This is a genomic window from Pseudomonas sp. App30 (genome assembly GCF_047947025.1).
In the GTDB taxonomy this organism is placed as follows: Bacteria; Pseudomonadota; Gammaproteobacteria; order Pseudomonadales; family Pseudomonadaceae; genus Aquipseudomonas.
Genome location: NZ_CP133165.1, coordinates 685,181 through 742,263, shown reverse-complemented (window position 1 = coordinate 742,263; position 57,083 = coordinate 685,181). Strand labels below are relative to the sequence as shown.

The following is a 57,083-nucleotide window of genomic DNA, read 5'->3' as shown; positions in this document are numbered from 1 at the left end:
CGGGAGCGCGGCCATGATGCTCTACAGCAACCTGGTACAGCCGTTCGTGGAGTTCGGTTTCATGCGCCGCGCGCTGGTGGCGTGCCTGGCGCTGGGCATCGGCTCGGGGCCGGTGGGCGTGCTGCTGATGCTGCGGCGCATGAGCCTGGTGGGCGACGCCATGAGCCACGCAGTGCTGCCGGGGGCGGCGCTGGGCTTCCTGGTGGCTGGCCTGTCGCTGCCGGCCATGGGCCTGGGCGGGCTGATCGCCGGGCTCACCGTGGCGCTGCTGGCCGGGCTGGTCAGCCGCCTGACCACGCTGAAGGAAGACGCCAGCTTCGCCAGTTTCTACCTGACCTCGCTGGCGGCCGGGGTGATGATTGTCTCGCTGCACGGCTCCAACATCGACCTGTTGCACGTGCTGTTCGGCACCATCCTGGCCATCGATGACCAGGCCATTTACATGGTCGCCGGCATCGCCTCGTTCACCCTGATGCTGCTGGCGCTGATCTTCCGGCCACTGGTGCTGGAGTGTTTCGACCCCGGCTTCCTGCGCGCCGTGGGCGGCCGCGGCTCGCTGTACCACGTGCTGTTCTTGCTGCTGGTGGTGCTCAACCTGGTGTCCGGCTTCCAGGCCCTGGGCACGCTGATGGCGGTGGGCATGATGATGCTGCCGGCCACCGCCGCACGCTTCTGGGCCACCTCGCTGACCGCGCTGATGCTGATCTCGACCCTGATCGCGACGCTGTCAGGGCTGATTGGACTGATCGTCTCTTATCACCTGGGCGTGGCTTCCGGCCCCGCCATCGTGCTCACCGCCAGTGCCTTCTACGGCGTGTCGGTGCTGTTCGGCCGCAGCGGCATGCTGCGGCGCTTCTTCCCCCAACCCCACCTGTCAAACTGAAGGACCACCATGAAACGCACACCCCTTGTGGCTGCCGCTGTGCTTACCCTGTCCGCGTTCAGCGCCCTGGCCCAGGCCAAGCCCCTGGAAGCGGTGGCCTCGTTCACCGTGATTGCCGACATGGTGCACACCGTGGGCGGCGAGCACGTGCACGTGACTTCGCTGATCGGCCCAAACGGCGACCCCCATGTTTACGAACCGACCCCGGCCGATGCCCAGGCCCTGCGCCACGCCGACCTCACCTTCGTCAGCGGCCTGCACCTGGAAGGCTGGATGGACCGGCTGATCACCGCGTCGGGCTACCAGGGCACGCCGGTGGTGCTGTCCACGGGCATCAAGACCCGCAGCATGGAGGAGGACGGCCAGCAGATCACCGACCCCCACGCCTGGAACAGCGCCGCCAATGGCGTGGTGTATGTGCGTAACATCATTGCCGCGCTGAAGCAGGCCGACCCCGCCGACGCTGCCGAATTCCAGGCCAATGGCGAGCGCTACATCGACCAGTTGCAGGCCCTGGACCGCTACGCGCGCAGCGAGATCGCCAGCATCCCCAAGGCCCAGCGCAAGGTGCTGACCTCCCACGATGCCTTCGGCTACTTCGGTGACGCCTATGGCGTGACGTTCTTGTCGCCGCTGGGCTTCTCCACCGAGAACGAGGCGTCGGCGGCGGACGTGTCGAAGCTGATCCGGCAGATCAAGGGCGAGCACGTCAGCGCCTACTTCTTCGAGAACTCCGGCGACCCGCGGCTGGTCAAGCAGATTGCCGCAGCCACCGGCGCGCAACCGGGCGGCGAGCTGTACGTGGAGGCCCTGAGCCCGGCGGACGGCCCGGCCTCCACCTACGCGAAGATGTTCCATTACAACGTCGACAAGTTGGTGGCGGCGATGAAGGCCGGGCATTGACCGCGATGCAGGCGACGCGATTCATGGGGGATACGCGTTCGCGCGCGCAACCCGCGGATTGCGTCATATCAGCGCCAACGCCGCCAGCAACGCCGGCGGCATCACCAGCGCGCCCAGCCGCAGGAACCCCAGGGCGCTGACATGGCCGCCCTCGCGGCGCACTGCAATCAGCCACAGCAGGGTCGCCAGCGAGCCGGTCACCGACAGGTTCGGCCCCAGGTCCACGCCAATCAGCAACGCGGCGGAGGTGGCCGTGGGCAGCGGCGCAATCTGGTTCATGGAGCCGGCGATCAGCCCCGCCGGCAGGTTGTTGATCAGGTTGCTGGCCACGCCAATCACCACGCCGCCCAGCCACCCGGCCTGGGTGGGTGACTGCGCGGCCAGCGCCGCCAGTTCTCGCGCCAGCCAGGTGGTGAGCCCGGTCTGGGTCAGCCCCGCCACCAGCACGAACAGCCCTGCCACCAGCGGCAACACCCCCCAGGCCACATGGCGCAGCACCGGCAACGGGCTGGCGCGCTCCAGCAGGTGCACGCCCAGCACCGTTGCCAGGCCGGCGCAGAAGGTTGGCAGGCCCAGTTGCCAGTCCAGCGCCGAGGCCAGCAGCAGCACCGCCGCCGTCAGGCCGATGCCCCAGGCGGTCAGGCGCGCGCTGGTGGTCAGCGGCTGGGGCGTGAACTCGGTGGCCAGCGGCGCGCGCAAGGCGTGGCGCTGGCTGAAGCGCAGCACCGCGTAGGTCAGCACGATGGCCGCCAGCGATGGCAGGCCGAAGTGGGCCAGCCAGGTGGGCAGCGGCGGCATGTGGCTGCCGAACACCACCAGGTTGGCGGGGTTGGAGATGGGCAGCACGAAGCTGGCGGCGTTGGCGATGAACGCGCACACGAACAGGTACGGCAGCGGCTCGGCGCGTGCCGCACGGGCGGCGGCGTACACCGCCGGCGTCAGGACCACGGCGGTGGCGTCGTTGGACAGCAGTACCGTCACCAGCGTGCCGACCAGAAACACCAGGTCGAATAGCCGCGTTGCCGAGCCCTTGGCATGGCCGGCGGCGACCATGGCCAGCCAGTCGAACAGGCCTTTTTGCCGCGCCAGTTCCGCCAGCGCCATCATGCCGATCAGGAACAGGTACACGTCGGTGCCCTTGGCCACCGCCGCCAGGGCGCTGGGCAGCGGGATCAGCCCGGTGACGGTCAACAGCAGCGCGGCGCCTGCGGCCCAGGCGTATTCGGGCGAGCGCCAGGGGCGCAGCAGGATACCCAGGGTGGCCAGCAGGGCGACGGCCCAGATCAGCAGTTGCGTGGGGGTGAAGGGCATTCAACGGGCTCGGGCAAGGGGAGGGGAAGTGTCTGTGGCGGGCAGTGTCTCCGGCATTTTCACCCACAGCAACAGCAACGCCACGCAGGCCACTGCGGCCAGGGTCAGGAAGCCGGCGCTGTAGCCGCCCCAGTGCACCATCAGCCCGGCCAGCCCGGCGCTCAGTGCGGCGCCCAGGCCGAAGACGGTGGTCACTGCGCCCAGGGCCACGTTGAAGTGGCCGGAGCCTTGGGTCAGGTCCTTGACCATCAGCGGCAGCAGCGCGCCAAACAGGCCGGCGCCGATGCCGTCGAGGGTCTGGATGGCCACCAGCCAGGCGGCGTCATCGGACAGGGTGTAGAGCACGCCGCGCAGCGGCAGAATCAGGAAGCCGGCCAGCAACAGCGGCTTGCGCCCCCACTGGTCGGCGCGGGCACCCACCAGCCAGGCCATGGGCACCATCACCAGCTGGGCGGCGATGATGCAGGCCGAGGTCAGCGGCGTGGCCAGGGCCAGGTCATGCAACGCCAGCTTCTGGCTGACCAGGGGCAGCATGGCGGCGTTGGCCAGGTGGAACAGCGCGCAGCACAGCGCCAGGGTCAGCAGTGGGCGGTTGCCCAGCAGCACGCCCAGGGCCGGGGCGCTCGCGGCGGGGGGCGTTCCGCCCAGGCCCCGGGCCTGCTGGTGGTCGATGGTGCGCGGGTCGATAGCCCAGGTGGCCGCGACGCTGGCCAGGGCCATGAACGCCATCAGGTAGAACACCGCCGTGGGCCCCAGCCACAGGGCCAGGGCGCCGGCCAGCAGCGCAGCCACGGCGTTGCCTGCGTGGTTGAAACCTTCGTTGCGGCCGGTGCGGCGGGTGAACGCCCGTGGCCCGACGATGCCCAGGGACAGCGCGGCAATGGCCGGGGCGAACACCGACGCGGCGACGGCGCTGAGCGACTGGGTGATGGCTACCCAGGTAAAGGCGGCGGTCCAGGGCAGTGCCAGGCAGCTGGCCGTCACCAGCAGCGCGGCGATGATCACCGTGCCGCGCTTGCGCTGCGTGCCGTCGATCAGCGCCCCGGCGGGCGTCTGCGCCACCAGGGCGGCGAGGCCGGCCAGGGTCATTACCAGGCCGATCTGCGCGGCGTCCCAGTGGTGCTCGGCCAGCAGGTAGATGGCCAGGTAAGGGCCCAGCCCATCGCGGACGTCGGCCAGGAAGAAGTTCAGCGCATCCAGCGCCGCCCCGTCACGGCGAGAGGATGCGCTGTGCATGCGCAGGCTTCAGCGTTTCAGCCGTGCGGCGAACTCGGCCACGCGCTGGCCCAGTAGCTTGGCGGTCTCCAGGTCGCCGCCGCGTGGTGCTTCGTCCGGCGAGGCGTCCGACGGCGACACCGCCAGCGCGCCGCCGAAGCCTGCGGTCCAGTTGATGTCATCGGGGCCGTGGGCCTTGGTGTTGGCGGGCATCAGGCCGGTGCCGATCCACACCTGGCCGTGCTGCTGGGACAGGGTCCAGAAGTAGGTGATGGTGGAGAACTTGTCACCGTTCACCGAGGCCGAGTTGGTGAAGCCGGCGGCTACCTTGTCTTTCCAGGCCTGGCCAAACCAGGGCTTGGACGAGGTGTCGGCGAACTTCTTGAACTGCCAGGCCGGCCCGCCCATGTAGGTGGGGCTGCCGTAGATGATGGCGTCGGCGGCGCTGATGGCTTCCCAGTCGGCGTCGCCGAGGTCGCCGTTGGCGTCGATGCGGTACAGCGAGGCCTGGGCGCCCGGTGCTGCGGCGGCGCCGGCGTGCACGGCTTCGGCCTGCTTGGCGGTGTGGCCGTAGCCGCTGAAGTAAACGATGGCGATGGAGGTCATGGGGCAGTTCCACGGTAGGGTTGGGAACAAGACACTATAGGTGCAAATTCGTCGGCCCAGCGGTTGAAATTCACCGTCGTCCCCGACAGAATCGCCGCCCGATCCGGCCGCCGAGGCCGGACGTCCGTGGCCACGAGGGGTTGCCGTTGAACCAACAGACATTGTCCATGCGCCTGGCGCGCGTGGCCGCGCAGGTGCCGGCCGGGGCGCGCCTGGCCGATATCGGCTCCGATCACGCCTACCTGCCGGTGGCGCTGCTGCGCCGTGGCGCGATTGCCACGGCGGTGGCCGGCGAGGTGGCGGTGACACCGTTCCAGGCCGCCGAGCGCACGGTGCGCGACAACGGCCTGGAGGCTGTGGTGACCGTGCGCCTGGCCAACGGCCTGGCGGCCATCGAGCCAGGCGATGGCATCACCGCCATCACAATGTGCGGCATGGGCGGCGAGACCATTCGCGACATCCTGCTGGCCGGCGCTGGGCGCCTTAGCGGGCAGGAACGCTTGATCCTGCAGCCCAACGGCGGCGAGCCGCCGTTGCGCCAGTGGCTGATGGCCAACCACTACCGCATCATTCACGAGGAAGTGCTGCGCGAGCACCGCTTCGACTACGAGATCATCGTCGCCGAGCGCAGCGGGCCGGTGAGTTACTGCGACCGCGAGCTGTACTTCGGCCCGTTGCAGCTGCAGGCGCGCAGCCCGGCGTTCCTGCTCAAGTGGCAGCACGTGCTGCGCCAGCGGCGCAAGACCCTGGCGCAGTTCGCCCAAGCGCGGCAGGCGGTGCCGGCGGCGAAATTGGCCGAGGTGAACCAGCAGGTGGCGTGGATCAGCGAGCTGCTTGGCGCGCCCTGACGCAGCCTTCGGCAGCTGCTACGCGAATGTGGATACCCCATGGACCGCGTCGCCTGCATCGCGGCCAAGGCCGGCTCCTACCACGAATAGTGTAGGAGCCGACTTTAGTCGCGATGCAGACGACGCCATCTCAAGACAATTGCTGCTACGCAGATTTCCCGTAGCAGCGGCCGCATGGCCGCGTCCGGCGGTCAACCGGCCTTGCGCAGGGTGAAGTTGATGCGCTGGGGGCCCATCACGGCGTGCGTGCCTTCCTTGAGCGGCAGCACGCCGTGGAAGCGCAGGCGGTCGACGCCGCCCCACACCATCACGTCGCCGTGCAGCAGCGGCACCCGCAGCGGGCGGTCGCTGCGGGCCAGGCCGCCCATCTGGAACATCGCCGGCAGGCCCAGGGACACGGAGACGATGGGCGCATCGTAGTCGCGCTCGTTTTTGTCCTGGTGCAACGACATGCGCGCGCCGGGCACGTAGCGGTTGATCAGGCAGGCGTCGGGCACGAAATCGGCAAACCCCGCCACCGCGGCGGCTTCGCCGGCCAGGCGGCAGAATACCGCGGGCAGGCCAGGCCAGGGCTGGCCGGTGCGCGGGTCGAGCGGGGTGTAGCGGTAGCCATGGGCGTCGGTGGTCCAGCCCAGGGGGCCGCAATTGCTCAGCGCCACCGACATCGTCTGGCCACCGGGGGTGACCATGCGCCGAAACGGCGCGGCCTTGAGCACGCTGCGCAACGGTGGCAGCAGCTCATCGACGAAGGGCAGGGCGAAGGCGCGCAGCACGAAGGTCTGCGGGCCAAGCTGCTCGACCCGCGGCGGCTGGCGGGTGGCCGCCTCGTCGAACAGGTCCAGGTCCAGGTCCAGGTTCATGGCACGGCAGGCGGGGCAGGGCGCTTACAGCGCCTTGCTGACGCGGATCTCGGTGATCGGCTCGTCGCTGTCGCCATGGATGGCGGCCAGGGCAGCCTTGGCCTCTTCCAGCGAGCCGGTGGCCAGATGAGCGAAGTCCCAACGGCGCTCGCCGTTGATTTTGTAGTGGATCACGTACTTGGTCACGAAAAGTTACCTGCGAAAGGGAATCAGCTGAACTTGGAGGCCGAACGGCGCACGATCTTGATCTTGTGGGTGAACGCCTTGCGGTGCGCGCCCATGGCCAGCTTGGCGCCGGTGGTGTCGATGGTGATGTTCCAGAAACCGGTGCTGGGCGCGGTGATCTTGGCCGGGAAGGTATCGAACTGGCCGCCATGGTAGGTGTGACGCCCGCCGTTCTTGAAACTGCGGAAGTTGGCGTCGCTCATCAGGCGGATGTTGCAGCGCTGGGAGCACTCGATGACCACCAGGTCATCTTCGTTGAGGTGCTCGCGCTGGTGTACGAATTTCATGTGAATCTCCGGGATGCATCTTTTGGCAAACCAAAACGATACCATGGCAGGCTTCATGGCGCCGCGTTTCCTGCACTGCGCAGGAAAATTTGCGACCAGGTGGAGCAAATGGCCACTTGGGCGGTCACAGAGTCTTTTGCAAGGGAGTTCGTTTATGAAATGGGCGTGGGTTGCGGTGGTGGCTTTGCTGGGTGGGTGCGCCAGTGTCTCGGACATCGAGAAAAGCCCCGAGACCATGGGGGTGATTTCCGGCAAGTCGCCCAAGGAGTTCAGCGATTGCGTGGTCAAGCACCTGGCCGACAGCCGCAAGCCGTCAACCGTCGAACCCTGGCGCGAAGGCTACCGGGTGATCGTGCCGCAGAAACTGTCCTCGGCCCCGGCGGCGGTGATCGACATCGACAAGCGCTCCAACGACGGCAGCAGCATCAAGCTGCATGAGCGCATCTCCAACGTGCCGATCCGCCCGCATGACGTGCAGCGCGCGGTCACGGCCTGTATCTCCGGCGAATGACCGCAGGGCGGCGTGGTTACTTGCACATGATGGTCAGGGTGCGGCTGGTGTAGTTGCCAATGTCGGCGCCCAGGGTCTTGTCGCTGTCCTTGGGGCCGGCGCCGGCGGTGCCGACGATGTCATAGCGGCCGTTGCTGCAGGCGTCGGTGGCTTTCTGGTAGCAGGCGTCCCAGGACGCTGCGGCGCCCGAGCAGTCGATGCTCACGCCCTGCTTGCCGTTCTTCAGCACCGTGGGCGTGGCAGACGCGCAGCCGCCCAGGGCCAGGACCGCGAAAAGTACCAGGAATCTGTTCATCGAATGTTTCATCATAGGCAAGGGTGGAAGGGCGGCGGCACGAACGGCGGCCATCCTGCCGGGGCGCGGGGTGCGCCAACGGGGGACGTCTGATGCTATACAACGCGGCGGGCGGCGAACAGCCCCGCGGTGAAATTCTGCCTTGCCCTTGGCGCGATTGCTGCTAAAACCAATACGGTGGCGTAAATTTGTGTCGCGCGCGGAACTATCTGTAACAGGTTTTCTCTATTTCTCCATTGGTTGGCCGGGGGCAGGGCATTGTAAGGTGGCCTCTGCCTGATTAGACTGCGCCGAAACTCGTAAAGCACAGCCCTTTGTAAGGACTCATATGATCAAGAAATGCTTGTTCCCAGCAGCCGGTTACGGCACTCGCTTCCTGCCAGCGACCAAAGCCATGCCCAAGGAAATGCTGCCGGTGGTCAACAAGCCACTGATCCAATACGGTGTCGAAGAGGCATTGGAAGCTGGCCTGAACCAGATCTCGATCGTCACCGGCCGCGGCAAGCGCGCCCTGGAAGACCACTTCGACATCAGCTACGAGCTGGAAAACCAGATCAAGGGCACCGACAAGGAAAAATACCTGGTCGGTATTCGCAAGCTGTTGGACGAGTGCACCTTCTCGTACACCCGTCAGACCGAAATGAAAGGCCTGGGCCACGCCATTCTTACTGGCCGCCCGCTGATCGGCGACGAACCCTTCGCCGTGGTCCTGGCGGACGACCTGTGCGTGAACCTGGAAGGCGACGGCGTGCTGGCCCAGATGGTCAAGCTGTACAACCAGTTCCGTTGCTCGATCGTGGCCATCCAGGAAGTCGACCCGTCGGAAACCAACAAGTACGGCGTCATCGCCGGCGAGATGATTCGCGACGACATCTACCGCGTCAACAGCATGGTTGAGAAACCAAAGCCTGAAGATGCGCCGTCGAACCTGGCCATCATCGGCCGTTACATCCTGACTCCGGACATCTTCGACCTGATCGAACAGACCGAGCCAGGCAAGGGTGGCGAGATCCAGATCACCGACGCCCTGATGAAACAGGCCCAGGCCGGTTGCGTGCTGGCGTACAAGTTCAAGGGCCAGCGTTTCGACTGCGGCGGCGCCGAAGGCTACATCGACGCCACCAACTTCTGCTTCGAGAACTTCTACAAGACTGGCAAGGCGTTCTGACGCCAGGCTGGTTGATGCGACACCCGACGCCGCGGCCTTGAAAGCCGCGGCGTTTTCGTTTCTGCGCCCCTGGCCTCCTGACGCGGCCTGTCGGCCGCTGCTACGGGTTTATGGCAATCCCGTAGCAGCTGCCGCAGGCGGCGTCCGAATGCGCCACGGTGCCATCGAAAATAAGACGCGGCCTGGCGGCCGCTGTTACGGGGGCGCGTGGCCCGGTTGGGTAGGGTAGTATTGGTTGCCTGCCAAGGAGACTTAAGCAATGGCCCACGATTTTGATCTGTTTGTAATAGGCGCCGGTTCCGGCGGTGTTCGCGCGGCGCGCTTTGCCGCAGGTTTCGGCGCCAAGGTGGCCGTGGCGGAAAGCCGCTACCTGGGCGGCACCTGTGTCAACGTCGGCTGCGTGCCGAAGAAACTGCTGGTGTACGGCGCCCACTTCGCCGAGGACTTCGAGCAGGCCCAAGGCTTCGGCTGGACCTTGGGCGAGGCCGATTTCAACTGGCAGACCCTGATCGGCAACAAGAACCGCGAGATCCAGCGCCTCAACGGCATCTATCGCAACCTGCTGGTCAACAGCGGCGTGACGCTGCTCGAAGGCCATGCGCGCATCGTCGACGCCCACCACGTGGAAGTCGATGGCCAGCGTTTCAGCACCGAACGCATTCTGATCGCCACCGGTGGCTGGCCGCAGATCCCGGACATTCCGGGCCGCGAGCACGCCATCACCTCCAACGAAGCATTCTTCCTGCCGCAGTTGCCCAAGCGCGTGCTGGTGGTGGGCGGCGGCTACATCGCCGTGGAGTTCGCCGGCATCTTCCACGGCCTGGGCGCCGACACCACGCTGCTGTACCGCAAGGACCTGTTCCTGCGTGGTTTCGACCGCTCGGTGCGCGAGCACTTGAGCGAAGAGCTGACCAAGCGCGGCCTGAACCTGCAGTTCAACAGCGACATCCAGCGCATCGACAAACAGGCCGACGGCACCCTGGCCGCCACGCTCAAGGACGGCCGCGTGTTGGAGGCCGATTGCATCTTCTACGCCACCGGCCGCCGCCCGATGCTCGACAACCTGGGCCTTGAAAACGTATCGGTGAAGCTCGACGACAAGGGCTTCATCGCCGTGGACGAGCAGTTCCAGACCAGCGAGCCGTCGATCCTGGCCCTGGGCGACGTGATCGGCCGCGTGCAGCTGACCCCGGTAGCCCTGGCCGAAGGCATGGCCGTGGCCCGCCGGCTGTTCAAGCCCGAACAGTACCGCCCGGTGGACTATGCCTACATCCCCACTGCTGTATTCAGCCTGCCGAACATTGGCACCGTGGGCCTTACCGAAGAGCAGGCGCTGGAGCAAGGCCATGAGGTGAAAATCTTCGAAAGCCGCTTCCGGCCGATGAAGCTGACCCTCACCGAGTGCCAGGAGCGCACCCTGATGAAATTGGTGGTGGATGCCAGCACCGATCGCGTCCTGGGCGTGCACATGGTCGGCCCGGAGGCTGGGGAAATCATTCAGGGGTTGGCGGTGGCGTTGAAGGCCGGCGCGACCAAGCAGGTATTCGATGAAACCATTGGGGTCCATCCGACGGCGGCCGAAGAATTTGTGACCATGCGGTCATCGGTGCGTTAAGTACGTATCAAAATGTACTAGCTGTTGTTTTCAACAGGTTTCGGTGGATCCATTTTGTGGTATCCACCGTAACCTTTTTTAGCCCATTACTCTCCTTGTTACATCTCCAAAAACCCCGTCCTAAAGCCTTTCTGTACGTGGCTTCTACGAGTGTCCTATAGCTCTGGCGCCTAGGTCCTACACGCTCGGCAAATCCCTCCGACGTTCTTTTTAAGTGAGCCAATTACATACTGGGCCGGCGCAATCAAGCGCTGCGGTAGCGATGAGCGCTGTCGTTCACTGGGTAGGGATAAGGAATTTCTCCATGAAAATGAAATTAGCCACGGCGGTTACCGCCTTGTGTGCCGCGCTGTCGATGCCAGCTGCATTTGCCGCGGACGGCCAGATCGATTTCGTCGGCGAGATCAAGGGCAACACGTGCAAGATCAACGGCGGGCAACCGAACTTCCAGGTCGATCTGCCAGCGGTGTCGCGCACCGCACTGGCCACGGTCGGGCAAAGCGCAGGCCGCACGCGTTTTGACTTGCAGCTCACCGAATGCATGCCTGATACCGGCAAGGTCGCCACCTATTTCGAGGCCGGTCCCACCATTAGCCCCACCAGTGGCCGGCTGGTCACCGACACCGGCGCCGGCCAGGCCGACTTCGTCGAAGTGGCACTGCTCAACGACGGCTTCCAGCAGATGGAGCTGAACCAGGCCTTCCCAGGTCAGAAGTCCCAGGCCGTGGACATCGTCGCAGGCAACGCCAACCTCGAGTACTACGCCGAATACGTTGCCACCGGCGTGGTGACGGCGGGTGAGGTGAACACACGGGTGATGTACTCCCTCGTCTATCCGTGATGGTGCCGCGCATGGCCTGCCTGCCGGCAGGCCATGCGCCGTTGTTGTAACGAAGGGATTCCCTCCATGTTCAAGCCTGTTTTTGCCGTGCTGGCGGCGTTGCTGCTGGCAGCGCCTGCCCATGCCAGCGTGATCATTGGCGCTACTCGGGTGATCTACCCGGCCGGCGCGCCTGAAGTCACCGTGCAACTGCTCAACCCCGACGCCGCGCCAGCGCTTGTGCAGGCGTGGCTGGACGACGGGGACGCGGGGGCCAGCCCGCAGACCCTGGCCGTCCCCTTTATCGTCAGCCCGGCAATGGTGCGCATCGAGGCCAGCCAAGGCCAGGCGCTACGGGTGATGCACACCGGCGAGCCCCTGGCGGCCGACCGCGAGAGCCTGTTCTGGCTCAACGTCTTGCAGATCCCGCCTCGGGGCGAGGCGGGCAACAACCAATTGCAGATGGCGATTCGCACGCGAATCAAACTGATGTTTCGGCCCCAGGACCTGCAAGGCCGTGCGGCCGATGCACCTGCGGCTGTGCGCTGGAGCGTGCGCCGTGAGCAGCAACAGTGGGTGGTCGAAGGTCACAACCCAGGGCCGTTCGTGGTCAACCTGGGCGCGGTCGATCTGCGCGTCGCTGGCCAGGTTCTGGAGGCGGGGGCTGGGCACATCCCACCGTTCGGTAGCGCGCGTTTTCCCCTGCAAGGGACGGCAGCGCCAGGCGCGACCGCGCAGGTTAACTACATTGCCCTGGATGACTACGGGGCCGGGCGCCCAGGCGAAGCCCAGGTAGCGTTGCCATGAAGCGCCTGCGGTTCTCCGGGCTGCTGGCCGGTGGCGGGCTGCAGCTGGCCGTGGCGGCGCAGGTGCCCGAGCCGATCGAATTCGAGCAGCGTTTCCTGCGGCCCGGTGCTGCCGGCAACGTGGACCTGAGCGTGTTCTCGCAACCGGCGCGGGTGATGCCAGGCGACTATTGGCTGCAGGTGCAAGTCAACCAGCGGCCTTTGGGGCGTTTGTTGATCCCTTATCGCCAGGGTGCGGGTGAAGCCGGCGCCCATGGCTGTTTCGACCGGCCGCTGCTGCGCCGGCTGGGGGTGGCGGTGGACGCGTTGCCCAAGGGCGGCGATAGCTGTCGTCGCCTTGAGCAATGGCTGCCCGGGGCCGCCGAACACCTGGATTTTCCCCAGCAGCGCCTGGCGCTGGACATTCCCCAGGCCTGGCAGGTGCGCGAGCCCGATGGCTTCGTGGATGCCGAGTCATGGGACTGGGGCGTGACCAGCGCCTTCAGCGGCTACGACCTGTCGGTGTTCGACGTTGACAGTGGCCAGGGAAGCGCCCATACGCAAACCTATGCCGGCCTGTCCAGCGGCCTGAACCTGGGGCGCTGGCACTGGCGGCACCAAGGCAGCCTCTCGAGCGACGGTGGCTACCAGACCCTGAGCCACTACCTGCAACGGGAGGTTGCGCCATGGGGCGCGCAACTGCGCCTGGGGCAGGTCACCACCCAGGGCGATCTGCTCGATGCCCAGCAGCTGCGTGGCATCCACCTGTTCAGTGATGACCGCATGCTGCCGGCCTCCCAGCGCGGCTACGCGCCGGTGGTGCGCGGCGTGGCACGGGGCAACGCACGGGTGGCCATCCGCCAGGGCGAACGGCTGCTGCGTGAGGTGGTGGTCCCCCCGGGCGCCTTCGTGATCGACGACCTCTACGCGGCCAGCGTGGGCGGCGACCTGCAGGTTACGGTCAGCGAGGCCGACGGCAGCGAGCAGCGCTTTACCGTGACCAACGCCGCCGCCCCGCTGGCGTTGCGCGAGGGGCGGTCGCGCTTCGGCATCAGCGTGGGTCAATTGCAGGAACAGGTGCAGGCACCGGCGCCGTGGTTCGCCCAAGGCACCTGGCAGCAGGGCCTGAGCGATAGTTTTACCGGTTATCTGGGCACCACCCTGGCCGCGGAATATCAACAATGGCTGCTGGGCTCGGCGCTCAACACGCCGCTGGGCGCGGTGGGCCTGGACGTCGCGCGTGCCCAGGCCAATGGCGAGCAGGGTGGCCGACTTCGCCTGTCCTACGGCACCTTGTTGATGGCCAGCGACACCCGCCTGGGCCTGAATTACCAGCAGGCCACCGGGCCCGGTTACCGCACCCTGGCCCAAGCGTACGACCACCGTGCATTGAGCTTGCGTGAGCGCGCGCGCACCACCGCCAGCATCAATCAGCCACTGGGCAGCGCCTGGGGGCAGCTCAATGGCAGCGCCTGGCATTCCAGCAGCTGGGAGGGCGGCGGCGCTCGCCTGGGCTATTCGCTGGGCTACGCCAACCGCTTTGCCGACCTGGGGTATGTGCTGACCGCCAGCCGCGAGCGGGACCTGCATGGCCGCGATGAAACGGTGTGGCAGCTGAACCTGAGCCTGCCCCTGGGGGGCGGCCGCGGGAACCTGACTGCGGGCCTCAACCAGGGTAGCCAGGGCCACCAGGCGCAGGCCGGGTACCGCAATGGCACCGACCGCTACAACTACGGCGTCAGCGTCAGCGAAGGCCGGGGCACGGCGCAATTCAATGGCTTCGGCGGCTGGCGGGCACCCTATGGTGAACTCAGCGCCTCGCTGGGGCAGGGGGATCGCAGCCGCCAGGTGTCGGCGGGGGCCCGTGGCGCGGTGGTTGCCCACCCCGGCGGCGTGACCTTTGCGCAACCGCTGGCTGAAACCTTCGCCATCGTCGAGGTGCCCGAGGCCAAGGGCGCCCGGGTGGTCAACGGCAGCCAGGTGCGCGTCGATGGTCGTGGCCACGCCATTGTCCCGCAACTGGTGCCTTACCAGCTGAACCGGGTCGACGTGGACCCCACGGGCTTGCCGCTGGACGTGGAGTTGGCCACCAACAGCCAGCAGGTGGCGCCGCGTGCCGGGGCAGTGCCGTTGTTGCGCTACCCGACCCGCACGGGGCGCACGGCATTGATCGAACTGCGCCTTGCGGCGGGCGGTCCTTTGCCCTTCGGCGCCCAGGTCAGCGACGGCAGTGGCGCAGCATTGGGCGTGGTAGGGCAGGGCAGCCGGGTGTTGGCCAGGGGGCTGCAAGGCAAGGGGCAGTTGCAGGTGCAATGGGGTGACCAGCAGGCGCAGCGCTGCGTCGCCGACTACGAAATGGAGACGGCTGGCAAGGCGCTTCAGGTAATGAAGGCGACCTGCGCGGCTGAACAGGGGAATACACCATGAAGGCACTACACGCGATGGCTTTGGCCTGCCTGCTGGCTGCAGGCAGCGCCGCCCATGGCGCCTGTGCGTTTTACCCGGGCAGCGGGCACCAGATGGTGTCGGCGGACCTTGGCGCTCAAGTGATCGTCTCGTCGATGGCGGCCGTGGGCGACATCCTCTGGCAAGGCACCGCCAAGGGTAATTCGGCGAGGGTCGAATGCACCCAGCCAGATGAGCTGGACAATGGCTTGCTTGCCGACCCCGGGCCACAGCAAGGCCCTGATGGGGTCTACCCGACCAATGTGGCGGGGGTGGGCATGCGTATCGAGGAGGAAAGTTCGAGGCAGCCGCTGCACTGGCCGCGCCTGCGCAGCGCCATCGACGCTGGCGTTTTCACTGCAACGCCAGCCTATTTCATCACACTGGTCAAGACCGGCGATATCCACGAGGATCGCCTGCGTCTGTCCAGCGCTGGCGCTTCCCGGCGCTATGGCGCGTTGGAGGCAATCCGTCTGCAGTTCGACAGCGATGTGGACATCGTGCTGCGCCAGCCCACCTGCAGCGTGGCCCCAGGCAGCCAGTACATCATGGTCGACCTGGGGCAACCGCTGGTCCGTGATTTCAACGGGCCGGGCAGCGGCTCGAGGCTGGAGCCCTTCGACCTGCGCCTGGCCTGCCATGGCGGTGGCGGCGGGGACAGGTTGTACGTGTCGGTGATCCTGACCGACGCCACCAACCCCTCGAACCGCAGCAAGGTCCTGGGCTTGCGCCAGGACGCCGACGCGCGGGGCGTGGGCGTGGAAATCCAGTTCGAGGGCCGTCCTGTGGAGTTTGGCCCTGAAGCTTCCGGCGCCGGCAGTCCTGCCCGTTGGCCTGCGGGCAGCGTGTCCCATGGCCAGGTGACGTTCGAGGTGCTGCTGCAGGCGCGCTACCTGCAGACCGAAAACACCATCACCGCGGGCAGCGCCGGGGCGCTGGCCACGTTCACCTTCGACTACGACTGATCTTCATGCAATTCTTCTATATATTAGGTCCCGTGATAGGGAAAACCAATCACGTACATCAGCTTTGCCAATGAGCGCTCAGGGGCTCACTTGGCTAGGATGAGCCCTACAAAGTTTTCACCCCTTTCGACAACCCATGGAGATTTACTGATGCCGATCATCAACAGCCAAGTCAAACCTTTCAAAGCCCAGGCTTACCACGGCGGCAAGTTCGTAGAAGTCACCGAAGCCGATCTGAAAGGCAAATGGTCTGTCGTGTTCTTCTACCCAGCCGACTTCACCTTCGTCTGCCCAACCGAACTGGGCGACCTGGCTGACAACTACGCTCAATTCAAAGACCTGGGCGTCGAGATCTACGGCGTGTCGACCGACACCCACTTCACCCACAAAGCCTGGCACGACACCTCGGAAACCATCGCCAAGATCCAGTACCCACTGATCGGCGACCCGACCCACGTCATCTCGCGCAACTTCGACGTGCTGATCGAAGAAGCCGGTATCGCTGACCGTGGCACCTTCGTGATCAACCCAGAAGGCCAGATCAAAATCGTCGAGCTGAACGACGGCGGCGTTGGCCGTGACGCTTCCGAGCTGCTGCGCAAGGTCAAGGCTGCCCAGTACGTCGCTGCCCACCCAGGCGAAGTCTGCCCAGCCAAGTGGAAAGAAGGCGAAGCCACCCTGGCTCCATCGCTGGACCTGGTCGGCAAGATCTAAGACCTCATGACGATGATGAGTGGCGTCATCGCGTAACACCATCATCGCCCTGAAAGCGCCCGGGCGAATTCGCCCGGGCGTTGTTTTTTATACCGTATTGAAAAGGAATCGCCCGCATGTTGGACGCCAATCTTAAAGCCCAGTTGAAGTCGTACCTGGAACGGGTCACCCAACCGATCGAGATCGTCGCGTCCCTTGATGACGGCGCGAAATCCCAGGAATTGCTCAACCTGCTGCGTGACATCCAGGCCCTGTCGGACAAGATCACGCTGCTGGACAACGGCAACGACGCCCGCAAGCCGTCGTTCTCGATCAACCGCCCTGGCGCGGATATCAGCCTGCGTTTCGCTGGTATCCCCATGGGCCACGAATTCACCTCGTTGGTGCTGGCCCTGCTGCAAGTGGGTGGCCACCCTTCGAAAGCGAGCGCCGAGGTCATCGAACAGATCGCCGGGCTCAAGGGTGAATTCAACTTTGAAACCTACTTCTCGCTGTCCTGCCAAAACTGCCCGGACGTGGTCCAGGCCCTGAACCTGATGGCCGTGCTCAACCCCAACGTGCGCCACGTGGCCATCGACGGCGCGTTGTTCCAGGCCGAAGTCGACGCCCGCCAGGTGATGGCGGTGCCCAGCCTGTACCTCAACGGCGAAGTGTTCGGCCAGGGCCGCATGGGCCTGGAAGAAATCCTCGCCAAGATCGACACCAGCGCCGGCGACAAGGCGGCCGAGAAGCTCAACGCCAAGGACGCCTTCGACGTGCTGGTCGTGGGCGGTGGCCCAGCCGGCTCCGCAGCGGCCATCTACGCCGCGCGCAAGGGCATCCGCACCGGTGTTGCTGCCGAGCGCTTTGGTGGCCAGGTGCTGGACACCATGGCCATCGAGAACTTTATCTCGGTGCAGCACACCGAAGGCCCGAAACTGGCCGTGGCGCTGGAAGAGCACGTCAAGGAATACGACGTGGACATCATGAACCTGCAACGCGCCGAAGCCCTGATCCCGGGCAAGGACGGCCAGCTGCATGAAGTACGCTTCGCCAGCGGCGCGAGCCTCAAGGCCAAGACCGTGATCCTGGCCACCGGCGCGCGCTGGCGCGAAATGAACGTGCCGGGCGAGCAAGAGTACCGCAACCGCGGCGTGGCCTACTGCCCGCACTGCGACGGTCCGCTGTTCAAGGGCAAGCGCGTGGCGGTGATCGGTGGCGGCAACTCCGGTGTCGAGGCGGCCATCGACCTGGCGGGCATCGTTGCCCACGTGACCCTGTTGGAGTACGACGGCCAGCTGCGCGCCGACGCCGTGTTGCAACGCAAGCTGCACAGCCTGCCCAACGTCACCGTGATCACCAGCGCCTTGACCAGCGAAGTGACCGGCGATGGCCAGAAGGTCAATGGCCTGCGCTACAAGGATCGCCAGACCAGCGAAACCCACACCGTGGAGCTGGAAGGTATCTTCGTGCAGATCGGCCTGTTGCCCAACACCGATTGGCTCAAGGGCACCATCGAGCTGTCGCCGCGTGGTGAGATCATGGTGGATGCGCGTGGGGAGACTGACCTGCCGGGTATCTTTGCGGCGGGTGACGTGACCACTGTGCCGTTCAAGCAGATCGTGATTGCGTTGGGTGAGGGGGCCAAGGCGTCGTTGGCGGCGTTTGATCACCTGATTCGGACTTCTGCGCCGGCCTGATTTTTCTGGCCGAAAAAAAAGCCCGCTGGCCGTAAGGTCTGCGGGCTTTTTTAATCCCCGCAGAACTCGAAAACGCCGCGAACTGCGTTTGATCTTGATCCCGTGAGGCCTTTGATCTTGATTGTGTGCCCCATAAAGCGCCAGGGCCGACTGGAGGCGTTGGCCAAGCGGGCTGAGGCGTAGCCGAAGAAGACGGAACCGGAGGCGCTTCTATTCCGGGCCGTCGGCCGCTTGGGCGACGCCGGAGGGAGGGGACCCGCAGCGGAGCGGAGGGACCAAGCAGGGGCAAGCCTTTTTTGCTTACTTTTTGTGGCGTTTGACAAAAAGTGAGCCGGCGTAAGGCCGGAAAGGTGATTCTGCATCACCCTTGGTAATGGATATGTTCACGATATGTGGATCCCGCTTTTGAGGGTTTCGAACATATCCATTTTCGTGGTGCGACTACCGACCGTTTCGCCCTTACGGCGACTCACTTTTTTTCGAACGCCAAAAAAAGTAAGCAAAAAACGCTTGCCCCTGCTTGGGCCCTCCGCTGCGCTACGGGTCCCCTCCTTCCGGCGCCGCTCAACGGGCAGACGGCACCCGCTATAGAAGCCTGCGGGTTACCGTCTCTTCGGCCTGCGGCCTCGGCCCTTCGGGCAGCCCGTTGAGCGACGCCTCCAGTCGGCCCGGGCGCTTTACGGGGCATACAATCAAGATCACAAGCAAGATCAAGATCAAAAGCCAGATCAAGATCACAAGCCAGATCAAGATCACAAGCCAGATCAAGATCACAAGCAGATCACAAGCAGATCACACGCGCCTGCGCTGCGCTGGGCAGGGCTTAGAAGTTCGGCTGGATGATCTCGACCCAGTACGCATCCGGGTCCTTGATGAACGCAATGTTTTTCATGCGCCCATCAGTCAAACGCTTCTGGAAGTCCACGCCCAGCGCTTCAAAGCGCTCGCAGGCCGCCTGAATGTCAGGCACCGACACGCAGATGTGACCAAACCCACGCGGGTCGGTGTTGCCGTTGTGGTAGGCGAAGTCGGCGTCGTTTTCGGTGCCGTGGTTGTGGGTCAGTTCCAGGATGCCAGGCATCGACTTCATCCAGGTGTGGCGCTGGGCGTCGTCGGCGGGGATCTGGGCCTTGTCCACCAGGGCCAGGAAGTACAGGCTGAATTCGGCTTCCGGGAAGTCGCGTTTTTCCACCAGGCTGAAGCCCAGCACGCGGGTGTAGAAGTCCAGCGACTTCTCGATGTTCTTCACGCGCAGCATGGTGTGGTTGAAGACGAAGTTGCGGGTGGCGGCATCCGGTTCGGCGGTAACGCCGGGGAAGGTGTTCAAGTCGTGCAGGCTCATGGGAACTCCAGAACAGGGAATATGAATAACGGCGCCACAACCCGATTGTGCCGCCGTGGGGAGATAAGAGTTCTTGTAAGACCTGCCATGATACGCAACTGTCGCGCCCAGGCCAAATGCCAGGTGGGGAAATAGCAAATCGCAGGCAATAAGAAGCCCGCCGAAGCGGGCATTGGGGCGCTAGTCCATTAGCAGATTCCATCGTGGAAGATCCGCTGTGAAAATCCTGTGAAAAAAAATGCCCCGGCTCACCTTTCGTCAGCCGCGCAGCCAGCCTTCCACCGTGTCACGCCCGTACTGCAATTTCCACGCCTTGAGGCCACGGTGGTTGCCGCCCTTGGTCTCGATCAGCTCGCCGGTATGAGGGTTCTCGTAGACCTTCACCGCGCGAGGCCGGCGATGGGCGCGCACGTGCTGGAACGGCAGGCGTGGCTCGTTGCGAGTAGGGTCGAGAATGGCGATGACGTCACGCAGCCCCTTGCCGTACTCGAGCATCAACTCCTGCAACTTGTGCTCGAATTCAATCTCCTTTTTCAGGCCTGCATCGTTCTTCAGGGTTTCCAGCTGGGCCAGCTGGGCCTGAAGGGCTCTTTCGGCGGCGCGGAACTCGGCGAGTCTGGACACTTTTTTATTCTCCAATCATCTATTTGAACCGCTCGGGCGCCACTGGCCTTGCCACGCTGCCCGGGGGTAACTTTCACTATCAGGAAATTGATAAGTCGCTGGCTCTGCGGAAACAGAGAATAGTGGCAGGCCGTGCCGCTGTAAATGGTCTGCTTCAATGTTTTGTGCGAATAGCGAATTGATTTAGTGTGCTGCGGGAGAGGGCGAAGGGTTCATTTTGGTGCAAATGTAGGACGTCAAGTTTTGAAGTTTCCGATAACTTTGTAAGAACTTTCCTAAGGCTTTCGGAAAGTTCGCAAGAAGGTGTTAATCAATAAGTACATGCGCAACATGAAACATGGGGTTGCCCGGGGAACGGGAGCCCCCGGGGCGTGGGCAGGTCAGGGCAGCTGGCGGCGATAGGGTAGGTCCGGCCCGACCTTGGCACAGGTCAGCGCCGCAGCCTGGGTGGCGAACTGCAGGATTGCGTGTAATTGTTCGCGGCTGAGTTGGGCAAGGCCCTGGGGCGAATCCAGCTGGTGTTCGGCCAGCCAGGCCAGCAGGGCCGCCTGGAAGGTGTCGCCGGCGCCCACGGTGTCGGCCATGGCCACGTTTTGCGCTGGCACGCTCAATTCGCCGTGCTGGCGGCTGTACAGGCTGGCGCCGTCGGCGCCGCGGGTGACGAACACCAGTTGGCAGCGTTCGTTGAGCCATTGGGCGGCAATCTCGTCGGGTGCCTGGTCCGGATACAGCAGCGCCAGGTCCTCGGCGCTGACCTTGATCAGGTGCACCAGGCTGGCAAATTCGCCGATGCGTCGCCGCCACAGGCCGATGTCGGGTGCCGGGTTGAGGCGCACGTTGGGGTCCAGGCTGATCAGGCGCTGGTCGTGCTCGCGCCGGGCCAGGGCCAGCAGGGTACTGCCCACCGGTTCCACCACCAGCGAGAACGAGCCGAAGTGCAGGCCATGCACGCTGTCGTCCAGGGCGGGCAGGTGCGCCAGGGTCAGCAGCCGGTCGGCGCAGCCCTGGCCGCGGAAGCTGTACTGCGGCGTGCCGTCACTGCCCACGGCGACCATGGCCAGGGTGGTGGGCGCGTCAAAGTCGTGCAGGTAGCGGTCGGCCACGCCTTCGCCGGCCAACACCGTGCGCAGCCGTTGCCCCAGGAAATCCTGGGACACCCCCGCCAGCAGCGCCGCCGGCACGCCCAGGCGCGCCAGGCCCACCGCCACGTTGAACGGCGAACCACCGGCCACCGCCTCGTAGCCCAGGCGCGCGGCCTGGCCGAAACGGTCTGGCTCGCAGAAGAAATCGAACAGCGCTTCGCCACATACCAGATACATGATGCCTCCCTATGAATTCACAGCGCTTCGAGGCGCTGACGATAGTGCCGGTACACCTGCTCGTAGGCCTGCACGTTGGCGGCGATGGGCTGCGCGCCCTGGGCAGGGTCCAGTTGCACGCAGCGCTGGCACAGGCTGGCCAGCTCGCCGGCGCCGTCGCACCAGGCGGCCTGGATGGCTGCGCCCAGGGCGGCGGCCTCGGTGTGCCGGGGGCAGGTGACCTCGGTGTTCATGATGTCGGCCACCAGCTGCCGCCACACCGCGCTGCGCGCGCCGCCGCCGATCAGGCGGATACTGTGGCTGGCCAGGCCCCCTGCGCGCAATAGGTCCAGGCCATAGCGCAGGCCGAAGGTGGTGCCTTCCACCGCCGCCCGGCACAGGTTGGCGGCGTTCAGGTTGGCCGCGGTCAGGCCCTGCAGGCTGCCGGTGGCCAGGGGCAGGGCGGGCACGCGCTCGCCGTTGAGGAAGGGCAGCATCAGCACGCCGTCGGCGCCGATGGGGGCCATCTCGACCTGGCGGTTGAAGGCCTCGATGCTCAGCGCGAACAGCTCGCGCACGGCGCTGGTGACGTTGGTCAGGTTCATGGTGCAGATCAGCGGCAGCCAGCCGCCGCTGGAAGAGCAGAAGGTCGCCACCTCGGGCTCGGGGCTCACCGTGGGCTCGGCGCTGTAGGCGTAGACCGTGCCGGACGACCCCAGGCTCATGGTCACCACGCCCGGCTGGATGTTGCCGGTGCCCAGGGCGCCCATCATGTTGTCGCCGCCGCCACTGGCCACCCGCACTTGGGGGCTCAGGCCCAGGCGCCGCGCCACCTCGGGCAGCAGCGTGCCGACGCTGTCACGCGGGCCGATCAGTTCCGGCAGCGCCTGTTGCAGGCGGCCGTCGGGGTCGATGTCGCGCAGCAGTTGCAGGTCCCACTGGCGGTTGCGCACGTCGAAATAGCCGGTGCCGGAGGCGTCGCCGTATTCGGCGCAGGCGCGGCCGGTGAGCCAGAAGTTCAAATAGTCATGGGGCAGCAGGATGCGCGCGATGCGGCGGAACACCTCGGGGTGTTCCTCACGGGTCCACAGCAGCTTGGACACGGTGTAGCCGGGGGCGATGGCCACGCCCAGGCGGTCGAGCGAGCCCTGGGGGCCGCCCAGGTGGTCGAGCAGGCGCTGGTTCTGCACGGTGGATTCGGTGTCGCACCACAGCTTGGCCGGGCGCAGCACCTGGCCGCTGGCGTCCAGCAGTACCAGGCCATGCTGTTGCCCGGACACGCCCAGGCCGCGCACCTGCTGGCCGTCGACGCCGGCCTCGGCCAGGGCCTGGGCCACCGCCGTGCACAGGGCGTCCACCCACTGCGCCGGGTCCTGCTCGCGGCGGCCGTTGGCGCCACTGATCATGTCGTGGTGCGCGCTGCCCTGGCCCAGCACCTGGCCGCTGGCCGGGTCCAGCAACAGCGCCTTGGTGCCTTGGGTGCCGCAGTCGATGCCCAGGTACATAGGCTTACTCCTCGTAGCTGAGCAGGCGTTCCAGGGTCTTGTCGACCCCCAGTTGGCGCAGGTGCTTGAGCTGGTTCTCGAAGGCCGCGACGAAGGCCGCCGACTGCGGGATGGCCTTGCCGAAAATCTCCTCCACGCCCAGCAGGCGCTGGGTCAGCATCACGTCGTCGGCCACCAGCGCCTGGCAGAACTCGGCGCGCGGGTCGGGGATCTTGAAGTGCGTGCCGTTTTCATCCACGCCCTTGAGGTACAGGGCCCAGGCGGCCACCACCAGGGCGGCGCGGTCCAGCCCGGCGCCTGCCTCGATGAGCTTGTTGATCGTGGGCACGGTGAACTTGGGGAACTTCGACGAGCCGTCCGAGCACACTCGCTCCAGCTGGTCGGCGATGGCCTGGTTGCTGAAGCGCTCGATCAGCGTGTCCTTGTAGCCTTCCAGGTCGATGCCGGGCACCGAGGCCAGCTGCGGGGTCACGTCGCGGTCCATGTAGGCGCGGATGTAGCGCACAAACAGTGGATCGTTCATGGTCTCGTGGACGAAGCGGTAGCCTTTCAGGAAGCCCAGGTAGGTCAGCGCCAGGTGGCTGCCGTTGAGCAGCTTGATCTTCATTTCCTCGTAGGGGGTGACGTCGTCGGTGAATTGCACGCCGACCTTTTCCCAGGCCGGCCGACCGTTGCCGAACTTGTCTTCCAGCACCCACTGCACGAAGGGCTCGCACACCACCGGCCAGGCGTCGTCGACACCATGCTGCTCCAGCAACTGGCGCTTGTGGGCGGCGCTGGTCATGGGCGTGATGCGGTCGACCATGGCGTTGGGGAAACTCACGTGGCGGTCGATCCAGTCACGCAGGGCCGGCTCGCGCAGGTCGGCGAAGGCCAGCAGGGTCTTGCGCGCCACGGCGCCGTTGTGCGGCAGGTTATCGCAGGACATCACCGTGAAGGCCGGGGTGCCGGCGTCGCGGCGCCGGGCCAGGGCCGCGCAGAGGAAACCGAACACCGTGCGGGGCGCGTCGGGGTGGGCCAGGTCGTGCTGGATGGCCGGCAGGTGGGCCATGAACTCGCCGGTGCTGTCGTCGATGCAGTAGCCGCCTTCGGTGATGGTCAGCGAGACGATGCGAATGGCCGGGTCGGCCAGCTTGTCGATCAGCGCCTGGGGGCTGTCCTCGCCCAGCAGCATGCCGCTGATGGCGGCGATCACCCGCACTTCATGGCCAGTGCCGTCGCCCAGTTCCACCAGGGTGTAGAGCGAGTCCTGGGCCTTGAGCGCGTCGTGCATGGCGCGGTCGTCGCTGCGCAGCCCGGCGCCGCAGATGGCCCAGTCCAGGCCTTCGCCGGTGTTCATCAGGGCGTCGGTATAGAACGCCTGGTGGGCGCGGTGGAAACCGCCCACGCCGATGTGGACGATGCCCTGGCGGGTGGTGGCCTGGGCGTAGGCGGGGCGCTTGATGTGCGCGGCCAGTTTGTCGAGGTTGTCGCGGGTCAGTTTCATCGGTACGGGTCCTCGTCAGGCCGCGGCCAGCAGCGGCTTGGCCACGGCGATGCCCTGGGCATCGAACAGGTGGCAATGGGTGGGGTTGAGGTACAGGTTCAGGCGCTCGCCGTACTGGCTGGCCAGGTCGCCGCGAATGCGCAGGGTCAGCGGCTCGCCGGAGTCGGTGACCACGTGGCAGAAGGTGTCGCTGCCCAGGCGCTCGCCGACGTCGGCGGTCACCGCCAGGCCGGGCTGGCCGGGCTGCGCCAGTTCCAGGTGTTCGGGGCGGATGCCCAGGGTCACCTCGCTGCCCACGCTGAGGCTGGCGCTGCTGCGCGGCAGGCTGATACGCGTGCCGGCGGCCAGTTCCACTTCGCAGCCCTGGCTGTCGACGCGGCTGACGCGGCCCTTGAGGAAGCCCATCTTCGGCGTGCCGAGGAAGCCGGCCACGAACAGGTTGGCCGGATGGTGGTACAGCTCCAGCGGCGAGCCCACCTGCTCGATGCGCCCGGCGCTGAGCACCACCACCTTGTCGGCCAGGGTCATGGCCTCCACCTGGTCGTGGGTGACGTAGATCATGGTGGCCTGCAGCTCCTTGTGCAGCCGCGCCAGTTCCAGGCGCATCTGCACCCGTAGGGCGGCGTCGAGGTTGGACAGCGGTTCGTCGAACAGGAAGATCCGCGGGTTGCGCACGATGGCCCGGCCGATGGCCACGCGCTGGCGCTGGCCGCCCGACAGCTGCTTGGGCTTGCGCTCCAGCAGCGGCGCCAGTTCGAGGATGCGCGCAGCCTCGTCGACCTTGCGCTGCACCTCGGCCTTGTCGGCGCCGGCCAGGTCGAGGGCGAACGACATGTTCTTGCGTACGCTCATGTGCGGGTACAGGGCGTAGGTCTGGAACACCATGGCCAGGTCGCGCTTGGCCGGGCTGACCTGGGTGATGTCGCGGCCGTCCAGCTCGATGGTGCCGCTGGTGACTTCTTCAAGGCCGGCGATGAGGCGCAGCAGCGTGGACTTGCCGCAGCCCGAGGGGCCGACGAACACCACGAATTCCTTGTCGTTCACCTGCAGGTCGATGCCCTTGATGATGGACAGGCCCTCGAAGCCCTTTTGCAGGTTTTTTATTTTCAATGTGGCCATGACATTACTCCTGGCAGTCTGAATGTGTGGGAGCTGGCTTGCCAGCGAGCTGTTTGGGGCCTGAAAGGCTCGCTGGCAAGCCAGCTCCCACAGAGAATTCCAGCAATAGTCGGAACATCATTTGACGGCACCGAAGGAAAGGCCGCGCACCAGCTGCTTCTGGCTGATCCAGCCAAATATCAGGATCGGCGCACACGCAAGCGTCGACACCGCCGACAACTTGGCCCAGAACAAACCTTCGGGGCTTGAGTACGAGGCAATCAGCGCCGTCAAGGGCGCGGCGTTCGAACTGGTCAGGTTCAACGACCAGAACGCCTCGTTCCAGCACAAAATCAACGACAGCAGCAGCGTCGAGGCCAGGCCGCCCTTGCTGATGGGCAGCAGCACCCGCACCATTTCCTGCAGCAAGGTGGCACCGTCCAGCCGCGCCGCTTCGAGGATGTCGCGGGGAATGTCCTTGAAGTAGGTGTACACCATCCACACCACGATCGGCAGGTTGATCAGGGTGTAGATCACGATCAGCACCAGCTTGCTGTCCAGCAGGCCGAAACCCTTGGCCAGCAGGTAGATGGGCATCAGCACGCCCACCGGCGGCAGCATCTTGGTGGACAGCATCCACAGCAGCGTCTGCTTGGTGCGCTTGGTCTCGTAGAAGGCCATGGAGTAGGCCGCCGGCACCGCGATCAGCATGCACAACAGGGTGGCGCTGAAGGAAATCAGCACCGAGTTCCCGGCGAAGTGGAAGTAGTCACTGCGCTCCTGGATGTGGATGTAGTTCTCCAGCGTCGGCGTGAAGATGAACTGCGGCGGCGTGGCGAACGCGTCGATCTCGGTCTTGAAGCTGGTCAGCACCATCCAGAAGATGGGGAAGAACAGCAGCAGGGCGATGGCCCAGGCCAGCAGGCCCAGCAGCACGCTTTGCAGGCGCCGGTGTTGCTTGAGTGTGAGGGTCATGGCGCGGGCCTCAAGGCTGGTCGGTAAGATTTTTGCCGATCATCCGCACCAGGATGATGGCGGCGATGTTGGCGATCACCACGGCGATCAGGCCACCGGCCGAGGCCATGCCCACGTCGAACTGCACCAGGGCCTGGTTGTAGATCAGGTAGGCGAGGTTGGTGGAGGCAAAGCCCGGGCCGCCGTTGGTGGTGGTGAAGATCTCGGCGAACACCGACAGCAGGAAGATGGTCTCGATCATCACCACCACCGCAATCGGCCGGGCCAGGTGCGGCAGGGTCAGGTGCCAGAAAATCGCTACCGGCCCGGCACCGTCCAGGCGCGCGGCCTCTTTCTGTTCCTGGTCCAGGGACTGCATGGCGGTCATCAGCAGCAGGATGGCGAACGGCAGCCACTGCCAGCTGACAATGATGATGATCGACAGCAGCGGGTAATTGGCCAGCCAGTCGATGGGCTGCGCGCCGAAGTACCGCCACAGGTCGGCGAGGATGCCCGACACTGGGTGGAAGATCAGGTTCTTGAACACCAGCGCGCCCACCGTGGGCATGATGAAGAACGGCGAGATCAATAGCACCCGCACGATGCCGCGGCCGAAAAACTCGCTGGCCTCCAGCAGCGCGGCAATCAGCACGCCCAGCACCACGCTGATCAGCAGCACGCTGCCCACCAGCAACAGGGTGTTGGTCATGCCGGGGATAAAGCCCTCGTCGGTGAAGAAGAACTGGAAGTTGCCCAGGCCGGTGAAGGTCTTCTCGCCGCCGTCCAGCAGGTTATAGCGCATCAGCGAGAAGTAGACGGTCATGGCCAGCGGCACGATCATCCACAACAGCAGCAGCGCTACCGAAGGGGTGACCAGGAACCAGCCGGGGTTGTTCAGGCGGCGCTTGCCCAGGTCTTGATGGGCCTGGGACTGCGCCTTGGCAGTGGACGTGCTCATGATAGGTACCTTGAAAGGCTGGCCAGCCCCGGGGCAGGGCTGGCCATCGCAGGCCGGTGGCTGGGGGCGCTACTTGGGATAGCCCGCGCGCTTCATTTCACGCTCGGTGGTCGACTGTGCGTCGGCCAGGGCTTTCTCCACCGTGCTGGTGCCCACCAGGGCGCCGGCGAACAGCTTGCCCACCTGGGTGCCGATGCCCTGGAATTCAGGGATGGTCACCAACTGGATGCCCACGTAGGGCACGGGCTTGGCCGACGGGCTTTTCGGGTCCACGGTCTTCAGCGATTCCAGGGTGATCTTCGCGAACGGCGCAGCCTTCATGTAGGCATCGCTGTAGGTGGAGGCGCGGGTGCCTGGCGGCACGTTGCTGATGCCGTCCTTGTCGGCCACAAGCTTGGCGTAGGCCTGGGAGGTGGCCCACTGGGTGAACGTGCTGGCGGCGTCCTTGGCCTTGGAGCTGGTGGGAATGGCCAGCGCCCAGGAATACAGCCACGCCGAGCCCTTGTCGGTTTTCTCGTGCGGTGCGTAGGTGAAGCCGACGTTGTCGGCGACCTTGCTCTGGCTCTTGTCGGTGACAAACGAGCCGGCCACGGTGGCGTCGACCCACATGGCGCACTTGCCGCTGTTGAACAGCGCCAGGTTCTCGTTGAAGCCGTTGCTGGAGGCGCCGGGCGGCCCGTACTTCTTCATGGTGTCGACGTAGAAGGTCAGCGCGCCGGTCCATTCCGGGCCGGTGAATTCAGGCTGCCATTTCTCGTCGAACCAGCGCCCGCCCCAACTGTTGGCCAGGGTGGTGATCAGCGCCATGTTCTCGCCCCAGCCGGCCTTGCCGCGCAGGCAGATGCCGTACTGGCCCTGGTCGGGCTTGTTGAGCCTGGCGGCAAACTCGCCCATCTGCGTCCAGGTGGGGTGCTCGGGCATGGTCAGCCCGGCGGCCTTGAACAGATCGGTGCGGTAGTAGGTCATCGAGCTTTCGGCGTAGAAGGGCAGGGCGTACAGCGTGCCCTTCACGGAGAGGCCGTCGCGCACCGAGGGGAACACGTCGTCCAGGTTGTAGTCGGCAGGCAGGTCCTTCATCGGTTCCAGCCAGCCCTTGGCGCCCCACAGTGCCGCTTCGTACATGCCAATGGTCAGCACGTCGAACTGGCCACCCTGGGTGGCAATGTCAGTGGTCAGGCGTTGGCGCAGCACGTTTTCTTCCAGCACCACCCATTTGAGCTTGATGTCGGGGTGCTGTTCCTCGAAGGTTTTCGACAGCCGCTGCATGCGGATCATGTCGCTGTTGTTGACGGTGGCGATGGTCAGCGTCTGGTCGGCGTGGGCCGTGACGCAGAGCCCCAGCAGGGCGGCGAGGCTGGCGCGGGCAAGCAGGATTCTGGGCGTCGACATTACACACTCCTCTTCGGTGCCCGGTGGGCACGAAGCCTGGTTATTGTTGTTGTGTCTTCCTGAAGCGTGGGAAGCAGCTGGGATTGATTACAGACCCAAAATGGGTTGGTTACAAATCCTTGGAGGCAGTGGCGTCTGTACTATTTTGCACTTGGCGCGAGGTTTGTTGGGTTCTTGAGATCGAGCGCCGCCCGCGCGGCGCATCGCGACCAAGGTCGGCTCCTACGTCTGTTTCGGGCCAGTCTTGTCTGTGGGATCGCCGCGACCGCCTTGTTGGTGGCACCACAAATCGGCAGTAAACAACCAGGGCGGACAAGGCAATGGTCCTGGCGTAATTGGCCCGAAACAGACGGTAGGAGCCGACCTTGGTCGCGATGCGCCGCGCGGGCAGCGCTCGATTTCATGAACGCGAAAAAAACCAAGGCATGCCCATCGAAACCAACACGCTCTCAAGCCCCCAGGTTCTGCTCGGTCAGGCGCTGCACCGCCAGCCGCCGGTAATGGCTGGGGGTCATGCCCTTGAGCTGCTGGAAGCGGCGGTTGAAGTTGGAGATGTTGTTGAAGCCCGACTCGAAGCACACGTCGGTCACCGGCTTGTCGCCATCGGCCAGCAGCTCGCAGGACTTGCTGATGCGCAGGCGGTTGACGAATTCCACGAAGCAGCGCCCGGTGGCCTGCTTGAACACCCGGGAAAAATACGTGGGTTTCATGCCCAGGTACTGCGCCACTTCCTCCAGCGGCAGCTCGCGGCCGTAGTGGCTGAAGATATAGTCAACCGCGCGGTTGGTGCGGTCGATGCTGTGTTCGTCGGCCAGCTGCGGCGAGTTGCCGTCCGACAGCAGCTGGTAGTCCTCGCAGGCGGCCAGCAGCTCCATCAGGATCAGGAAGTGCCCCAGGCGGCTCACGCCACGGCTGTCGGCGATGCGCTGCATCAATTCGGTGGCCTGGGCCAGGGTGTGCGGGCAACGGAACTCGATGCCGTGGCGGGCGCGCTCCAGCAGCGGGCCCAGGGTTTTCAGCTCGCTGAACACCGGCAGGGCACTGTCGAACAGCTCGTCGGTGAAATTCACCAGCATGTCGCGCTTTTCCACCACCTGGTCGGGCTCCACCTGGCTGATCCAGTTGTGGGGCAGGTTGGGGCCGGTGAGAAACAGGCTATTGGCGGTGAAATTGCCGATGTAGTCGCCGATGAACACCTTGCCGGCGCTGGCGACGATCAGGTGCAGCTCGTATTCCTTGTGGAAGTGCCAGCGCACCAGCGGGCAGGGAAAGCCGTGCTGGCGGTAGATGATCGACAGGCCTTCGTGATCGTCCATCAGCTCGTAGGACGGATCGGTGATTCTGCTGGGTCGGGTCATGCCTTGGCCGCTTATTGTTGTTTGCCAGGGGCTGCCAGAGTAATCAAACCGCTGCGGGCGGCGCAATGGCCGGTCAGCCGGCCGGGTCGCTGCCGGTACGCTGGATATAGGCCAGGGCGTCCTCGGCCAGGCGGATGGACTCGTTCACCGGCTCATGGTTGCGCAGGCGCACGGCGGTGGCCAGCGCCTCGATGACCGCCACCAGGGCCACCTTGGAGTTGCGCAGCACCGGGTGCTGGGGCGAGGCGTACAGGCAGTGGTCGGCGATGTCCACCAGGGGCGAGGCGGGCGAGTCGGTAATGGCCAGCACTGTGGCGCCGCGGCCCACGGCGTATTGGGCCATGCGCAGGGTGTCGCGGGTATAGGGCGGCAAGGCCAGGGTCAGCAGCACGTCGCCTTCGCTGATGGTGGCCAGACGGTAGGTGGCGTTTTCGCTGCCGCCTTCCATGTTCAGGGTGATCACGTGGGCGCAATGGGGAATCAGGCAACTGGCCGCCAGCCCGGCCAGGTAGTGGCTGTTGCCGAAGCCCAGGATATACAGGTTGGTGGCCTGGCTGATGGCCGTCACCAGGGCCTCGAACTGCGCATCGTCGTTGGCGTTGAGCACGGCCTCCAGGTTGCCGTTGCTCAGGCGCACCTGCTGGCTCAGGTCAAAGCCGCGCTCGGGGTGGTGGGCCACCTCGTGCTGCACCAGGTCGGCCGGCGACACCAGCTGCAGCAAATGCCGCACCAGGGCCTCGCGCAGGCCGGTAAAGCCGTTGTAGCCCATGTGGTTGGCCAGGCGGTTGACCGCGGCCGTGGAGGTATGGGCGCCTTCGGCCATGCGCTCGATGTTCAGGGTCGGCGACAGCCAGGGGTTCTGCAAAATGAAATACGCGACCTTGAACAGCGCGGTCTGTTTTTCCTCGCTGGCGCCACCGCGGTGTCGCAACTGCTCCGCCACCAGGATGACCTGTTGCATGAAAGGGGTGTTGTAGACCTTGTGCGACAGGTCGGGTGGGTTGATGTCCGTCATGGTGGCAGCGTCCCTGGGGGTAGGAGGAGCGACAGGCGTTTTGGATTATTCCGAAAGTGTAGGCGGGTTTTGAAAACTCGGATCCAACTTTCAAGAAAATCGTTTGCGTGCCGATTACCCTTTTAGACGCTGCCGGCAGATCAACTCAGGGCTGGGCGAGCACGGCCTTGACCTTGTCGCGCAGCTGGTCGATGGAGAAGGGCTTGCCGATCATGTGCATGCCAGCGGGCAGGTCGATGTTTTCGGCGTAGCCGCTGGCGAACAACACGGGCAGGGCGGTGCGCAGCTCGCGGGCTTGTTTGGCCAGCGCCGTGCCTTCCATGTCCGGCAGGCCCTGGTCGGTCATCATCAGGTGAATGACGTTGTCCTGGCGCAAAATCGTCAGCGCCGCCTCGGCATCGGCGGCCTCGAGCACCTGGTACTCCAGCTCCTCCAGCACATCGACGATCAGCATGCGCACGATGTCGTCGTCCTCGACGACAAGAATGGTTGGGGCGGCGGCGTTTGACATTGGAGCAGTCCTGGGCGGTGACGGAAAAGGCAGGGCGCGGCAGGCGCCGCCAGTCTTTAATGAGTAAGCAGGGGCGCCGGCAAGTTCCGTGCAACGGTTACCAAAACGCAAAAACAGTGGCACAAGGATACCGGCGTGCCACTCATATGCAAAATAATCCCGCATTTGCTGGCCAAAACCGCTGTCGCCTTCTAGAAAGCGTAAGAGAACATGGAAAGTTCCGTGCGAAATTTCTCATGTTGATGCGGGAATATTTGGATCTTCTACGTGGAATTCCGGCAAACTCTGCCGTTTTACCACCTCACCAGGGACGCAAGGGACATGAGCAAACCCTCCAGCATCGATGAGCAGAGCTTTCGCAAGCTGCTGACCCGCAACGTCAGCCTGCCCCTGGGCGTGGGCCTGCTGAGCGGCGTGGTGTTCGTCAGCATCATCGGCTACCTGATGAACACCATCGATTGGGTGGAACACACCGACCGGGTCATCAACAACGCCAACGAAATCGCCAAGCTGTCCATCGACATGGAAACCGGCATGCGCGGCTACCTGTTGACCGGCAAGGAAGACTACCTGGACCCCTTCGAGCTGGCCAAGCCGCGGCTCGCCGCCGAAGTGCCGGCGCTCAAGGAGCTGGTGGCCGACAACTCCGCCCAGGTCGACCGCCTGACCCGCGTCGCGGCGCTGCAGAAGGAGTGGATGAACTACTCCCAATCCATGATCGACATGAAGCGCAGCACCGGCGACTACTCCTCGGTGGTGCAGACTGGCCGCGGCAAGCGCCTGACCGATGCGGTGCGCGGTGAGTTCGACGACTTCCTGGCCATGGAGCACAACCTGCGCCAGCAGCGCAGCGAGGACGTGTCGCACACCATCACGATGTCGATCACCCTCTACATCGTGTTCCTGGTGCTGATCAGCGCCGTGCTGGCCTATTTCGGCCGCCGCGACATGCTCACCCTGTCCACCACCTACGCGGAAAACCTCGACGCCCAGCGCCGCAGCGCCGAACGCCTGGAAGGCCAGGCCTGGCTGCGCACCGGGCAGACCCAACTGGCCGAGCAGGTGCTGGGGCAACTGACCCTGCAAATGCTGGGGCGCAATGTGCTGCAGTTCTTCGCCAACTACCTGGGCAGCGTGGTGGCTGCGGTGTACGTGCGCGAGGAGCACGGCAGCCTGCGCCGCGTGGCCAGCTATGGCTTCTCCCGCGAGCAGGAGAACCGCGACCAGGTCATCATCAACGGCGAGGGCGTGATCGGCCAGGTGGCCCAGACCGGGCGCCTGATGCGCCTGGACGAGGTGCCCCAGGACTACTTCAAGTTCACCTCCGGCCTGGGCGAGGGCCTGCCGCACAGCGTGCTGATCGTGCCCACCCACAATGACGACGGTATCAATGGCGTGGTGGAGCTGGGCTTCCTGCGCCCCCTGAGCGACCGCGACGTGGAACTGCTGGAGCTGCTGGCCAGCAACATGGGCACCTCCATCGAGGCTGCGCGCTACCGCCAGCGCCTGCAGGAAGTGCTGGCCGAGACCCAGCAGCTCAACGAAGAGCTGCAAGTGCAGCAGGAAGAGCTGAAAACCGCCAACGAAGAGCTGGAGGAACAGTCGAGGGTGCTCAAGGAGTCCCAGGCGCACCTGGAGACCCAGCAGGCGGAACTGGAGCAGACCAACGAACAGCTGGCCGAGCGCACCGACGCCCTGGCCGAGCAGCGCGACGCCCTGGACGCCAAGAACCTGGAGCTCAACCGCGCGCAGGTGGAGCTGGAAGAGCGCGCCGAGGAGCTGCAGCGCTCCAGCAAGTACAAATCCGAATTCCTCGCCAACATGTCCCACGAGCTGCGCACGCCGCTCAACAGCTCGCTGATCCTGGCCAAGCTGCTGTCGGAGAACGCCGAGGAGAACCTCACCGGCGAGCAGGTCAAGTTCGCCGAGTCGATCTATTCCGCCGGCAACGACCTGCTGAACCTGATCAACGACATCCTCGACATTTCCAAGGTGGAAGCCGGCAAGCTCGACGTGCGCCCGGAGAACACCAGCACCGCACGCCTGGTGGACGGCCTGCGGACGATGTTCGAGCCGCTGGCCGCCGACAAGCGCCTGGACTTCTCGGTGGAGCTGCTGGACGGCGCGCCGCCCATGCTGTTCACCGACCGCCAGCGCGTGGAGCAGATCCTCAAGAACCTGCTGTCCAACGCCCTGAAATTCACCGAGCAGGGCCAGGTGACCCTCACCGTGGCGCCGCAGCCGGACAACGGCATTGCCTTCCACGTGCGCGACACCGGCATTGGCGTGGCCACCGACCAGCAACAGGCGATTTTCGAGGCCTTCCGCCAGGCCGACGGCACCACCAACCGCCGCTACGGCGGCACCGGCCTGGGCCTGTCGATTTCCCGCGACCTGGCCAACCTGCTGGGCGGCTACATCAGCGTCAGCAGCACCCTGGGCAAGGGCAGCGAGTTCACCCTGGTGCTGCCGCAACGCTACGAGGAAATGGAGCGCGACGAGGTGCACCCCGCGCCCACCGTCATTCCCGCGCCCCAGGGCGCCGCCAGCGAGCCTGCACCGGTGCTGGTGCCGGACGTGGTGATCGCGCGCTTCCCCGACGACCGCGAGAAAGGCCCGTTCGAGCGCCGCTGCATCCTGGTGATCGAGGACGAGCCGAACTTTGCGCGCATCCTCTTCGACCTCGCCCATGAACTCAATTACCACTGCCTGGTGGCCCACGGCGCCGACGAGGGCTTCAACCTGGCCGCGCAGTTCGTGCCCGACGCCATCCTGCTGGACATGCGCCTGCCCGACCATTCCGGCCTGACCGTGCTGCAGCGCCTCAAGGAACTGCCGGCCACCCGCCACATCCCGGTGCACGTGATCTCCGTGGAAGACCGCGTAGAGGCGGCCATGCACATGGGCGCCGTGGGCTACGCGGTGAAGCCCACCACCCGCGACGAGCTCAAGGACGTGTTCGCCCGCCTGGAAGCCAAGCTCACCCAGAAGCTCAAGCGTATCCTGCTGGTGGAAGACGACGACCTGCAGCGCGAGAGCATCGCCCGCTTGATCGGCGACGAGGACATCGAGATCACCGCCGTGGGCTTCGCCCAGGAGGCCCTGGACCTGCTGCGCGACAACGTCTACGACTGCATGATCATCGACCTCAAGCTGCCGGACATGCTCGGCAATGACCTGCTCAAGCGCATGTCCACCGAGGAAATCTGCGCCTTCCCGCCGGTGATCGTCTACACCGGCCGCAACATGACCCGCGACGAAGAGGCCGAGCTGCTCAAGTACTCGCGCTCCATCATCATCAAGGGCGCGCGCTCGCCAGAGCGGTTGCTGGACGAAGTGACATTATTTCTGCACAAAGTCGAATCCCAGCTGTCCCAGGAAAGACAGAAGATGCTCAAGACCGCGCGCAGCCGCGACAAGGTCTTCGAGGGCCGCAAGATTCTGGTGGTGGACGACGACGTACGCAACATTTTCGCCCTCACCAGTGCCCTGGAGCACAAGGGTGCGATCGTCGAAATCGGTCGCAACGGCCGCGAGGCCATCGACAAACTCAATGACGTGGAAGACATCGACCTGGTGCTGATGGACGTGATGATGCCGGAGATGGACGGCTACGAGGCCACCCGCGAGATCCGCAAGGACACGCGCTGGCGCAAGCTGCCGATCATCGCCGTGACCGCCAAGGCCATGAAGGACGACCAGGAGCGCTGCCTGCAGGCCGGCGCCAACGACTACCTGGCCAAGCCCATCGACCTGGACCGGCTGTTTTCCCTGATACGCGTGTGGTTGCCACAGCTGGAGCGCATTTAGTGCCACGAACCGCTAACCTGCGAGGCCGCCGTTGATGACGGTGGAGCGCAATACCGATATCGAGATCCGCTTGCTGATCGAGGCTATCTACCTCAAGTACAGCTATGATTTCCGCGACTACTCCGGCGCTTCCATCAAGCGCCGGATACACCACGCCCTGCGCCAGCTGGAGTGCAACACCATCTCGGCGCTGCAGGAGCGGGTGCTGCACGACCCCACCGCGTTCATGCAGCTGCTGCAGTACCTGACCATCCCGGTGAGCGAGATGTTTCGCGACCCCGAGCACTTCCTGGCCATCCGCCGCGAAGTGGTGCCGCTGCTGCGCACCTACCCCTCGATCAAGATCTGGATCGCCGGCTGCAGCACGGGCGAGGAGGTGTACTCCATGGCCATCCTGCTGCGCGAGGAAGGCCTGCTGGAACGCACCATCATCTACGCCACCGACATCAACCCGCAGTCCCTGGACAAGGCCAAGCAAGGTATCTACTCCATGGAAAACGTGCGCACCTACACCGAGAACTACCAGCGCGCGGGCGGCCAACAGGCGTTTTCCAACTACTACACCGCGGCCTACGGCAACGCCATCTTCGACGGCAGCCTGCGCGAGAACGTGACCTTCGCCGACCACAGCCTGGCCACCGACAGCGTGTTCTCCGAAACCCAGCTGGTGTCGTGCCGCAACGTGCTGATCTACTTCAACAAGAAGCTCCAGGACCGCGCCTTCGGGCTGTTCCACGAGTCCTTGTGCCACCGCGGCTTCCTGGTGCTGGGCAGCAAGGAGACCCTCGACTTCTCTGCCTACAGCCACAAGTTCGAAGCCCTGGCCAAGCCCGAACGGATCTACCGCAAGACATGAAAGCAGGCGCCGGGTACGCAGCGGTGGTGGTAGGCGCCTCGGCCGGCGGCGTGGAGGCGCTGCTGCGCGTGTACGGCATGCTGCCGCCAACGTTCGCGCTGCCGGTGCTGACCGTGCTGCACCTGCCCGATGACCGCCACAGCCAGCTGGCCGAGGTGTTCGCCCGGCGCATGCAACGCGCTGCCAAGGAGGCAGTGGACAAGGAAGACATACAACCAGGGATGTTCTATTTCGCCGGCCCCGGCTACCACCTGTCGGTGGAGCAGGACCGCAGCCTGTCGTTGAGCCAGGAAGACCGGGTGCACTATTCGCGCCCGGCCATCGACTTGTTGTTCGAATCGGCCGCCGATGCCTACGGCCCGCAACTGATCGGGGTGCTGCTCACCGGCGCCAATGAAGACGGTGCGCGCGGCCTGGCAACCATTGGCGAGCGCGGCGGTCTGACCATTGTCCAGGACCCGGCCGAGGCGCGCGTGGCGATCATGCCCGAAGCTGCGCTGAAGCTGCGCCGGCCCGACCATATACTCCCATTGAACGGCATAGGCTTATTGCTCGCCGAGCTGGAACAAAGCGCATGCCAAGCCCAATAAAAGCAAAACTGCTGATCGTCGACGACCTGCCGGAGAACCTGCTGGCCCTGGAAGCGCTGATCAAGGCCGACGACCGCGAGGTACACAAGGCGCTGTCGGCCGACGAAGCCTTGTCGCTGTTGCTGCAACATGAATTCGCCCTGGCCATCCTCGATGTGCAGATGCCGGGCATGAACGGTTTCGAGCTGGCCGAGCTGATGCGCGGCACCGAGAAAACCAAGAGCATTCCCATTGTCTTCGTCAGCGCCGCCGGGCGCGAGCTCAACTATGCCTTCAAGGGCTACGAGAGCGGCGCGGTGGACTTCCTGCACAAGCCGCTGGAGATTCATGCGGTTAAGAGCAAGGTCAGCGTGTTCGTCGACCTGTACTGCCAGCGCAAGATCCTCAAGGAGCAGCTCGACGCCCTGGAGCGCAGCCGCCAGGAACAGGAGGTGCTGCTGAAAAAACTGCAGGCCACCCAGAACGAACTGCAGCATGCGGTGCGCATGCGCGATGACTTCATGTCGATTGTCAGCCACGAGGTGCGCACGCCGCTCAACGGCCTGATCCTGGAAACCCAGCTGCGCAAGCTGCACCTGGCCCGGGACAACGCCGATGCCTTCACCCTGGAGAAAATGCGCGGCATGGTCGAGCGCGACGAGCGCCAGATCCAGAGCCTGATCCGCCTGATCGAGGATATGCTCGACGTGTCGCGCATCCGCACCGGCAAACTGTCCATCCGCCCCAGCGAGTTCGACCTGACGCAACTGGTGGCCAACCTGCTGGACAACTTCGCCCCACAGGTCGCCGCCGCCGAGTGCAGCATCAGCTTGCACGCCAGCGAACCGGTGGTGGGCACCTGGGACGAGTTCCGCGTGGAGCAGGTGATCTCCAACCTGGTGTCCAACGCCCTGCGCTATGGCGGCCGCGGCCCCATCGAGGTCAGCGTGTACGCGCACAAGGGCGCGGCGCTGGTGGAAGTGCGCGACCACGGCATCGGCATCAGCAAGGAGAACCAGGCGCGCATCTTCCAGCAGTTCGAGCGGGTGTCGGCCACCCACGTAGTGGCGGGGCTGGGCCTGGGGCTGTTCATTTCCGAGCAGATCGTGGTTGCCCATGGCGGCTCCATCACGGTGCAGAGCGCGCTGGGCGAGGGTTCGACGTTCATCGTCAGCCTGCCGTTGTAACAAGCGCCAGGCGGCACGCAACCTCTACGGGCGGCCACGGTCACATAGGCAGCCAACCTAAAAGTACATAGGCGTTACCATGAGTGAAGATGCACAAGACGTTGTCCTCATTGTCGAGGATGAACCCTCGATTCTGATGGTGTTGTCCGACTACCTGAAAGGCGAGGGGTACCACGTGCTGGAGGCCGAGAACGGCGCCCAGGCGTTCGAGATCCTGGCGCGCAAGCCGCACCTGGACCTGATGGTCACCGATTATCGCTTGCCAGGCGGCATTTCGGGCGTGCAGATCGCCGAGCCGGCGCTGAAGCTGCGCCCGGAGCTGAAGGTGATTTTCATCAGCGGCTACCCGCAGGAAATCATCGAGTCCGGCAGCCCCATCACCCGCAACGCGCCGATTCTGGCCAAGCCGTTCGACCTCGATACCCTGGGCGAGAAGATTCAGCAGTTGCTGGTGTAACGACGCAATAGAGCGTCAATTGCGTAGCCGCTGCCGCCAGGCTGCGCTGGCCATTGTGAACCCTGAAGATCTTCAGCGAGGCACAGGGCCAGCGCAGCCTGGCGGCAGCGGCTACGCGTGTTTGGCGCAGGCCGCGTCACACCTCGATCATCTCCCGCACCTTCGCCGTCAGCAAATCAAACGCAAACGGCTTGGTGATCATCTGCATGCCCGGGTCCAGGAAGCCGCCGCGCACTGCCGCGTGTTCGGCGTAACCGGTGATGAACAGCACCTTGAGCCCCGGCCGCAGGTGCCGGCCGATTTCGGCCAGTTGCCGGCCGTTCATGCCGCCGGGCAACCCTACGTCGCTGATCAGCAGGTCAATGCGCTGGGGCGAGTTGAGGATGGGCAGGGCGCCCGCCGAATCGGCAGCCTCCATCCAGGTGTAACCCAGCTCGCGCAGTACCTCGCCCACCAGCACCCGCACGGCGCTGTCGTCCTCGACGATCAGCACCGTCTCGCCGCTGCGCGCCCGCCGTGCGCGGGCCACGGGGGCGTCGGCCTGGCCGGGCAGCTCGCCGCGGAAACGCGGCAGGTACAGGCTCACCGTGGTGCCCTTGCCGATTTCGCTGTCGATGGCCACATGGCCCTGGGACTGCTTGCTGAAGCCATAGATCATCGACAGGCCCAGGCCGGTGCCCTGGCCGATGGGCTTGGTGGTGAAGAAGGGGTCGAAGGCGCGGTTGATCACGCTCTGGGGCATGCCGCAGCCGTTGTCGCGCACGCTAAGGCACACGTAGTCGCCCACGGCCAGGTTGCTCTGGCCACGGGTGAAGGCGGCGTCCAGGTGGCAGTTGCGGGTTTGCACCATCAGCTCGCCGCCGTTGGGCATGGCGTCGCGGGCGTTGATCACCAGGTTGAGCAGGGCGCTTTCCAGCTGGTGCGGGTCGGCCTCGGCCACCCACAGTTCTTCGCCCAGGTTCATGTGCAGGCGAATGCTTTCATCCAGGCTGCGTTGCAGCAGCTCGTCCATGGCCACCACCAGGCGGTTCATCTGCACCGGCTGGGTGTCCAGTGACTGCCGGCGCGAGAACGCCAGCAGCCGATGAGTAAGACCAGCGGCGCGGTTGGCCGAGGTCACGCCCAGGTCGATAAGGTTGTCCAGGTCCTCGGTGCGGCCACGGGCGATGCGTCGGCGCATCAGCTCCAGGCTGCCGATGATGCCGGTGAGCATGTTGTTGAAGTCGTGGGCGATACCGCCGGTCAATTGGCCCACGGCTTCCATTTTCTGCGCCTGGCGCAGGGCTTCCTCGTTCTGGGTGATCTGCGCGGTGCGCTCTTCAACCTGCTGTTCCAGGGTTTCGTTGAGCTGGCGCAGGCGCTCCTCGCCCAGGCGCCCGGCGGTGAGCGCGCTTTGCAGGCGCTGCTGGCTGTCGCTGAGGTCGTTGAGGCGGTCGCGCGCTTCGTACTGGCGGCGCCGGCCACGGATGGCGGTGTTGATCAGGCTGACCAGCGCCACCGGGTGGAACGGCCGCTCCAGGAAACTGACGTTACCCAGTTGCGCGCCCAGGCGCATGGACGGCGGGTGGTCGGGGCCGCCATGGTAGGTCATCAGCACGATGGGCAGGTCGGACCAGGCCGGCTGCTGCTTCAGGAAGTCCAGCAGCGGTGCCAGGTTCAGGCCATTGAGGGCTTCCTCGGCGATCAGCGCCATGCCGGCGCCTTGGTGCAACTGGCTGCACAGGTCGCCCAGGTCGCTGGCCGGCGAGCCGCTGAATCCCGCCTCCTGCAGGATCGTCAGCGCCACCTGGCTGTCGCGCCCCAGGGGGGCGAGCACGATGGCGCGCTCGGGGGCCGGGGCCTGTGGGCTCATCGCGGTGGGTCCTGCAGCAGCGGGTTGCTGGCGCCGACGTAGGTGGGCACGCCGCGCAGCACGCCCTGGAAGTCATGCAGGGGCTCGCCGATGGTCATGCCCTGGCTGCCGATCTTGTATTCACGAATGGTCGCCTCGTGGCCGCCGTAGCGTTTCTTGATCACCGACATGGCCCGGCGCACCTGGCCCACGGCCTCGAAGTAGCGCAGCAGGATCACCGTGTCGGCCAGGTAGGTCAGGTCCACCGGCGCCTTCATGTCGCCCACCAGGCCCTGCTGGGCCACGGTCATGAAGGTGGCGGCGCCGCGGCGGTTGAGGAACAGCAGCAGCTCGTGGATGTGCATCACCGGCGAGCCCTCGTCGATCATCGCCGCCTGGTAGCCGTTGATGCTGTCGATGACCACGGTCTTGATCTGGTGCTCGTCGACCTTGCTGCGCACCCGGTGGGCGAATTCGCCCGGCGACAGCTCGGCCGCGTCCACCTGTTCGACGATCATGGCGCCGCTGGCCTGCATGCCCTCAAGGTCGATGCCCAGGCAACGCATGCGCTCGAACAGCAGCCCCAGCTCTTCGTCGAAAATGAACAGCGCGACCTTCTCGCCACGGGCCACTGCCGCCGCGGCGAAGACCATGGCGATCAGCGACTTGCCGGTGCCGGCGGGGCCTAGGATGAGGGTGCTGGAGCCGTTCTCGATGCCGCCGCCCAGCAGCGCGTCGAGGCCGGCGATGCCGCTGCTCAACTGGTTGCGCTCGTAGCGGGCGCGGTGCTCGGCGGCCACCAGGCGCGGGAACACCTGCACGCCGTCCTGGTGGATGGTGAAGTCGTGGTAGCCACCGCGGTATTGCTGCCCGCGGTATTTGACGATGCGCAGGCGGCGGCGCTCGGCGCCGTAGTCGGGGGCCTTTTCTTCCAGGCGAATGACGCCGTGGGCGATGCTGTGCAGGGTCTTGTCCAACGGTTCGCTGGTCATGTCATCGAGCAGCAGCACGGTGGCGTTGTAGCGCGCGAAGTGGTGCTTGATGGCCAGGATCTGCCGGCGGTAGCGCAGCGAACTCTGGGCCAGCAGGCGCACTTCGGAAAGGCTGTCGAGCACCACGCGTTCGGGTTGGTGCTGTTCGACGATGGCGAAGATCTGCCGGGTAGCCTCGCCCAGTTCCAGGTCGCTGGAGTACAGCAGGCTCTGTTGCTGCTGGGCGTCGAGGAGCATCTCCGGTGGGGTCAGTTCGAACACCTTGATCTGCTCGTCCAGCTCCCAGCCGTGGGAACGGGCGCCTTCGCGCAGCTCGCGCTCGGTTTCCGACAGGGTGATGTACAGGCAACGCTCGCCGGCGGCGGCGCCGTCGAGCAGAAATTGCAGGGCAACGGTGGTCTTGCCCGCGCCAGGTTGGCCTTCGAGCAGAAATATATGGCCGCGGCTCAAGCCGCCGCACAGAATGTCATCGAGACCGGCAATGCCGGTGGCAGCTTTCGACGTCATCAATGCTCAGTCCTCATGTGGCGATCAGGGCGCACAGGGGCCTTGCAAAGGGCCGCTGCACCTACACTGGACAGCGGCGGGCAACGGCAAGTTCCGATTATTCAGGGGGCTACAGGCCTTGCTGCAGGGCCGGGTCATCAGGGTTCTGCTGCTCCAGTTCCGCCAGCAGCACCTGCACGTTCTGCAGCTGGCCGGTCTGCTTCCAGTACTCGATCAACAGCACCCGGGCCTTGCGGTTGGCCGGCTGCCTGCGCAGGATCTCGTCCAGCTGGCGCTGGGCGGCTTCCACCTGGTCCATCTGGTGCAGGGTCACGGCCAGGCTGTAGCGGTAGTCGCTGTTGTCCGGTTCCAGCTCGGAGGCGCGGGCCAGGGCCAGCAGCGCGTATTCGCCCTGGCCGTGGCGGATCAGCCATTGCCCCAGTTCGTGCTGCAGCAACGCCGAGTCGGGGTGGGCGATCAGCTGCTCGGCCAGCAGCTGGCGCGAGGCGTCGTTCTGGCCCTGTTTTTCCAGCACCCGCACCTGCACCGCCACGGTCTCCAGGTCGCCGGGGGCCAGTTCATGGGCGTGCTTGAGGGTGGCCAGGGCCTGGGTGTAGTCGTCGTTGTACAGGTAGATGCGCGCCAATTGCAGTTGCCCATCGGCGTCGTCCGGGGTGCTGAGCAGGGCTTGCACGTATTCGTCCAGCACCGCGTCCAGCCGCGCAAAGTACAGGCCCAGGTCGTCGGGGGACAGGCCAAGCAGCGCGCGGGCGGCGTGGAAGCGAATCTCCTGGTCATCGTCATCCAGCAGCGGCCCCAGCAGCAGGCTGCGCTGGGCGTCGGGCACCAGGCGCGTCACCGCGTCGATGGCGCCATGGCGCACCAGCAGGTTCTGGCCGTCGGCGAGGTCCGCCTTGACCAGCTTCAGCGCCTGCGGGCTGGGGTAGTTGGGCAGCTCGGCCAGCAGGCTGATACGGCGGATGGGCGACAGGTCCTTGCGCGCCAGCTGCTGGTACAACACCCGCGCCGCGCCCGGCTGGCCGTTGTGCGCCTGCGCAAGCGCCCTGGAATAACTGTGCCGCAGCTCCGGCTCGCTGGGCGCAGGCGCCGGCCGTGTCAGGTACCAGGCGGCGCCCAGCACGATGAACAGGGTGAACAGCAGGGACAGGTTGCGGAAAAGCTTGGGCATTGAGCAGTCCGTAGCGCAGCGGGCTTTTGCAGGGTGGTCAGCTTGGGACAGGTGGGGGGTGGGAGTCAAACGTGGGGTGGGTTTAAAGATTCATCGTCGGGCCAACAAGGCTGCCAACGCCGATTTATCAGGCCATGGTACGGTGCAACAAATGTAGGAGCCGACCTTGGTCGCGATGCGCCGCGCGGGCGGCGCGCGATCTCAAGACCGCAACAGCCTCCAAGGCATGCACCTCCAAGCCCCACCGCAATCCTGTACCCGCTGCCGTCAGGCTACGCGATCGGGGCATGGCTGCCAGGTGCTAGGCGATGTTTTTTCAGTGCCCTTGAGATCGAGCGCCGCCCGCGCGGCGCATCGCGACCAAGGTCGGCTCCTACATTTGTTGCAACGTGCCATGGCCTGATAGACCTGCGTTGGCAGCCTTTGGTGCATGGCTGGGAAATGGGGAGGGGCCGTTCATGGCAACGTTTCCGTAGGGCCAAACGTAGGACAACTCACAGCGGCAGGCCACCGGGGGCTGGAGCCATGCAAACAAGGCTTAAACCTCGGTGTATCAGGCCATGGCACGGTGCAACAAATGTAGGAGCCGCCGGGGTCGCGCTCGACCTTGGTCGCGATGCGCCGCGCGGGCGGCGCTCGATTTCAAGGCCACCACAGCCTCCAAGGCATGCACCTCCAAGCCCCACCGCCATCCTGTAGCCGCTGCCGCCAGGCTGCGCTGGCCGGTGTGAACCCTGAAGATTTCCGGTGAGGCACAGGGCCTGCGCAGCCTGGCGGCAGCGGCTACGCGATTGCGTCATGGCCGCCAGGTGCTGGGCGATGTTTTTTCAGCGCGCTTGAAATCGAGCGCCGCCCGCGCGGCGCATCGCGACCAAGGTCGGCTCCTACGGTTTGTTGCAACGTGCCATGGCCTGATAGACCTGCGTTGGCAGCCTTTGGTGCATGGCTGGGAAATGGGCAGGGGCCGTTCCTGGGTGGCAATAACCTCCCCCGTAGCAGCTGCCGCAGGCTGCGTCCGGGCCACCGCGCAATACCTGGCTTAACTGGGTAAGTGCCCCGGACGCCGCCTGCGGCAGCTGCTACGGGGGACCTGTTATTTCTGACAGGTCACAGGAGGGGGCAAGTCTGCAACCCTGAACCTCCTTACTCAAGACAAGAAGCCCACCATGACCCATTTCACCGCACCCGGCGCCCTGGACCCTGGATTCAACGCAGGCGCCCGGCAAACCATCACGCCCAGTGGCCTGGCGAGCAAGATCCATTCGCTGCTGCCGTTGGCGGACGGCTCTATGCTGGTCGCCTCGTCTGGCGAGCCCACCAGCGCATTTGCGGTCAACCTGTTCAACGCCGATGGCAGCCTGCCGTCCCCTGAAATTTTCGGCAATTCGGTCAGCTCCCGTGGGCATGGCTATTTGCTGGACAGCTTCAGTTCAACTCGTCCCATCCCCCAGTTGCACGGGTACCGGAACAGTGAGTTCCACGTGCTGAGCTTTCAGCGTGAGGGGGTGCACATGGCGCGGTACGACGCAGCTGGCCTGCCGCAAGCCCGGCACGTGGTGGACTTTAGCGCACTGCCCACCGGCGCGGTTGCTCAGGGGCCGATGCTCAGCGCGGCGGACGGTGAGCTGCTGTACGTGGCGTTCACCGTTACGCTGCTCAACGCCGACACACTGGTGGCGGTGATGTGCATCACGGCTGACGGCGCGCTGAACCCAGCGTTCAACGGGACCGGCGTGCAGTTGGTGCACCTGCCCGACAGCACCACCCGTGCCAGCGCCTTGCGTGGCTTGGGCATCCAGCGGCTGGGCGCCAATGCCGGCAAGGTAGTGCTCGCCGGCGGTTGGAGCGCTGGGGGGGCGGACGAAGGGCTGTACGTGACGCGCCTGAATACCAATGGCGAGCTCGATTCGACGTTTGGCGAGCGCGGTTTTAGCTGGGTGGCTGCTGACCAGTACCGCTACATGCAGTTGATTGTCGACCCGGCCGACACCCTGAAGTTGTGCGGCTCGCTCAGGGATCGCGAAGCGTCACCGCGTACCCGTGAGGTGGCCATTGCCTGGAACGCCGACGGGGCGGTGGACCGTGCGTTTAACAATGGCCTTGCGCTGCTGGAAACATTCTCGGCTGCCGCAAATGAGTTAAGGACGCCCGTGTTCTTCAGTTCCAGCGAGCAGGCCGGAGTCTATCGTCTTGCCTGCTTGAAATGGTTCAACAGCCAGCAAATCATCATGGCTGCGCTTGACGGCACTGGGCGCATGGATGACGCCATTGGGCGTGTGTCGCTCACGGTGGCGGGATCGATGGGTAACAGCACGGGTGGCGCGGTGGCGCACGACGGCGATGGAAAGATGCTGGCAAGCTGGCATTCTTCGGTGTTCCGCGTATTGGGGCGATAAAACAGCCCCCATCAATCCCCGTAGCAGCTGCCGAAGGCTGCGTCAGGCCCATCGCGCAGTACCTGGCACACCTTGGTGCCCAGGACGCAGCCTTCGGCAGCTGCTACGGGGGGTGCACCGAGCACAACGTTTCCGTAGGACTAAACGTAGGACAATTCTGATTTGCTCGGGTAGGCTTGTTCGGCCCGGGTCATGGCAATAACCTCCCTCGTGCCACTGCTTCCAGTGGTCGGGTTTGGTAGCCCGGGTTCTAAAGTAATTGCGTATTGGCACCTGTGGTGGCTGTACGCAGGGCACCTTCGTGTGCGCCGGTTTTACTTACTTTTCCCGGTCTACCAACCTGCGTACCGCCGCCTCCCATCGTTTGGTAGCGATGCAGCAGCGTTCATCCAAAAGTAAAGGGTTGCCCATGACGTTCGAAATTCCCACCGATCCACCTTCCACCGCCACCCTGGCATTCGGCGCCACCGACGACTCGGGTGAGCCGTTCTACACCGTACGGGCCGGTATCCCCATGGAACATGCCTTGGGGCAGATATCGCTGTTGCTGAAAGGTGCTGGCGAATCAGCGTATGAATTGTGCGACTGCGAAGTGCGTGAGCGCGGCCTGCTGTGGTCCGCGCTGCATCAGATCGAAGCCGCGAAGGCCCTGACGGATGCATTGATTCGCGGTGCTTCGCTGAATTGATGGGTCTACGCCCACAGGCCACCTAAACCTGAAGCCGGGCCAACAAGGCGGGCAACTCGGGATATCAGGCCATGGCACGGTGCAACAAATGTAGGAGCCGCCGGGGTCGCGCTCGACCTTGGTCGCGATGCGCCGCGCGGGCGGCGCGCGATCTCAAGGCCGCCACAGCCTCCAAGGCATGCACCTCCAAGCCCCACCGCAATCCTGTAGCCGCTGCCGCCAGGCTGCGCTGGCCGGTGTGAACCCTGAAGATTTCCAGTGAGGTACAGGGCATGCGCAGCCTGGCGGCAGCGGCTACGCGATTGCTCCATGGCTGCCAGGTGCTAGCCGATGTTTTTTCAGCGCGCTTGAAATCGAGCGCCGCCCGCGCGGCGCATCGCGACCAAGGTCGGCTCCTACGGTTTGTTGCAACGTGCCATGGCCTGATAGACCTGCGTTGGCAGCCTTTGCTGCATGGCTGGGAAATGGGGAGGGGCCGTTCATGGCAACGTTTCCGTAGGGCCAAACGTAGGACAACTCACAGCGGCAGGCCACCGGGGTCTGGAGCCATGCAAACAAGGCTTAAACCTCGGTGTGTCAGGCCATGGCACGGTGCAACAAATGTAGGAGCCGCCGGGGTCGCGCTCGACCTTGGTCGCGATGCGCTGCGCGGGCGGCGCGCGATCTCAAGGCCGCCACAGCCTCCAAGGCATGCACCTCCAAGCCCCACCGCAATCCTGTAGCCGCTGCCGCCAGGCTGCGCTGGCCGGTGTGAACCCTGAAGATTTTTAGTGAGGCACAGGGCCAGCGCAGCCTGGCGGCAGCGGCTACGCGATTGCGTCATGGCCGCCAGGTGCTGGGCGATGTTTTTTCAGCGCGCTTGAAATCGAGCGCCGCCCGCGCGGCGCATCGCGACCAAGGTCGGCTCCTACGGTTTGTTGCACCGTGCCATGGCCTGATAGTCCGAGTTGTCCGCCTTTGTTTGTTCGGCTCAGGGTTTGCGCCAGGCACAAAAAAGCCCCGCACGAGGGCGGGGCAAAAAGGTCAGTCAAAAACCAACCAAAGGAGCTCGGTTAAATCACTGGGCCGAGGCCACTGCCTGGCCTTTGTCCGGCACCTGCCAGCCGCCGCCCAAGGCCTTGTAGATGGCGACGATGCCGCGGTACTGCTCGATCTCGGCCTGGGCCTGGGCGTCTTCGGCGCTCAGGCGTTCGCGTTCGGCGTCCAGCAGCACCAGGTAGTCGACGGTGCCTTCGCGGTACTGGATCGAGGCCAGGTCGGCGGCGGCGCGGCTGGCCTGGCTCTGTTTGTTCAGCGAGGCCAGGCGCTGCTGGATCTTGCGGTAGTCGCTGAAGGCGTTTTCCGACTCTTCCAGGGCCAGCAGCACCTGCTGTTCGTAGGTGGCCAGGGCGCCTTCGGCTTCGGCGTTGGCGCCACGGATGCGCGCTTTCACGCTGCCCAGGTTGAACGCCGCCCAGGTGATGCTCGGGCCCAGGGACCAGGCGTTGGCGGCGGCCGAGCCGATCTGCGAACCGCGGGCGGCGGTGAAGCCCAGGAAGCCGGACAGGCTGACCCGTGGGAACAGGTCGGCGGTGGCCACGCCGACGTTGGCGGTGGCTGCGGCCAGCTTGCGTTCGGCGCTGCGCACGTCGGGGCGGCGGCGCAGCAGCTCGCCAGGGTCACCAATGGGCAGGGCCTTGGAGATGGCCGGCAGCTTCGCCGGGCTCAGGTCCACGCTCAACTGGTCCGGGCGCTGGCCCAGCAGGGTGGCGATGCGGTTGCGCGCCCGTACCTGTTCGGCCTGCAGTTGCGGCACGGTGGCTTCGACCCCGGCCAGGCGCGCGTCGGCGCGCACCACGTCCAGTTCGTTGCCCACGCCGGCGTCACGCAGGCTGACGGTGATGGTGCGCGACTCCTGCTGGGTCTTCAGGTTGGCCCGGGCAATGTCTTCGCGCAGTTGCGCGCCGCGCAGGTCACCGTAGGCGTCCACCAGGTCGGCGATCATGGTCACCTGCAGCTGCTGCAGGTCGGCGCGGGCGGCGTCTTCCTGGGCATCGCTGGCTTCCAGGCTGCGCTGGATGCGGCCGAACAGGTCGACCTCCCAGGCCATGTCCAGGCCCAGGTCATAGCGCTCCTGGTTGACCCGGTCGGTGGTCTGGCCGGGCACCTGGCCCTTGCCGACTTCGCTGCTGACGCGGCTGGTCACCACCGGGAAGCGCTCGGTGTTGACGTCGTCGCGGATGGCGCGGGCCGCCTTCAGGCGGGCGAAGGCCACGCGCAGGTCGCGGTTGCCGGCCAGCGAGGTCTGCACCAGCTGGTTCAGGGTAGGGTCGTCGAACTGCTGCCACCACACCGCGTCGAAATGACCGCGGTCGTACTGGCCGTCCTTGGCGGCAACGACGTTGGCCGCCGCCGTGTCCGGGGTCTTGTAGTCGGGGCCCACGGCGCAGGCCGCCAGGGCCAGCACCAGCAGGCTGGGCATGAAGAGTTTCAGGCTCATGCTGGGTTCTCCAGGGTCAGAAGCTGGGCGGCCTTGCGGGCCTTTTTCTTTTCCACGCGGTTGCGGATCAGCACGAAGAACACCGGGGTCAGCAGCAGGCCGAAGAAGGTCACCCCCAGCATGCCGGAGAACACCGCCACGCCCATGGCATGGCGCATCTCGGCACCGGCGCCGTGGGACAGCACCAGCGGCACTACGCCCATGATGAACGCGAACGAGGTCATCAGGATCGGCCGCAGACGCATGCGGCAGGCTTCCAGCACGGCGGCCAGCGGGTCCAGGCCTTCTTCCTGCTTGTCCTTGGCAAACTCGACGATCAGGATCGCGTTCTTGCACGCCAGCCCCACCAGCACGATCAGGCCGATCTGGGTGAAGATGTTGTTGTCGCTACCGGCGATGATCACGCCAGCGATGGCCGACAACAGCGTCATGGGCACGATCAGGATCACCGCCAGCGGCAGGCTCCAGCTTTCGTACTGGGCGGCCAGCACCAGGAAGGCCAGCAGCACGCACAGCGGGAACACGAACAGCGCGGTGTTGCCCGAGAGGATCTGCTGGTAGGTCAGCTCGGTCCACTCGTAGGTCATGCCGTTGGGCAGCTCCTGCTTCAGCAGTTTCTCCACTGCCGCCTGGGCCTGGCCGGAGCTGTAGCCGGGGGCGGCGTTGCCGCTGATTTCGGCGGTGACGAAGCCGTTGTAGTGCATCACCCGGTCCGGACCCGAGGTGTTGTTGACCTTGATGAAGGTCGCCAGCGGGATCATCTCGCCCAGGTTGTTGCGCACCTTCAGCTGGCCGATCTGCTCGGGCTCGAGGCGGAACTGCTGCTCGGCCTGGACGTTGACCTGGTAGGTGCGGCCAAAGCGGTTGAAGTCGTTGGCGTACAGCGAGCCCAGGTAGATCTGCAGGGTGTCGAAGATGTCGCTGATGGCCACGCCGTGGGTCTTGGCTTTCTCGCGGTCGATGGCGGCGTCCACCTGCGGCACGTTCACGGTGTAGCTGGTGAACAGCCCGGCCAGTTCCGGCACGCTGCGGCTCTTGGCGATGATGTTCTGGGTTTCGGTGTACAGCGCGTCGTAGCCCAGGTTGCCACGGTCCTCGATCTGCAGGCGGAAGCCGCCGATAGTGCCTAGGCCCTGCACGGGCGGTGGCGGGAAGATCGCCATGTAGGCGTCCTGGATGGCGGCGTACTTGCCGTTCAGGGCGCCGGCGATGGCCGCGGCCGACTCGCTGGGGTCACGGCGCTCGTCGAAGTCCTTCAGGGCCACGAAGACGATGCCGTTGTTGGGGCTGTTGGTGAAGCCGTTGATCGACAGGCCCGGGAAAGCGATGGCGTTGGCCACCCCCGGCTGCTTCATGGCGATCTCCGACATCTGCTTGATGACGTCTTCGGTGCGGTCCAGGCTGGCGGCATCGGGCAGCTGCGCGAAGGCCACCAGGTACTGCTTGTCCTGGGCCGGGACGAAGCCGGTGGGGGTGCTGGAAAAGCCCAGCCAGGTCAGGCCGATGAGGCCGGCGTACACCACCAGGGCCACGCCGCTGCGGCGGATCACCCGGCGCACGGTGCCTACGTAGCCATGGCTGGCCTTGACGAAGAAGCGGTTGAACGGCGCGAACAGCCAGCCGCCCAGCAGCTTTTCCAGCACCCGCGAGAAGCGGTCCTTGGGCGCGTCGTGGCCTTTGAGCAACACCGCGGCGAGGGCCGGCGACAGGGTCAGCGAGTTGAACGCCGAGATCACCGTGGAGATCGCGATGGTCAGGGCGAACTGCTTGTAGAACTGCCCGGTCAAGCCACTGATGAAGGCGGCCGGCACGAACACCGCGCACAGCACCAGCGCCGTGGCGATGATAGGCCCGGTCACTTCGCCCATGGCGCGCTTGGTGGCGTCCACGGGGTTCAAGCCCAGCTCGATGTTGCGCTCGACGTTCTCCACCACCACGATGGCGTCGTCCACCACGATGCCGATGGCCAGCACCAGGCCGAACAGCGACAGGGCGTTGAGCGAGAAGCCGAACAGGTGCATGACCGCGAAGGTACCGATCAGCGACACCGGTACCGCCACCAACGGGATGATCGAGGCGCGCCAGGTCTGCAGGAACAGGATCACCACCAGCACCACCAGAATCAGTGCCTCGAACAGGGTGTGGATCACCGCCTCGATGGAGCCACGGACGAAGATGGTCGGGTCATAGACGATGCTGTAGTCCATGCCTTCGGGGAAGCTCTTCTTCAGTTCGGCCATCTTGGCCCGCACTTCATTGGAGATGTCGATGGCGTTGGAGCCAGGGCGCTGGAAGATCGGGATGGCCACCGCCGGCTGGTTGTTGAGCAGCGAGCGCAGGGCGTACTGGCTGGAGCCCAGCTCGACGCGGGCGATGTCTTTCAGGCGAGTGATCTCGCCGTCGGCACCGGTGCGGATGATGATGTTCTCGAACTCATCCTCGGTGACCAGGCGGCCCTGGGTGTTGATCGACATCTGGAAGCTGGTGGCGCTGGGCGAGGGCGGCGAGCCCAATTGGCCGGCGGCCACCTGGCGGTTCTGCTCGCGAATGGCGGTGACCACGTCGGTGGCGGTCAGGTTGCGCGACGCGGTCTTGTTCGGGTCCAGCCACACGCGCAGGGAGTAGTCGCCCATGCCGAACAGCTGCACGTCGCCGACGCCACCCAGCCGCGCCAACTCATCCTTGATGTTGAGGATGGCGTAGTTGGACAGGTAGAGCATGTCGTAGCGTTTGTCCGGCGAGGTCAGGTGCACCACCATGGTCAGGTCGGGGGAGGCCTTGTCCACGGTGATGCCGATGCGCGTCACTTCCTCAGGCAGCTTGGGCTCGGTGCGCGTCACCCGGTTCTGCACCTGCACCTGGGCGTTGTCAAGGTCGGTGCCCAGGGCGAAGGTGATGGTCAGGGTCAACTTGCCGTCGGCGGTGGACTGCGAGGACATGTACAGCATGTTCTCCACGCCGGTGATGGCCTGCTCCAGCGGCGCGGCCACGGTTTCACCGATGACCTTGGGGTTGGCGCCGGGGAAGTTGGCGCGCACCACCACGGTGGGCGGTACCACTTCGGGGTATTCGCTGATGGGCAACTGGAACAGCGAGATCGCGCCGCCGATCAGGATCAACAGCGAGAGCACGGCGGCGAAGATCGGCCGCTGGATAAAGAACTGGGAAAATTTCATCGGTCTGTTCCTGTTAGCCGCGTGGCGTGGCGGCGCTGGCCAGGTTCACGCTGGCAGCGGCGGCGGGCTTGTTGCTGGCTTGCAGCGCCCGCAGTTGCTCGGCCAGGGCGGCGAGGGTGGCGGGGCTGGCCATGGGCGCGTCCTGCGGGTCGACCTGGGCGCCGGGGTGCACGCGCTGCAGGCCGTTGATGACGATGGTGTCGTCCTTGGCCAGGCCCGAACGGACGATGCGCAGGCCTTCGAGTTTCGGCCCCAGCTCCACGGTGCGGTAGGCGGCCTTGTGGTCCTTGTCCACCACCAGCACGTACTTCTTGCCCAGGTCGCTGGCCACGGCCTCGTCCTTGATCAGCACGGCCTCGTAGGTGGCACTGCCCACCAGTTTCAGGCGGGCGTACAGGCCGGGGGTGTAGCTGCCGTCGCTGTTGTCGAACACGGCGCGGCCGCGGATGGTGCCGGTCTTGGGGTTGACCTGGTTGTCGACGAAGTCCATCTGGCCCAGGTGCGGGTTGCCGTCCTCGTTGGACAGGCCCAGGTACACCGGGGTGGTGGCGCCGCGCTCGCCCTTGCGCGCCAGCTGGCTGTACTTGAGGTACACGCGCTCGTCGGCGTCGAAGTAGGCGTACACCTTGTCGGTGGACACCAGGCTGGTCAGCGGCGTGACGTCGGCGGTGACGATGTTGCCGGCGGTGATCTCGGCGCGGCTGACGCGGCCGCTGATGGGCGCGGTGACGCGGGTGAAGCTCAGGTTCAGGCGGGCCAGGTCCAGCTGGGCCTGGATGGCGGCCACGGCGGCGCGCGATTCCTGGGCGGTGCTGGTGCGGGTTTCGGCAAGCTCGGTGGAGATGGCGTTGCTGGCGCGCAGGCGCTCGCCGCGCTGGGATTCGCTTTCGGTACGGGTGGCGGTGGCGCGGGCCTGTTGCAGTTGCGCTTCCAGGCGGCGTACTTCGGCTTCGAAGGGACGTGGGTCGATCTGGAACAGCAGGTCGCCTTTCTTCACCAGGGCGCCTTCGGTGAAGGCTACCTGGTCGATCTGCCCGGACACCCGTGGGCGCACTTCAACGGTTTGCGGCGCCTCCAGGCGCCCGGTGAACTCGTCCCACTCGTTGATGGGCTGCTCCAGCACCTTGGCCACGGTGACTTTCGGCGCCGCTGGCGCCTGGGCCACTTCGGGGGCACGCCCGCAAGCACTCATCACCACGACCGCGAGGGCGGCCAGAGGGAAGCGTAGATGTTTGATTGACTGTTCCATGGGGCACGTCCACCACTGTATTGAGAATGGGCGGAGTGTGTTCGCTTGGGCGGGTTATCGACGAATCGAATGGGGCGAAGGTATATATCATTCACAATGATATTAGAGTGCCCCCAAGGCTCTGGGACGGGGATTTCGTAAGCTTGCTATCGATTTTGGTGATGGCGGGCGCTTCTGAAAAGGGGACGCCGCGAATGGCGTGGCCGCTGCCGCCAGGCTGCGCTGGCCCGGGCGTACGCCGCAGATCTTCAGCGTGGATCAGGGCCAGCGCAGCCTTCGGCAGCGGCTACATCGCGTGGTAGCGGCCGCAGTTGGAAAAGGTGACGCCGCGAATGGTGTAGCCGCTGCCGCCAGGCTGCGCTGGCCCGGGCGTACGCCGCCGATCTTCAGCGTGGCTCAGGGCCAGCGCAGCCTTCGGCAGCGGCTACATCGCGTGGTAGCTGCCGCAGTTGGAAAAGGTGACGCCGCGAATGGCGTGGCCGCTGCCGCCAGGCTGCGCTGGCCCGGGCGTACGCCGCAGATCTTCAGCGTGGCTCAGGGCCAGCGCAGCCTTCGGCAGCGGCTACATCGCGTGGTAGCTGCCGCAGTTGGAAAAGCGGACGCCGCGAATGGCGTGGCCGCTGCCGCCAGGCTGCGCTGGCCCGGGCGTACGCCGCAGATCTTCAGCGTGGACCAGGGCCAGCGCAGCCTTCGGCAGCGGCTACATCGGGTGTAGCTGCCGCAGTTGGAAAAGGGGACGCCGCGAATGGCGTAGTCGCTGCCGCCAGGCTGCGCTGGCCCGGGTGTACGCCGCAGATCTTCAGCGTGGATCAGGACATCGCGTGGTAGCTGCCGCAGTTGGAAAAGGTGACGCCGCGAATGGCGTAGCCGCTGCCGCCAGGCTGCGCTGGCCGGGGCGTACGCCGCCGATCTTCAGCGTGGCTCAGGGCCAGCGCAGCCTTCGGCAGCGGCTACATCGTGGTAGCTGCCGCAGTTGGAAAAGGTGACGCCGCGAATGGCGTAGCCGCTGCCGCCAGGCTGCGCTGGCCCGGGCGTACGCCGCCGATCTTCAGCGTGGACCAGGGCCAGCGCAGCCTTCGGCAGCGGCTACATCGCGTAGCAGCAACTGTCTTGTAGCAGCTGCCGAAGGCTGCGTCCGGCCGCGCCGCGGTTCAAGCACCGGGGCTGATGACCACTGTGCAGGTAGTACCCGCCGCCAGCACCATGTCCTGCGGCACGTCATCCAACTGAATACGCACCGGCACGCGCTGGGCCAGGCGCACCCAGTTGAACGTCGGGTTCACATCGGCCACCAGCTCGCGGCTCTCGGGGTTGTCGCGGTCGTAGATGCCGCGCGAGATGCTTTCGACGTGGCCCTTGAGCACTTCGCCGCTCATCATCTGCAACTGTGCCTTGTCGCCCACTTTTACGTTGGGCAGCTTCGATTCCTCGAAATAACCGTACACCCAGAACGAATGGCGGTCGACCACGGCCATCTTCGCCTCGCCCACCTTGGCGTAGTCGCCCGGGTGCACGTTGAGGTTGGTGACGTAGCCGTCGACGCTGGCCACCACCTGGGTGCGGGCCAGGTTCAGCTGCGCGGCGTCCAGCGCGGCCACGGCCTGCTGGTAGTCGGCCTGGGCGGCGCTGGCGGTGTTGCCGGCGTCTTCGCGGCTTTCCTTGGACACCACCAGGTTGTCCATGTCGGCGCGGCGCTTGGCGTTGACTTCGCGCATCTGCCAGGTGGCCTTGCGCGAGGCCACCAGGGCCTTGGCCTGGTCCACGGCCACCTGGTAGTGGGCCGGGTCGATGCGCATCAGCACGTCGCCCTTTTTCACCAGCTGGTTGTCGTGCACCGGCACCTCCACCACCACGCCGCTGACGTCCGGGGCGACGTTGATGATGTCGGCGCGCACGCGGCCGTCACGGGTCCAGGGCTGGGCCATGTAGTGGTTCCACAGGGTCGAACCCAGCTGGGCGGCCACGGCCACCACCAGCAGGGTCGCCACTACGCTGAAGAGTTTTTTCATGGTTGGCGTCTCAACGGTAGATGGTCAGCGCCAGGGCGCTGAACAGGCAGATGAACAGGCTCAGGCGCACCAGCGGGGCGTGCCAGAAGAAGCGGTACAGGTTCAGCGCGATCAGCGCGCGGTCCAGCAGCCAGGCCAGCAGGGCGCTGGCGCCGAGCACCAGCAACAGGGTCGGCAGGTACAGTTCGAGGAAAAACAGTTCGCGGGGCATGGTCGGTCAGGTCCGGGTCAGGCGCTGGCCAGCGGCGAGCGGGGGTTGAGCAGGGCGCTGCGGATAAAGTGCAGGTACGCTGCCTGGGGCTGCGCCGGTTGTGCCGCCAGCGCCTCGTCCAGGGCCAGCAGCGCCTGTTCGCGCTGGGCCGCGCCGGGGCGGTCGAACAGCCGTGCCAGGGCCGTGCTGACCGCCGCGGGCGCCTGGCCCAGCTCGCGCAGGCGCACCAGGGCGTGGCCCACGTCCTGCACGCTCAGCGCCCATTGCAGCAGTTCGTCCTGCACCGCCGGGCGTGCCGCCGACAGCGAGGTGGCGTGCTGCAGCACGTCGCGGCTGCGGCTGTCGAAACGCTGGCGCAGGTGCTTCAGGCTGCCATGGGCGGCGAAGCCGACCTGGCGGCGCAGGTCGCGTTGCAGGTGGCGCCAGGCCCAGGGCGCGTTGCTGGGCAAAATCACCGCGCCGGCGATGGCGCACAGGCCGAAGGCGATGATGTTGGCGATGCAGTCGTTGAGGAAACCGCTGGGGTTATAGACCGTCAGGTTCGCCGGGATGGCGCCGGTAGCGAAGGTGATCAGGAAGCCCAGGCCGATGCCCATGGTGGACATGCGCGTGGTCAGGAAACCGCCGAACAGCAGCGCCGGGGCCAGCACGAAGCACAGCAGGGGAAAACCGTCGATGTGCGGGTACAGCAGGAAGTATTCGATGAAGCCGAACAGGCTGCTGAGCACCACGCCCAGGCCCATCTGCACGCCTGCGCGCCACGGGTTCGGGGTGCTGGCGGTGAGGCTGATGCCGGCGGCCGCCGAGATCATCAGGCTGATGCCGCTGGGCCAGGCGGTGGCGAGCCAGAAGCTGGCGGCCAGGGCCACGGTCAGGAAACCGCGCACGCCCGAGGCGGCGCACAGCCACAGGTTGGTGCGCGGCGTGTAGCCGGCGGCCCATCGTTCGCGCGGGTGGCGGTGGCTGGCGAGCGAGGCGTGGGTCTGGGCGTAGTCGTGCAGTTCGTCGATCAGCCCCAACAGCAGCTCGCCGGCGGTGTCCAGGTCTTGCTGGCAGGCGGTGGCCGGCAGGTGCCGGAGGCGCACGGCGGTGTCGGCGTGCAGGCGCTGCAGGCGCTCGGCCAGGGGCGCGGCGCCGGCGCTGTCCAGCGGCTGGTTGCGGTAGTCTTCCAGCAGCGCCACCAGCCCGGCCAGCGCCGGTTGCAGGTCCTCCCATGCCCCTGGCGCTTCGTGGCGCAGGCGCTGCAGCTGCTGGTGCAGGGCGTTGAAGCGCGTGGTGCACTGCATGAATTCGCTGTTGAGGCGGCTCAGGCGGCCGCTGCGCATGTGCGTCAGCGGGTCTTCGAACACGGTCACGCTACGCAGGTGCTCCAGGCCCACGGCCTCGGCCACCAGGCGGCGGTTGTGCTGGGCGAAGGCGCCCTCGGCCAGGCGGCCTTGCAGGCTGTCGGCGGCAAAGGCGGCGAACAGCCCCAGGCGCTTGCCGATGGTGGCGCGCAGCGCCGTGCGGCTGTTCTGCGGGAAGATCACCGCCGAGACCACGCCGCTGCAGATCACCGCCAGGCCGATCTCGATGGCCCGCCACACCGCCGACAGGTACACGCCTTCGGGGTGGCTGAGGGCCGGCACGCCGACGATGGCGGCGGTGTAGCCGGTGAGCACGAAGGCATAGGCCTGGAAGTTGCGGTAGCGCGCCGACAGCCCGCAGCACAGCCCCACCCACAGTGCCAGGCAGCCCAGGAACAGGTCGCTGTGCTGGCCGAACAGGGCGATCAGGGTGACCACCACCACCGCGCCCAGCAAGGTGCCCAGCAAGCGCCAGGCGC

The 57,083-nt window shown here is 65.5% G+C and carries 48 protein-coding genes (2 of these 48 running past the window's edge); 20 read left to right on the top strand and 28 right to left on the bottom strand.

What is annotated here, in order from left to right:
• The 3 genes in view from aztA to RAM80_RS03220 are tightly spaced (at most 9 nt apart) and all read left to right on the top strand, a layout consistent with a single transcriptional unit that may run on beyond the window.
• Positions 1-17, top strand: partial view of a zinc ABC transporter ATP-binding protein AztA gene (gene aztA, locus RAM80_RS03230; RefSeq protein WP_416424793.1) — the final stretch only. Its footprint begins 736 nt before the window's first position; only the last 17 of its 753 coding nucleotides appear in the window; the start codon falls outside the window, past its left edge; it ends in the stop codon at positions 15-17.
• A complete protein-coding gene (locus RAM80_RS03225) occupies positions 14-883 on the top strand; it encodes a metal ABC transporter permease (RefSeq protein WP_416424792.1) in 870 nt (289 codons plus the stop codon). Before aztA ends, RAM80_RS03225 begins: the two co-directional genes overlap by 4 nt.
• 9 nt (positions 884-892) lie before the next feature.
• Complete coding sequence (locus RAM80_RS03220; protein WP_416424791.1) at positions 893-1,786, top strand: metal ABC transporter substrate-binding protein; 894 nt, start codon at positions 893-895, stop codon at positions 1,784-1,786.
• Positions 1,787-1,849: 63 nt separating this feature from the next.
• Here the strand turns inward: RAM80_RS03220 and RAM80_RS03215 are convergent, their stop codons facing one another.
• The 3 genes from RAM80_RS03215 to RAM80_RS03205 are packed head-to-tail and all read right to left on the bottom strand — an operon-like array spanning position 1,850 to position 4,918.
• A complete protein-coding gene (locus tag RAM80_RS03215) occupies positions 1,850-3,097 on the bottom strand; it encodes an arsenic transporter (RefSeq protein WP_416424790.1) in 1,248 nt (415 codons plus the stop codon).
• Entirely contained in the window at positions 3,098-4,333 is a 1,236-nt protein-coding gene (locus RAM80_RS03210) for an MFS transporter (protein WP_416424789.1), read from the bottom strand.
• A gap of 9 nt (positions 4,334-4,342) precedes the next feature.
• On the bottom strand, positions 4,343-4,918 hold the full coding sequence (locus RAM80_RS03205) for an NAD(P)H-dependent oxidoreductase (protein ID WP_416424788.1): 576 nt from the start codon (positions 4,916-4,918) through the stop codon (positions 4,343-4,345).
• 146 nt (positions 4,919-5,064) lie between these two features.
• Between RAM80_RS03205 and RAM80_RS03200 the strand changes: the two genes are divergently transcribed.
• Positions 5,065-5,766 (top strand): tRNA (adenine(22)-N(1))-methyltransferase, encoded by a 702-nt coding sequence (locus RAM80_RS03200; RefSeq protein ID WP_416424787.1) that lies wholly within the window; start codon positions 5,065-5,067, stop codon positions 5,764-5,766.
• A gap of 191 nt (positions 5,767-5,957) precedes the next feature.
• Here RAM80_RS03200 and alkB read toward each other — a convergent pair whose 3' ends face one another.
• Genes alkB through RAM80_RS03185 form a run of 3 tightly spaced genes read right to left on the bottom strand, consistent with a single transcriptional unit; the run spans position 5,958 to position 7,138 of the window.
• Positions 5,958-6,626, bottom strand: a complete 669-nt coding sequence (gene alkB / locus RAM80_RS03195; RefSeq protein ID WP_416424786.1) for a DNA oxidative demethylase AlkB — start codon at positions 6,624-6,626, stop codon at positions 5,958-5,960.
• A gap of 24 nt (positions 6,627-6,650) precedes the next feature.
• Positions 6,651-6,812 carry a hypothetical protein gene (locus RAM80_RS03190; RefSeq protein ID WP_416424785.1) on the bottom strand — a complete coding sequence of 54 codons (162 nt, stop codon included), beginning with the start codon at positions 6,810-6,812 and terminating at the stop codon, positions 6,651-6,653.
• Between the two features lie 23 nt (positions 6,813-6,835).
• Positions 6,836-7,138, bottom strand: a complete 303-nt coding sequence (locus tag RAM80_RS03185) for a DUF1883 domain-containing protein (RefSeq protein ID WP_027977603.1) — start codon at positions 7,136-7,138, stop codon at positions 6,836-6,838.
• A gap of 154 nt (positions 7,139-7,292) precedes the next feature.
• On the opposite strand from RAM80_RS03185, the gene RAM80_RS03180 reads away from it, so the two are divergent.
• Complete coding sequence (locus RAM80_RS03180; protein ID WP_416424784.1) at positions 7,293-7,649, top strand: hypothetical protein; 357 nt, start codon at positions 7,293-7,295, stop codon at positions 7,647-7,649.
• A 16-nt stretch (positions 7,650-7,665) separates the two neighbouring features.
• On the opposite strand, the gene RAM80_RS03175 is transcribed toward RAM80_RS03180, so the two are convergent.
• Positions 7,666-7,944 (bottom strand): hypothetical protein, encoded by a 279-nt coding sequence (locus RAM80_RS03175; RefSeq protein WP_416424783.1) that lies wholly within the window; start codon positions 7,942-7,944, stop codon positions 7,666-7,668.
• Between the two features lie 328 nt (positions 7,945-8,272).
• Between RAM80_RS03175 and galU the strand changes: the two genes are divergently transcribed.
• The 8 genes from galU (at position 8,273) to ahpF (ending at position 18,135) form a co-directional block, all read left to right on the top strand.
• Positions 8,273-9,112: a UTP--glucose-1-phosphate uridylyltransferase GalU gene (gene galU, locus RAM80_RS03170; protein ID WP_027977606.1), complete on the top strand. Its 840-nt coding sequence runs from the start codon at positions 8,273-8,275 to the stop codon at positions 9,110-9,112.
• Positions 9,113-9,371: 259 nt separating this feature from the next.
• Positions 9,372-10,727, top strand: coding sequence for a glutathione-disulfide reductase (gene gorA, locus RAM80_RS03165; protein WP_416424782.1), 1,356 nt, complete (start codon positions 9,372-9,374; stop codon positions 10,725-10,727).
• Between the two features lie 304 nt (positions 10,728-11,031).
• Entirely contained in the window at positions 11,032-11,568 is a 537-nt protein-coding gene (locus RAM80_RS03160; RefSeq protein ID WP_416424781.1) for a fimbrial protein, read from the top strand.
• A 66-nt stretch (positions 11,569-11,634) separates the two neighbouring features.
• Positions 11,635-12,354 carry a molecular chaperone gene (locus RAM80_RS03155; protein WP_416424780.1) on the top strand — a complete coding sequence of 240 codons (720 nt, stop codon included), beginning with the start codon at positions 11,635-11,637 and terminating at the stop codon, positions 12,352-12,354.
• A complete protein-coding gene (locus RAM80_RS03150; RefSeq protein WP_416424779.1) occupies positions 12,351-14,759 on the top strand; it encodes a fimbria/pilus outer membrane usher protein in 2,409 nt (802 codons plus the stop codon). The genes RAM80_RS03155 and RAM80_RS03150 overlap by 4 nt, the downstream gene beginning before the upstream one ends.
• The gene (locus RAM80_RS03145) at positions 14,756-15,742 is read left to right on the top strand and encodes a fimbrial protein (protein WP_416424778.1); all 987 of its coding nucleotides are present in this window, start codon (positions 14,756-14,758) and stop codon (positions 15,740-15,742) included. Before RAM80_RS03150 ends, RAM80_RS03145 begins: the two co-directional genes overlap by 4 nt.
• Before the next feature lie 150 nt (positions 15,743-15,892).
• Entirely contained in the window at positions 15,893-16,456 is a 564-nt protein-coding gene (gene ahpC, locus RAM80_RS03140; RefSeq protein WP_027977611.1) for an alkyl hydroperoxide reductase subunit C, read from the top strand.
• Positions 16,457-16,572: 116 nt separating this feature from the next.
• Positions 16,573-18,135, top strand: coding sequence for an alkyl hydroperoxide reductase subunit F (ahpF, locus tag RAM80_RS03135; protein ID WP_416424777.1), 1,563 nt, complete (start codon positions 16,573-16,575; stop codon positions 18,133-18,135).
• Between the two features lie 823 nt (positions 18,136-18,958).
• On the opposite strand, the gene gloA is transcribed toward ahpF, so the two are convergent.
• The 12 genes from gloA to RAM80_RS03075 form a co-directional block, all read right to left on the bottom strand.
• Positions 18,959-19,477, bottom strand: a complete 519-nt coding sequence (gene gloA, locus RAM80_RS03130) for a lactoylglutathione lyase (protein WP_416424776.1) — start codon at positions 19,475-19,477, stop codon at positions 18,959-18,961.
• Between the two features lie 258 nt (positions 19,478-19,735).
• Complete coding sequence (locus RAM80_RS03125) at positions 19,736-20,101, bottom strand: histone-like nucleoid-structuring protein, MvaT/MvaU family (protein ID WP_416424775.1); 366 nt, start codon at positions 20,099-20,101, stop codon at positions 19,736-19,738.
• A 380-nt stretch (positions 20,102-20,481) separates the two neighbouring features.
• Entirely contained in the window at positions 20,482-21,420 is a 939-nt protein-coding gene (locus tag RAM80_RS03120; protein ID WP_416424774.1) for a carbohydrate kinase family protein, read from the bottom strand.
• Between the two features lie 17 nt (positions 21,421-21,437).
• Complete coding sequence (gene xylB / locus RAM80_RS03115; RefSeq protein ID WP_416424773.1) at positions 21,438-22,904, bottom strand: xylulokinase; 1,467 nt, start codon at positions 22,902-22,904, stop codon at positions 21,438-21,440.
• A gap of 4 nt (positions 22,905-22,908) precedes the next feature.
• Positions 22,909-24,390 carry a mannitol dehydrogenase family protein gene (locus RAM80_RS03110; protein WP_416424772.1) on the bottom strand — a complete coding sequence of 494 codons (1,482 nt, stop codon included), beginning with the start codon at positions 24,388-24,390 and terminating at the stop codon, positions 22,909-22,911.
• Between the two features lie 15 nt (positions 24,391-24,405).
• Positions 24,406-25,509, bottom strand: coding sequence for an ABC transporter ATP-binding protein (locus tag RAM80_RS03105; protein ID WP_416424771.1), 1,104 nt, complete (start codon positions 25,507-25,509; stop codon positions 24,406-24,408).
• 117 nt (positions 25,510-25,626) lie between these two features.
• On the bottom strand, positions 25,627-26,463 hold the full coding sequence (locus tag RAM80_RS03100; RefSeq protein WP_416424770.1) for a carbohydrate ABC transporter permease: 837 nt from the start codon (positions 26,461-26,463) through the stop codon (positions 25,627-25,629).
• Positions 26,464-26,473: 10 nt separating this feature from the next.
• On the bottom strand, positions 26,474-27,400 hold the full coding sequence (locus tag RAM80_RS03095) for a carbohydrate ABC transporter permease (RefSeq protein WP_416424769.1): 927 nt from the start codon (positions 27,398-27,400) through the stop codon (positions 26,474-26,476).
• Between the two features lie 69 nt (positions 27,401-27,469).
• The gene (locus RAM80_RS03090; RefSeq protein WP_416424768.1) at positions 27,470-28,789 is read right to left on the bottom strand and encodes an ABC transporter substrate-binding protein; all 1,320 of its coding nucleotides are present in this window, start codon (positions 28,787-28,789) and stop codon (positions 27,470-27,472) included.
• Between the two features lie 449 nt (positions 28,790-29,238).
• Positions 29,239-30,147, bottom strand: a complete 909-nt coding sequence (locus RAM80_RS03085) for an AraC family transcriptional regulator (protein WP_416424767.1) — start codon at positions 30,145-30,147, stop codon at positions 29,239-29,241.
• A 73-nt stretch (positions 30,148-30,220) separates the two neighbouring features.
• Positions 30,221-31,162 (bottom strand): MurR/RpiR family transcriptional regulator, encoded by a 942-nt coding sequence (locus RAM80_RS03080; RefSeq protein WP_416424766.1) that lies wholly within the window; start codon positions 31,160-31,162, stop codon positions 30,221-30,223.
• A 145-nt stretch (positions 31,163-31,307) separates the two neighbouring features.
• Positions 31,308-31,673, bottom strand: a complete 366-nt coding sequence (locus tag RAM80_RS03075) for a response regulator (RefSeq protein WP_416424765.1) — start codon at positions 31,671-31,673, stop codon at positions 31,308-31,310.
• Between the two features lie 321 nt (positions 31,674-31,994).
• Here RAM80_RS03075 and RAM80_RS03070 point away from each other — a divergent pair, with 321 nt between their 5' ends.
• From RAM80_RS03070 to RAM80_RS03050, 5 genes are all read left to right on the top strand, one after another.
• Positions 31,995-35,483 carry a response regulator gene (locus RAM80_RS03070; protein ID WP_416424764.1) on the top strand — a complete coding sequence of 1,163 codons (3,489 nt, stop codon included), beginning with the start codon at positions 31,995-31,997 and terminating at the stop codon, positions 35,481-35,483.
• 34 nt (positions 35,484-35,517) lie between these two features.
• Entirely contained in the window at positions 35,518-36,339 is an 822-nt protein-coding gene (locus tag RAM80_RS03065) for a CheR family methyltransferase (RefSeq protein WP_416424763.1), read from the top strand.
• Positions 36,336-36,929, top strand: coding sequence for a chemotaxis protein CheB (locus tag RAM80_RS03060; RefSeq protein WP_416424762.1), 594 nt, complete (start codon positions 36,336-36,338; stop codon positions 36,927-36,929). The genes RAM80_RS03065 and RAM80_RS03060 overlap by 4 nt, the downstream gene beginning before the upstream one ends.
• Positions 36,914-38,095 carry an ATP-binding protein gene (locus RAM80_RS03055; RefSeq protein WP_416424761.1) on the top strand — a complete coding sequence of 394 codons (1,182 nt, stop codon included), beginning with the start codon at positions 36,914-36,916 and terminating at the stop codon, positions 38,093-38,095. Before RAM80_RS03060 ends, RAM80_RS03055 begins: the two co-directional genes overlap by 16 nt.
• Before the next feature lie 79 nt (positions 38,096-38,174).
• Positions 38,175-38,552 (top strand): response regulator, encoded by a 378-nt coding sequence (locus RAM80_RS03050; RefSeq protein ID WP_416424760.1) that lies wholly within the window; start codon positions 38,175-38,177, stop codon positions 38,550-38,552.
• A 136-nt stretch (positions 38,553-38,688) separates the two neighbouring features.
• On the opposite strand, the gene RAM80_RS03045 is transcribed toward RAM80_RS03050, so the two are convergent.
• From RAM80_RS03045 to RAM80_RS03035, 3 genes are all read right to left on the bottom strand, one after another.
• Positions 38,689-40,404, bottom strand: a complete 1,716-nt coding sequence (locus tag RAM80_RS03045; RefSeq protein ID WP_416424759.1) for an ATP-binding protein — start codon at positions 40,402-40,404, stop codon at positions 38,689-38,691.
• Positions 40,401-41,882 carry an ATPase domain-containing protein gene (locus RAM80_RS03040; protein WP_416424758.1) on the bottom strand — a complete coding sequence of 494 codons (1,482 nt, stop codon included), beginning with the start codon at positions 41,880-41,882 and terminating at the stop codon, positions 40,401-40,403. The genes RAM80_RS03045 and RAM80_RS03040 overlap by 4 nt, the downstream gene beginning before the upstream one ends.
• A gap of 109 nt (positions 41,883-41,991) precedes the next feature.
• The gene (locus tag RAM80_RS03035) at positions 41,992-43,050 is read right to left on the bottom strand and encodes a tetratricopeptide repeat protein (protein ID WP_416424757.1); all 1,059 of its coding nucleotides are present in this window, start codon (positions 43,048-43,050) and stop codon (positions 41,992-41,994) included.
• Positions 43,051-44,216: 1,166 nt separating this feature from the next.
• On the opposite strand from RAM80_RS03035, the gene RAM80_RS03030 reads away from it, so the two are divergent.
• Both RAM80_RS03030 and RAM80_RS03025 read left to right on the top strand, forming a co-directional pair.
• Complete coding sequence (locus tag RAM80_RS03030) at positions 44,217-45,446, top strand: hypothetical protein (protein WP_416424756.1); 1,230 nt, start codon at positions 44,217-44,219, stop codon at positions 45,444-45,446.
• Between the two features lie 259 nt (positions 45,447-45,705).
• On the top strand, positions 45,706-46,134 hold the full coding sequence (locus RAM80_RS03025; protein ID WP_416424755.1) for a hypothetical protein: 429 nt from the start codon (positions 45,706-45,708) through the stop codon (positions 46,132-46,134).
• Between the two features lie 1,057 nt (positions 46,135-47,191).
• Here RAM80_RS03025 and RAM80_RS03020 read toward each other — a convergent pair.
• The 6 genes from RAM80_RS03020 to RAM80_RS02995 form a co-directional block, all read right to left on the bottom strand.
• Positions 47,192-48,613 carry an efflux transporter outer membrane subunit gene (locus RAM80_RS03020; RefSeq protein WP_416424754.1) on the bottom strand — a complete coding sequence of 474 codons (1,422 nt, stop codon included), beginning with the start codon at positions 48,611-48,613 and terminating at the stop codon, positions 47,192-47,194.
• The gene (locus tag RAM80_RS03015; RefSeq protein WP_416424753.1) at positions 48,610-51,789 is read right to left on the bottom strand and encodes an efflux RND transporter permease subunit; all 3,180 of its coding nucleotides are present in this window, start codon (positions 51,787-51,789) and stop codon (positions 48,610-48,612) included. Before RAM80_RS03015 ends, RAM80_RS03020 begins: the two co-directional genes overlap by 4 nt.
• Positions 51,790-51,802: 13 nt before the next feature.
• Entirely contained in the window at positions 51,803-53,038 is a 1,236-nt protein-coding gene (gene mexE / locus RAM80_RS03010) for a multidrug efflux RND transporter periplasmic adaptor subunit MexE (RefSeq protein WP_416424752.1), read from the bottom strand.
• A gap of 1,151 nt (positions 53,039-54,189) precedes the next feature.
• Positions 54,190-55,047 (bottom strand): efflux RND transporter periplasmic adaptor subunit, encoded by an 858-nt coding sequence (locus tag RAM80_RS03005; protein WP_416424751.1) that lies wholly within the window; start codon positions 55,045-55,047, stop codon positions 54,190-54,192.
• Positions 55,048-55,057: 10 nt separating this feature from the next.
• Complete coding sequence (locus RAM80_RS03000) at positions 55,058-55,258, bottom strand: DUF1656 domain-containing protein (RefSeq protein WP_416424750.1); 201 nt, start codon at positions 55,256-55,258, stop codon at positions 55,058-55,060.
• A gap of 17 nt (positions 55,259-55,275) precedes the next feature.
• Positions 55,276-57,083, bottom strand: the 3' portion of a protein-coding gene (locus tag RAM80_RS02995; protein ID WP_416424749.1) for an FUSC family protein. It continues 205 nt past the right edge of the window; only the last 1,808 of its 2,013 coding nucleotides appear in the window; its start codon lies off the right edge, out of view — the gene reads right to left on this strand; the stop codon is at positions 55,276-55,278.

Excerpts from the sequence above, each read along its gene's own strand:
- RAM80_RS03175 (WP_416424783.1), bottom strand. The coding sequence starts at position 7,944 with ATGAACAGATTCCTGGTACTTTTCGCGGTCCTGGCCCTGGGCGGCTGC.
- RAM80_RS03040 (WP_416424758.1), bottom strand. The coding sequence starts at position 41,882 with ATGACGTCGAAAGCTGCCACCGGCATTGCCGGTCTCGATGACATTCTG.
- xylB (WP_416424773.1), bottom strand. The coding sequence starts at position 22,904 with ATGTACCTGGGCATCGACTGCGGCACCCAAGGCACCAAGGCGCTGTTG.
- RAM80_RS03005 (WP_416424751.1), bottom strand. The coding sequence starts at position 55,047 with ATGAAAAAACTCTTCAGCGTAGTGGCGACCCTGCTGGTGGTGGCCGTG.
- RAM80_RS03020 (WP_416424754.1), bottom strand. The coding sequence starts at position 48,613 with ATGAGCCTGAAACTCTTCATGCCCAGCCTGCTGGTGCTGGCCCTGGCG.
- RAM80_RS03185 (WP_027977603.1), bottom strand. The coding sequence starts at position 7,138 with ATGAAATTCGTACACCAGCGCGAGCACCTCAACGAAGATGACCTGGTG.
- RAM80_RS03055 (WP_416424761.1), top strand. The coding sequence starts at position 36,914 with ATGCCAAGCCCAATAAAAGCAAAACTGCTGATCGTCGACGACCTGCCG.
- RAM80_RS03015 (WP_416424753.1), bottom strand. The coding sequence starts at position 51,789 with ATGAAATTTTCCCAGTTCTTTATCCAGCGGCCGATCTTCGCCGCCGTG.
- alkB (WP_416424786.1), bottom strand. The coding sequence starts at position 6,626 with ATGAACCTGGACCTGGACCTGGACCTGTTCGACGAGGCGGCCACCCGC.
- RAM80_RS03075 (WP_416424765.1), bottom strand. The coding sequence starts at position 31,673 with ATGTCAAACGCCGCCGCCCCAACCATTCTTGTCGTCGAGGACGACGAC.
- RAM80_RS03110 (WP_416424772.1), bottom strand. The coding sequence starts at position 24,390 with ATGAAACTGACCCGCGACAACCTCGACAAACTGGCCGCGCACATCAAG.
- RAM80_RS03095 (WP_416424769.1), bottom strand. The coding sequence starts at position 27,400 with ATGAGCACGTCCACTGCCAAGGCGCAGTCCCAGGCCCATCAAGACCTG.
- RAM80_RS03070 (WP_416424764.1), top strand. The coding sequence starts at position 31,995 with ATGAGCAAACCCTCCAGCATCGATGAGCAGAGCTTTCGCAAGCTGCTG.
- RAM80_RS03100 (WP_416424770.1), bottom strand. The coding sequence starts at position 26,463 with ATGACCCTCACACTCAAGCAACACCGGCGCCTGCAAAGCGTGCTGCTG.
- RAM80_RS03030 (WP_416424756.1), top strand. The coding sequence starts at position 44,217 with ATGACCCATTTCACCGCACCCGGCGCCCTGGACCCTGGATTCAACGCA.
- RAM80_RS03215 (WP_416424790.1), bottom strand. The coding sequence starts at position 3,097 with ATGCCCTTCACCCCCACGCAACTGCTGATCTGGGCCGTCGCCCTGCTG.
- gorA (WP_416424782.1), top strand. The coding sequence starts at position 9,372 with ATGGCCCACGATTTTGATCTGTTTGTAATAGGCGCCGGTTCCGGCGGT.
- mexE (WP_416424752.1), bottom strand. The coding sequence starts at position 53,038 with ATGGAACAGTCAATCAAACATCTACGCTTCCCTCTGGCCGCCCTCGCG.
- RAM80_RS03155 (WP_416424780.1), top strand. The coding sequence starts at position 11,635 with ATGTTCAAGCCTGTTTTTGCCGTGCTGGCGGCGTTGCTGCTGGCAGCG.
- RAM80_RS03085 (WP_416424767.1), bottom strand. The coding sequence starts at position 30,147 with ATGACCCGACCCAGCAGAATCACCGATCCGTCCTACGAGCTGATGGAC.
- RAM80_RS03035 (WP_416424757.1), bottom strand. The coding sequence starts at position 43,050 with ATGCCCAAGCTTTTCCGCAACCTGTCCCTGCTGTTCACCCTGTTCATC.
- gloA (WP_416424776.1), bottom strand. The coding sequence starts at position 19,477 with ATGAGCCTGCACGACTTGAACACCTTCCCCGGCGTTACCGCCGAACCG.
- RAM80_RS03120 (WP_416424774.1), bottom strand. The coding sequence starts at position 21,420 with ATGTATCTGGTATGTGGCGAAGCGCTGTTCGATTTCTTCTGCGAGCCA.
- RAM80_RS03045 (WP_416424759.1), bottom strand. The coding sequence starts at position 40,404 with ATGAGCCCACAGGCCCCGGCCCCCGAGCGCGCCATCGTGCTCGCCCCC.
- ahpC (WP_027977611.1), top strand. The coding sequence starts at position 15,893 with ATGCCGATCATCAACAGCCAAGTCAAACCTTTCAAAGCCCAGGCTTAC.
- RAM80_RS03210 (WP_416424789.1), bottom strand. The coding sequence starts at position 4,333 with ATGCACAGCGCATCCTCTCGCCGTGACGGGGCGGCGCTGGATGCGCTG.
- RAM80_RS03205 (WP_416424788.1), bottom strand. The coding sequence starts at position 4,918 with ATGACCTCCATCGCCATCGTTTACTTCAGCGGCTACGGCCACACCGCC.
- RAM80_RS03105 (WP_416424771.1), bottom strand. The coding sequence starts at position 25,509 with ATGGCCACATTGAAAATAAAAAACCTGCAAAAGGGCTTCGAGGGCCTG.
- RAM80_RS03145 (WP_416424778.1), top strand. The coding sequence starts at position 14,756 with ATGAAGGCACTACACGCGATGGCTTTGGCCTGCCTGCTGGCTGCAGGC.
- RAM80_RS03150 (WP_416424779.1), top strand. The coding sequence starts at position 12,351 with ATGAAGCGCCTGCGGTTCTCCGGGCTGCTGGCCGGTGGCGGGCTGCAG.
- RAM80_RS03225 (WP_416424792.1), top strand. The coding sequence starts at position 14 with ATGATGCTCTACAGCAACCTGGTACAGCCGTTCGTGGAGTTCGGTTTC.
- RAM80_RS03060 (WP_416424762.1), top strand. The coding sequence starts at position 36,336 with ATGAAAGCAGGCGCCGGGTACGCAGCGGTGGTGGTAGGCGCCTCGGCC.
- RAM80_RS03050 (WP_416424760.1), top strand. The coding sequence starts at position 38,175 with ATGAGTGAAGATGCACAAGACGTTGTCCTCATTGTCGAGGATGAACCC.
- RAM80_RS03065 (WP_416424763.1), top strand. The coding sequence starts at position 35,518 with ATGACGGTGGAGCGCAATACCGATATCGAGATCCGCTTGCTGATCGAG.
- ahpF (WP_416424777.1), top strand. The coding sequence starts at position 16,573 with ATGTTGGACGCCAATCTTAAAGCCCAGTTGAAGTCGTACCTGGAACGG.
- RAM80_RS03090 (WP_416424768.1), bottom strand. The coding sequence starts at position 28,789 with ATGTCGACGCCCAGAATCCTGCTTGCCCGCGCCAGCCTCGCCGCCCTG.
- galU (WP_027977606.1), top strand. The coding sequence starts at position 8,273 with ATGATCAAGAAATGCTTGTTCCCAGCAGCCGGTTACGGCACTCGCTTC.
- RAM80_RS03160 (WP_416424781.1), top strand. The coding sequence starts at position 11,032 with ATGAAAATGAAATTAGCCACGGCGGTTACCGCCTTGTGTGCCGCGCTG.
- RAM80_RS03080 (WP_416424766.1), bottom strand. The coding sequence starts at position 31,162 with ATGACGGACATCAACCCACCCGACCTGTCGCACAAGGTCTACAACACC.
- RAM80_RS03180 (WP_416424784.1), top strand. The coding sequence starts at position 7,293 with ATGAAATGGGCGTGGGTTGCGGTGGTGGCTTTGCTGGGTGGGTGCGCC.
- RAM80_RS03220 (WP_416424791.1), top strand. The coding sequence starts at position 893 with ATGAAACGCACACCCCTTGTGGCTGCCGCTGTGCTTACCCTGTCCGCG.
- RAM80_RS03000 (WP_416424750.1), bottom strand. The coding sequence starts at position 55,258 with ATGCCCCGCGAACTGTTTTTCCTCGAACTGTACCTGCCGACCCTGTTG.